This is a genomic window from Secundilactobacillus similis DSM 23365 = JCM 2765, assembly GCF_001311075.1.
GTDB lineage: Bacteria > Bacillota > Bacilli > Lactobacillales > Lactobacillaceae > Secundilactobacillus > Secundilactobacillus similis.
Window position 1 is genome coordinate 1 of sequence record NZ_BBAD01000024.1, and the last position, 40,886, is coordinate 40,886.

The following is a 40,886-nucleotide window of genomic DNA, read 5'->3' on the forward strand; positions in this document are numbered from 1 at the left end:
CCCGAGAGCGCCGGTTTTCGTGCGGCTTTGGCGAGCGAAGCGACGACAAACAGCCTTCACCCAAAATCCACCCAACACTTACGCTGGACACAAACGACAGCAAAACACAAAAAAAGAGACTGAACGTTTCAGCCTCTTTTTGCAGTACATATTAAAGAATATACCGTGACAGATCCTTGTTCTTAACAATGTTGCCGATCTTGTCGTTCACATAGTTTTCGGTAATGGTGATGTCGCCCATTTGCATGTCAGGCCCTTCAAACAATAGGTCTTCCAGCAATTTTTCAAGGACGGTGTGCAACCGACGAGCACCGATGTTTTGGTTTTCGTGGTTGAGTTGGTAGGCCAATTCAGCAATGCGGTTGATGGCTTCGATGGTGAAGGTGACCTTCACGTTATCGGTGCCAATCAAAGCGATATATTGCTTGATCAAGGCGTTGTTAGGTTCCGTTAGGATCTTAACGAAATCTTCTTGGCTGAGTTCATCCAGTTCGACCCGGATTGGGAACCGGCCTTGAAGTTCGGCAATCAAATCACTTGGCTTACTTTCGGCAAAGGCGCCGGCTGCGATAAACAAGATGTGGTCCGTGTTAATTGGACCGTACTTGGTTTGAACCTGGGTGCCTTCAACGATTGGTAAGATATCACGTTGAACCCCTTCACGGGAAACTTCGCCGCTGTTTTGCTTTGATTTAGACGTGATCTTATCAATTTCGTCAATGAAGATAATCCCAGTATCTTGCGCCCGTTGGATGGCATCGTGGTTGATGTCACCATCGTTAACCAATTTCTCGGATTCTTCTTGAATCAAGATCTCACGCGCTTCTGACACAGGCATGTTACGCTTGACCCGCTTCTTAGGCATCATTTGACCGAGCGTATCGCTCAAGTCGATGCCCATTTGGTTCATCATTGGGTTGTTACCCACCGTGGCTTGTTGAGGATCGTCCATTTCGATTTCAACTTCGTGGTTTTCTAATAACCCCTTAGCCAATTGATCAGAAACTGACATCCGTTCATTCTTGATTTCATCCGTGACTTCTTCAGTTGGTTGTTGCGCTGCAGCCGGCATCTTACCCTGTTGCATCTCAGAAAACATGTTCATCAGGTTCGAGAAGTCAGCTTGTTGGTTTTGCTTAGGTTGCTTGCCTGGTACCAACAACTTCACTAACCGGTTGTTGGCCCGTTTAGCGGCTTCAGCCCGCACCGTTTCAAACTGCGCGTCTTTTTCCATCTTGATGGAAACGTCAACTAGGCTCCGAACCATTGATTCAACGTCGCCGCCAACGTACCCAACTTCGGTAAACTTCGTGGCTTCAACTTTAACAAATGGTGCCTTAACGATCTTAGCTAACCGCCGAGCAAGTTCAGTTTTCCCAACCCCGGTCGGTCCGATCATCAGCATGTTCTTAGGCGTAATTTCGTCTTGCATATCCTGTGATAACTGCATCCGTCGGTAACGGTTCCGTAAGGCGATCGAGATCGACTTCTTGGCAGCCCCTTGACCGATAACGTACTGGTCAAGCAAACTCACAATTTCGCGTGGTGTTTTTGTAATTGGGTCCAATCAGATCCCTACTTTCTGTGTGTTTAGATTTTTTAGTGGTTGTCTAAGGTCGTTAAAAGGCCTCAGAAATGATGTTGTGGTTGGTAAAGATATCAATACTGCCGGCAATGTCGATGGCATTTTCAGCAATTTCTTTGGCCGTCATGTCTGGTGCGTGGTGGTGCATCGCCGTGGCTGCCGCTAGGGCAAAGTTACCACCAGAACCGATGGCTAAGATATCGTCATCGGGTGCGATGACTTCACCGGAACCAGAGACCAGCAACATGTCTTTTTCGTTCATTACGATCAATAACGCTTCAAGTTTCTGGAGGTTTTGATCTGAACGCCAGTCCTGAGCTAATTCAACCGCGGCGCGTTCCAGGTTGCCACTAAATTCACTCAAGCGCGTTTCGAATTTTTCTTCTAGGTTAAAGGCATCTGCCACACTACCGGCGAACCCAACGACAACTTGGTCGTTATAGATTCGACGAACTTTGTGGGCAGTGCCCTTCATAATGACCTTTTCACCCATAGTGACTTGGCCATCGCCCGCCATGGCGTTTTGGCCGTTGTGCCGGACCGCGACGATGGTGGTTGCTTCAAATTTAACTGGCATGGTATAACCCCCTACTTTCTGATAGTCATTTAATCGTGTGTGGCGCGTGGAAAAAAGCGCCGGTAATCTCGTTGAAGCTGGGACTTGGTAACGTGGGTGTAAATCTGGGTGGTTGATAAACTACTGTGGCCCAGTAATTCCTGAACGGTTCGTAGGTCAGCCCCGTGATTTAACAAGTGGGTCGCAAACGTGTGTCGCAACATGTGCGGATGAATGTCACCTGTGAGGTGGCTTCGATCGATCACTTGATTGAGCACATATTCCACGCCGGTTGGGGTGATGGGATCACCATAGTGGTTCACAAACACCGTATTATGCGTCTTTTGGTATTTGGCCATTAGCGGCGCTCGACCGTCAATCAAATACCGCTGGAGCGCATCCTTGGCATAGTGGCCAAAGGGAACGTAACGCTCCTTATTGCCCTTACCATGTACCAGCATCAGTTGACCGCTGTAATCCACATCTTCCAGCTGAAGCCCACAGCACTCACTAACCCGCATCCCGGTCGCATAGAGCACCTCTAAAATTGCCGAATCACGTAACGCTAACTGTGGGTCAGCGTTGGCAGCGGCGGCGTCAAACAACGCCGTCATTTCCTTTTCATAAAAGAAACGTGGCAACGGACTGGGCCGCTTCTTTAACGTGACGTACGCAAAGGGATTTTGAGTGACGTTACCTTCTCGCATCTGAAACTCATAGAAGGTGCGTAAACTCGAAATCTTGCGCGCAATCGTGGTTCGTGCTTTATGCGTGTCATAGAGGTGGCTTAAGTAAACCTGAACGTCAAGTTTCGTCACGGCCAGCAGGTCGGTTTGATCGCCAGTTTCAGTTAAAAACTGTTGAAACTGTTTCAAATCTTCTCGATATGCCGTCACCGTTTCGGGTGAATACTGACGTTCACTTTCCAGATAAGTCATGAATAACGCAACTGAATCTGGCATCTACCTCGCCTCCATGAAAGTAATTTAACAGAGTTTAAGACCAACTTCAATCCCTAAAGGTCAAAATTGGTCAAACTTAAACTCTTCTTTAATTATTTTTGAACGGGTTCGTCGTAGTCCCCGTTTGGACAAACGACTTGAACACCACCCTTGATTTTCTTTTCAACCAAGTAGTGCCCATCCTTTGGACAATCACGGCCGACTGGCTTATCCCATGAGACAAAGTCACAGTCTGGGTAGCGTGAGCAACCGTAGAAAATCCGGTTCTTTTTGGATTTGCGTTCAATCACTTGTCCCTGCTTACACTTCGGACATACGACGCCAATTTCTTTAACGATTGGTTTCGTGTTCCGGCAATCTGGGAACCGCGAACAAGCGTAGAACTTGCCGTAACGGCCCATCTTGATCACCATCGGTGCCCCACAGATATCACAGTCAAAGCCTGCAGGTTCATCACGAATCTGAATCTTTTCGATCGTGTCTTGGGCGTGGGTCACTTCTTTAGAGAATGGTTGGTAGAAGTCATCGATGACTTTGACCCAATCTTGCTGACCTTCTTCGATACCATCTAATTCCTTTTCCAAACCCGCCGTAAAACCAACGTTCACGATGTCTGGGAAGTAATCTTGAATGATTTGGTTAACGATATCACCCAGTTCAGTCGGTTCAAATCGCCGACCGACTAACTTAACGTAGTAGCGCCGTTGAATCGTATCAAGAGTTGGCGCATAGGTTGATGGCCGGCCCACACCGTTTTCTTCCAGTGCTTTGATCAAGTTGGCTTCACTGTAACGTGCCGGTGGCTGCGTAAAGTGTTGGGCCGGATCAGTTTTGTTGAGTTTCAACTGGTCGCCTTCTTGGATGTCAGGTAACAGGTTATCCTTTTCCTTACCATCCTTGTAGAGCTTCAAGAACCCGTCAAACTTCAACTTGGAACCGTTAGCTTTGAACGTGACGCCGTTTTGTTCGATGGTGACCGCCATGGTATCCATTACGGCGGATGTCATCTGACTAGCCATAAAGCGGTTCCAAACCAACTGATAGAGCTTAAACTGATCATTGGTCAGATATTCCTTTAAATCAGCTGGTGTCCGGTAAACGGAGGTTGGCCGAATAGCTTCATGGGCATCTTGCGCGCCTTCTGGCAACTTACCCTTGATAGGCTTTGTTGCGGCGTATTCTTCACCGTATTTTTCGTGAATAAATTGGGAAGCTTCGTGCTTGGCAATCGTTGAGATCCGGGTCGAGTCGGTCCGCATATAGGTAATGAGCCCTTGGCTACCTTCCTTACCGATGTTGATCCCTTCGTATAACTGTTGGGCAGCCATCATGGTTTTCCGAGTCCGGAAATTCAACTTCCGGTTAGCCTCTTGTTGCATGGCACTCGTTGTAAATGGTGGTTGTGGTGAGCGCCGACGTTCTTTCTTAGTGACCTTCGTCACGTCAAAATCGCCATCACGATCAAGTTCACCAAGAATCTTTTGAACTTCATCATTGTTAGGCAGGGCGTGTTTCTTACCGTTTAAGCCGTAGAAACTAGCCGCAAACTTCGAGCGTTGGTGTTTAAATTCAGAGTCGATCGTCCAGTATTCTTCTGGCACGAAACTTTTAATTTCGTTTTCACGGTCAATGATCAACTTCAAGGCGATTGATTGCACCCGCCCGGCACTCAAACCTTTTTTAACCTTTTTCCACAACAATGGTGAGATTGAGTAACCTACTAATCGATCCAAAATCCGCCGGGCTTGTTGGGCGTCCACGAGATCCATATCAATGCTGCGGGGTTGCTTGAAGGCATCCTTAACCGCATCCTTAGTGATTTCGTTAAAGACGACCCGGTTCTTATCCGTTGGGTCAAGGTTTAATAAGTGTGACAAATGCCAAGCGATTGATTCACCTTCACGGTCCGGATCGGCTGCGAGGTACACTTTCTTGGCTTTTTTGGCCTCAGAACGCAGGTCTTTGATCACATCACCCTTCCCACGGATGGAAATGTAGTGTGGTTCATAATTATTTTCAAAATCAATGCCCATCTTACTCTTTGGTAAGTCACGGACATGGCCCAGGCTCGCCATGACTTTGTAGGTGCGTCCTAGGTACTTTTCAATGGTTTTTGCTTTAGCTGGTGATTCCACGATCACCAGTTTTTTTGTGGTTTGCGTTTTTTAGTCGCTTTCTTCGTTGATGTTGCCATCCAATTACTCCTTTAAACCGCTTATTCATGTAGACGTGAAACGGAACAATGAAATCTTTCACATCATATTTCATAAAAATTGGATTGTCAACAAAAAAACGAACAAAAAACTACTATATAATATCTCGTTCCGGTGTCGTTTTTAAATTGGCTTACCCGTTTTCACCGCTAATTCTGGTAATTCTTCAAGCACATGAATCGCCGTTAACACGGGCTTTGCGCCGGCCAGAATTAATTCGTTGCAGCCGACAGAGAGTGGGTCATCTACCCGGCCTGGTAACGCTAAAACATTTCGGTTATTTTGCAGAGCCAAATTGGCGGTGATCAGACTGCCGCTTCTCGATTTGGCCTGAACAACCAGTAACGCTTGCACTAACCCAGCGATGATTCGATTCCGTTCAACGAAGTGGTGCGGTTTGCCTACAGCGCCTAGTCCGTACTCGCTAATGACCAGCTCATGTTCAGCCATGTAGGTCTGTAGCCGCCGATTCTCACCGGGGTAAACCTGATCTAGCCCAGTGCCAATGACGCCAATTGAACGGCCACCAGATTTTAACGTGACTCGGTGCCCTAATGAATCAACGCCCCGCGCTAAACCCGAGACCACAATGACCTGTTCACTGATCAGCGGTGGAATCAGTTGTTCTAGTGCCCGTTGTGCGTACCCATTACCATCACGCGCCCTAATCACGCTAATAACCGATCCGCCCGTAATAGTGAAATATCGCCCTGATAAAACAGCACAATTGGCGGGAGGTACCCCTCTCGCAATTGTGCTGGATAAGCCTGATCTAAAATGGTGATAAATGACAGCTGAGCAACGTGTTGCTGCACCCGTTCACTCAACTGTTGACTCACAAAGTGCGCACAAAACCGCACCCGGTGCCGGTCCGTCAGTTCTGCAATGGTGGCGAGCTGATTGGGCAAGAGGTGTTTGGCCCGATTGGGGTGCGCTTGAAGCCAGTTATAAATGCGATTTTCGCCACGGATGCCAATCCCATCCGCTAATCGAAGTCGTAGTAAGAGTCGTCGTAAATTCACGTTGATCACGCCTTTTCGTTAGGATTTTTCCCTAACTACGCGATCAACTTACAAATAGCTCGTGACTGGTGAAAATGTTTTTCGGTGAATGGCGGATGGGCCTTGGTCAGCTAAACCAGCCAAGTGTGCTTTCGTGCCGTAGCCGGCGTTGTGCGCAAAGTCATAGCCGGGATATAACCGGTCATAACTTTGCATCAGATGATCCCGAAAAATCTTAGCAACGATGCTGGCGGCACCGATACTGACACTCTTCGCATCACCGTGAATTAGCTTTAACTGAGGAATGTCAGAATCGATCTGCATGGCATCGATCAGTAATTGATCGGGCTTAATCGTTAATTGATTGACGGCCGAAAGCATCGCAACCCGAGTTGCTTGATAGATGTTGAGCTGGTCGATTTGGCGATTATCGGCAACGCCAATACCGACACTTACCGCCTGACTTAAAATCTGCGGATAAAGCTGTTCGCGTTGGTGGTCTGTCAACTGCTTGGAATCGTTGACCTCGTATACGTCAAAGTCAGCAGGCAAGACAATTGCACAGCTGACTACTGGACCAGCTAACGGTCCACGACCCACTTCATCAATACCAGCAATCCACTGCGCGCCACGTTGCCGTGCTTCGTTTTCATAAAAAAAGCGCTCTTGAAACGCGCGCTTTTCATTAGCAATTTGAGCAAGGTGGTGCTGGGTCTTTTGAATCAACGCCTGAACCCCTTTTCGAGGATCAGCCGCAAATTGGTCGAACAGCGGGTCGTTTTCATCCGTCACTTGTTGAAATTGGGCCTTTAACGTTTGAATCGACACCGCTTTAGTCATCTTCGACCGCTCCCATCCGGTTTAAGGTGTACCGGCCCAGTTTGCCCTTTCGGATATCTTGGATCAACCGGTCACTCGCCCGGTCGTAGTCGTCCTTCATCCCGAATTGTTTGGTCAGCTTCAACAACAAATCAACATCGCTAAGTTCTTGATCAGCCTCGCTTAGCTTATACCGATCGACTAACGTGTCCGGGTAGTAAGTCCGGAAGAAATGCAGCGCGTATAATCCCACATCATCACTAGCAAACCGCTGTTCTTTGATAGCGCCAGTCAAAGCCAACTCTTGACCAGTTTGCTCATCGTCAAATTTAGGCCATAAAATACCGGGGGTGTCTAGTAACGATAACTTTGATGATGACCGTAGCCATTGCTGCCCCTTAGTCACCCCTGGCGTATCACCAACTTGAGCGACTCGTTTGTTGACTAACCGGTTAAGCAGGGTCGATTTACCAACGTTTGGGATACCTACTGTGATAGCCCGAATTGGCCGTTCTTTGAGTCCTTTTTGCGCTTCATCACTTAACTTTTGTGCCAGTAGTGATTGCGCGATTTTGGTGACCGTCTTAGTGGTGATGTTAGCTTTAGAATCCACCGCAATTGCGGGTAAGCCCTTGGCTTTAAACGCCTTGATCCAGTTTTGAGTTTGCTCTGGATCTGCTAAATCACTTTTGGTGAGGATCATCAAATGGGGTTTGTCCTTGATGAGCCGTTCGATTTCGGGATTGCGGGATGCACTTGGAATCCGTGCGTCAACCAGTTCGAACACGATATCGACTAAGTGTAAGTTTTCTTCTAATTGCCGGATGGCCTTGGCCATATGGCCGGGGAACCATTGAATTGTTGCCATTGTTTGTAACTCCTTTGTTGTGCCGAGCGTTGTTATCCTCGGTGTTTTTGGTCGTAACCTTATTCATAACATTAACAGAAATTTATTTGAAACATGTTTGCCTACGGTGTGAGTGGCTGTTTATAGCATTATAAATTTATGACATACTTAACTTTGTCCACACAGATAACGTTGCCTTCGTGTAAGAATCAACCAATCAACGCTTAAAACTGCCATGGCGCCTGATTAACTTGTCTATTCTACCATTTTTTGACTACTTCAGATAGCGGTGACTGTTCGCAACAAATAAATGCCCTTCAACGATTTAGGTTGAGGGACATTTGGAATAGATCACTTTGATAGTAGTCTTTTTTGGTGTGACAAAATAGAAATCCTATTTTTCAGGATCGCGTTCTATCCATTTTTCTTCGTTAAATAGATGACATACGTTATAAAACACTCTGTTTTAATGGACGTAAACTGTTTCTGTGCCGAAATGAAATATTAACATTACTCTTTGTTATTTGTTCGTACAAATTCCTGCAAAAATGATGCCGTGCGATTGCCAGGAAACTTGGCACTTAATAATCCATAGGATACTGTAATTTCTGTTTTAAGAGGTACAGTTACGAGATTTGGATGAATACTACTCCAAGGAGTCAATGAAATCATCGCAACGTTTTCTTCAACGGCCTGGTTAAAAGTATTAATGTCGTAACGGCCAGTGGTATCGATTGTCGTGATGCTTGGAGTCGTGGTCAGCAACTCATCCCGTAATAAATCATTCTTCTCACTAATTCCTCTTGGCACCATCAATATCGTTTGATTCACCAAGTCTGAAAAATTAATCTCCTCAAGTTGAGCTAGAGGGTGATCACTGCGTACAGCGATACCGAAGTGATAGACGCCAAGTTTAATCGCGCTGAAAGATTGTTTCAAAGTGGTATTGTCAAATGTACCCACCATTAAATCGCTACTGTGGCCCAGCATAGCATACTCGCGATTGTCGGAATTCAAGTCTTCCGCTAATTGAACCAAACGAATCTGAAACTTCGGCATCTTTGAAGCGAGATTTTTCCACAACGACATAAACGGATCGGCGGGATGCAACAGAGAAGTTCCCAACCGAATAATTTGTTTATCCTCAAATCGCGCACGCCGCGTTTCCTCGATTGCTGTGTTCAACATGTTCAGTAATTGTATGACATAAGGCTTAAATGTTTCCCCTTGTGGCGTCAATTTAACACCATTGGGAGTACGAATGAAAAGTTTAAGGTTCAGTTCGCTTTCCAATCGATTCATTTGCTTCATAATAGCCGTACCAGAAACAAAACTTTGTTCACCAGCCTTGGTAAAGCTTCCAAATTGAGTAACCCGTAGAAAGGTCTGTAATTGATCGAAATCCAATTTATCACCTCTATGGTTTTAGTATAAACCTTTGGTTGATACCTATACAACTAAATGGCGGTTCCGGGTGACTAAATTTAGGCATATAGTAAAACTCGTAAACAAGAGCTTACATTTTTAAGACAAACAACAATAAGAAACGGAGATTATCAACATGACAGTAAATAACAAAGTCGTAATCATTACCGGTGCTTCTTCAGGCATCGGCGAAGCTAGTGCTAAGCTTTTAGCGAGTCACGGTGCAAAAGTAGTGCTAGGTGCTCGTCGTAAGGAACGCTTAGCAACTATCGCTGCTGATATTCAGCAACGAGGAGGTCAAGTCGCTTATCGCGAAACTGACGTCACCAAAGCAACTGATTTGGTTGAATTAGTCAAATTAGCTATGCAACAATTCGGAGGCGTCGACGTCATTTTTAATAACGCCGGCATTATGCCAACGTCCCCCATTAGCGCACTTAAGACTGATGAGTGGAACGCGATGATCGATGTCAATCTCAAAGGCGTACTTAATGGCATCGCGTCAGTCATGCCAATCTTCGCTCAGCAAAAACACGGACAAATTATCACCACTTCCTCTGTGGCTGGAATCAAGAGCTTTGTGGGGTCAGGGGTATATGGTGCCACCAAGTTTGCCGTTCGTAATCTCATGGAAGTCATTCGGATGGAAAGTGTCAAGGAACATACCAATATCCGGACAACCAGTTTGTATCCAGCGGCAATCAACACCGAGTTACTACACACAATCACCGATGACAGATCCCGACAAGGAATGAATACATTGTATAGCGCAGTCGGTATTAGTCCTGATGCCGTTGCACGCGTCGTAGATTTTGCCATTGCACAACCCGACGACGTCAATGTCAATGAGTTCACCATCTACCCGACCGCTCAAGCATAATTTACTGCTACTTAGAAAGGAAACTACGATGAAAAAAGTAATCTTATTAGGTGCGACTAGTAATATCTCCCGTTATCTAATCCCTCTACTCCTACAATCCCGTGACATTGAACTACGACTATTTGCACGGCAGGCAACTCGACGTTTAGTGGCGTACGCCCAAAACCCGCAGGTAACCTTAATTGATGGTAATTGGAATAATGAACATGACTTGTTATCAGCAATCGCTGGAACAGATATTGTTTATTTGGCAACAGGGCACTTTGCGGAGGCGAATCAACGCATCGTTCGTGTAATGACTCAAGCACATGTCCATCGAATCATTATCGCTGGAGGTCTCGGAATCTATGATGAGGTAGCAGGAAAATTCGGCGCTTGGAACGCTCGCATGATGGGCGATTATACAGAAATTAAACGTGCAGCTAGTGTGTTCGATCAAAGTGAGCTTGATTATACTTTTCTACGGATGGCTTGGTTGTATAACAATGACGAACATCTGGATTACAAGATTATTCCCAAGGGTGAAGCTTTCGTCGATACCCAAGTGACTCGACAAGCAGTGGCACGCTTAATTCGCGAGATTATCTTAAAGCCTACACTTTACAAAAAAACAAGCATCGGTGTTGCCGAGCCTAATACGGCTTGGGGCAAACCTTCATTTTATTAGGAGGCTATTTAATGCAGATCAAAGTATCCCTTGAACAAGGTCATTTGCCTTTACTGTTTACGAGCCAAGCAACAGTTCGCCATGGTAATCAACCTATCATTTCATTTCCTATCACCGTGCTCGACATTCCTAGGGAAACACAAGTTCTTGCGCTCAGTCTCATTGATTATGACGCGGTACCTCGTACGGGTTTTCCATTCATTCATTGGCTGGCAACCAATATACCGACAACAAACGAAATCCCCATGGACTTTAGTCGTCTGTTTAATGGCCCCCAGGGACAAAATTCGTGGATGTCGCGTTTCTATCGCCTGAAAGAGCCGTACTTTGCGTCACACTATGCTGGTCCAAATCCACCAGATCAAATGCATCGCTACACCTTGTCAGTTTATGCTTTAGGCGATTCGTTAAACCTAAAGAATGGCTTCTACTACAATCAGTTCTTGGACCAGTTGGGCACCAAAATAATTAGCACGAGTCAGTTCATAATTCCTGCCATCAATTAATGAACCTACGAAAAACCGCTACATTGCATATCAACGTCTAAACAGGAGGTAATATAAATGTCCAAAATCAAAATAATTGTCAACGAGAGCATCCTCAGTGCAGAAGTCGAGAATAATGCAACCACACGGGCGTTACTCGACTTAATGCCGATGAAGCTGCCAATGCTCAATTTATACACGCGTGAATTAACATATCGGTTCAAACAAGCTTTACCTGCAAATGAAGCTCACACAAGTGGATATCGTGTCGGGGATATCGCTTACTGGCCTCCCCGCCATAGCTTTGTTATCTTTTACAAGCAAACCGGTGAAATTATCAGTCCCTTACAACCAATCGGGCATATTAACACAGGGAATCTCGCGCAATTTCGTTCATCTGGTGATGTTACTATCTCCTTTCAACGAATTGAGGAACGTCCATGAAAAATATCTTAATTTTAGGAGCTAATGGACGAGTCGCGAGAATCGTACGCGATAAAATGCAAACAAAGAATGATGTTCATTTGACGTTGTTTCTCCGCAATGCGAGTCGCATCAAAGTGATAAATAATGAACGTGAACAAGTGATTGAAGGTGATGTCAATGACTCTGAGCGACTTGATTCGGTGATGAAAGGTCAAGACGTCGTTTATGCTAATCTTGTCGGCGATATGGAGCGCATGGCAACAAACATTGTTTCTGCTATGTCAAAGCATCATGTCCATCAGTTGATTTGGGTCACCGGTTCTGGTTTATATCACGAAACTCCGGAGCCATTTGGTTCATGGGTCGAGAAAACCGTTGGACATGAGACCAAAGAAAATACCCGACGAGCAGCTAAAGTCATTGAAGGTTCTAGTTTGAATTACACGATTATTCGCGCTGCTTACATGACTGATGATAAAGAAATAAACTACGAACTTACCCATAAAGGCGAGCTGTTCAAAGGCACTATGGTGTCGCGCGCAAGTATTGCCAATTTGGTGGTAACCATACTGGACATGCCGCAATCGTATTCTCGTATGAGCCTGGGAATCGCAAAACCAGGAACAGAACACTCAATGCCACCTGCTCCGTGACAACACAAACAGCAGATTACCTGCGTGTCGATATGATTCCAAACTCCGAAAAATCAAATTTAATCGTATAGGGCTGTGGTACTAAAGCAGCCTTTTTTTGAAATGCTGGGTAACACAATCCAACGTCATCATGCAATTCAACTTTCGAAGACTGAACATGTGTATGCGCATCAGTGTTGCTAATTGGCATAGTAAGAAATATTCCTTATCCGAAACCCTACTATTCTAAAATCTCAGGTGGGCAGATTAGAGGGCACACAACGATTCAAATTACAAAGCATTGATCATCAACATACAGAATTTATATTTTGAGTAACACCTGTTCGAAGATTCTATCCTGACTTCAAGACATCAAAAAAAACCTGTTTCCAAGGACTTACGGCTAAATTCGATGCTTGTATGTGGATCAATTTTGTAAAACTTGTCTCGTGTTACATTTTTGAGGACATTGTTTTCCCCGTCTCGTTAGTTCAATATTGCATTGTGACTATCGTGTGACGTCGTCAGCGACCATTATTTGGCACCAAGAATGGCAGTATTAGAAACAACATCGTTATCTTTGATCCAAGTTGCGCCAATCCCAATCACGTTATAACTAGCATTTAATAAAATATCGCGGTGACCATTAGTATGTTCTTCATCATCGTAGATATAAGCCAAAACGGCCGCCTTACCAGCGCTGTAAGAGTCATCGACAACGGTGTTCAATTTGATAGTCGTGTCAATATTTTCACTGGAACTAAGGCCGTGACTGATTGTATTAACAGATTCCATACCCAAAACTTCAGCACGAGCGTAGGAAATACCACTATCTTTGGCATATTCCATAAAAATATAATGACCATTAGCATCAGTATGGCCACCGTTAATGATCGTTTCAGGATCACGTTTAGTCGCAATTGAGTCTAAACCAGCATCTTCGCTCAATGCGTCAAGTCCCCGAGAAGCGCGTTCTTGATTGACAGTATCAATAAAGCCTTGACGATATTTGGCAATACTCATTGAAAATTTTCCTTTTGCCAACCGCTCGTAGTCACTTTTACCCCAGTTACCGGTAGCGTTAACTGGAACCTTGGGTGTTGACTTTGAATCAGAGTTAGTAGTCGGCGCCTTATACGAAACCTTCCTCAACCAGCCGCGCCATACCCAACCGGTGTGTCCAGAGTCTGTTTTGAACTTATAGTAAACCGCCTTTTTCCCATTCACCGTGACGTGCGATGCATAATAACCAGTGACATAAGCCCCATAGGCACCAAGTCTGGCACCAGTCTTATGATTGAGCTTGCCGTTGCTGTAAATAACGGCTTTCTTATTAACCACTTTGTAGTCGTTGTCCTTGATATTTTCGTAGTACCGAAATTTCGTTTTTGCGGCAGCGTCGATCGCATTCGTGGTGATGATTGTACCGGCAATACCAGCGGATGCAACGATGATAGCGCTCACTTTAGTTAATTTTGACATGCTAAATCCCCCTGTGAGTTACGCCGATGTTTTTTATTTAAAATCGATAAACCTGTGCCCCTACTTAAAAATTGCTTATTCATTTATAAACATCCCCCTTTAATCATTACCCATCATTATATCAATTATTACGGTCAATCTCGCTACCTGATTGTGAAATTGTTCCGTCAAAGTAACCGTTCCTTTTAGAACAGAACAAAAAAAGCCCGATATACGGACTTTTAATTAAGGACTAGCAGCTACTGATTTGAAAAGAAAGTGTCTGATCAAAGCCTTCAACGCTCTCCAAACAGCACAGTTCATCCGTCAATCAAGCATTTCCTGCTAGCGTATAGAAAAGGTTTCGCTTACTGCCAACCGAATAACTGAGCGCAGCATTAGTATCCGCAACCTGTGCCCCGTTAAAGTGAACCATTAACCGATAGCGGTAATTTCTCTTATTGCTGATTTTCTTATCAGGTAGTTTTAACATATTATGCTTGGCATATACGTATGTTGTCTGACCTTTAGCCACTGATTTGGTAACTTTGGTCGACGAAGTAGGTTTAGTCGTCGCTTGATCATTCTTAAAGTATTCGACATAACCATCACTGGTAAACCGAATGGTGGCGTTTTGATCCTGACGACCCTGATCGGTAACGTTGGTTTTGGGTTGCCACATCACTGGTAATTGATCCATTGCGACCGATTTAACGGCTTTCAGATTATGGTTAACCCGCACCTTCAAATATGTTGCGGTTGTTGCGTGTCTAATTTGGTAACGCAACGTGCTCAATTCAATGGTCGCATATTTCTGACCATTCTTCTTAGAAAAGTAGGTCACATAAACTCGGGTGTTAGCCGGAATGGTTACCCGACCCACTGTTGTCTTTTTTGTGACGAGTTGATAGTGACTCGTTGTAGTGGCCTTAGTTGCGGCGTTAGCGGTCCCCATTAAACCAGCAAGTCCTAGCGCTAACGTCAATCCAGTCACCGTGATTCTTTTTAAGTTCATTGCAATCCCCCCTTTACTAAGTAAGCGTACCCCTTCGAACAAAATTATCAACTATTTTCAATAAAAAAGGGCCTCGATACGTAGATCCGTTTCTGGATCTGCCTATTGAAGTCCCTTTTTGCACGTGTTTGATTAGTCACTCAGATACGCTGTACTTAATCCTGCGCCTGATAAAGCACCCAAGCGTCATCAAAAATGGTCATCGATGGCAAATATGGGGCGTTTTCCTCCAGGTATTTGGATAACTCATCAAAGTGCGTTTCTTGCTTTGGAAACCCTTGGTCGTAAAAAGCGTTGTTCGCAAATTCCGCCACGGGTTCATAATCTTCTGGGTTACGTTGGGTCATTAAAAATTGGTAAAAGCTTTGTCGCATATCAACACTCCTTTACGGTTAAGACTTGGTCTTAGGCACGAGCACTTTAAACTCAAAGTGGCCGTCACCCGACATATCGATTTGTTGGGCGCGATACTGAACGCCGTTGGTCCGGAAGCGGTGCAGATCCATCGTAATGGTTTTTTGCTTCACATCTAGGTCCACCCACTTCGGCAGATTGTACTGAGCCTTAATATAACTCATAACGGCCTTAACGGGAATACTTAATTCACCAACGGCTAATTTTTTCGCTTTAAGTTGAACGTTGCCGTTCGCTAAAACCTTTGGCGTTAATGATAACCCAAAATTGACTGGTAAGCCTAGTAATTTGGTTTGGCCGGTCAAAACCGCATCATCGTTAACTTCAATTGGTAAGTGACTTTTTGCTTACTCTCGGTCTGGTATTGATCCAAATAGTAGGCCGCCATCGCGTTTAACTGTTTCTTATTCAGGGTGACGTTAAAGCTGGCCGCTGACGTTGGCGTGCTGGTGGCTGGTTTAACTTGCTCCGAACCGGCCCGCAGCATTTGGGTGCCAAGGTAGCCAAACCCAATGATCAAAATTGCTGCCAGTGTAATAAACGCCCACTTCCACGGATTAACGCCTCGTTTTTTTGGCGTTTGTTGTCTTGTTGGTGTTGTCAAAATACCCCTCCATTACTCATTAATTGCGCGTTGACCAGTTCACGTGCTGGCCAATCGCTTGTTTCAACTGTTTCGCCATGATCGTATAACCTCGCTTATTCGGATGGAAATGATCATGGGTTGATAAATAATCGTTCTTTTCATCACTGGTTTGATCCTGCAGTAGTTTTTCGACTTCCGCCGGATCAACGTATTGCTGGTTGGTCTTTTTGGTTTCCTGTTTTAGTTTGGCCTTAGCAGTTTCGGATTGATACTGACCGTAACTCAGTTGCTGATTAATGGTTACAAAGTGTGTCCCACTAACTTGACTGGCCACCTTTTGGTTCACCTGGTTCCACTGATCAACAGCATCTGTAATCATCGATGCGGTTGAAAAGTAAACGTAAACCGGGTTGTAAATGCCGAATAGGTAAACTTGAGCTTTAGGGTTTACTTGGTGAATATCTTGAATCAACTGCGTCAGCTTTTGCTGATACGTCACCTTAGCGGGTGCCAGCTTAGCGGCTAATTGACTGCTTGAGTCAACCAAGATATTCTTTTCCAGTTTTTGTAATAGGTCGTTACCCCCAACCGTCACGGCAATCACATCCGCACGTTTTAGTGCTAACCGCAAGCGGGCTTTATGGGTCACTCGTTTGTCGATCTGATCACTGCGTTCACCGCCGATGCCGAAGTTTTGGGTCCGCACCTTAACTCGGTAATCCGTTTCAAGTTGTTGTTTGAGCATCGGCAAGTACCCCTGATGATCATCCGCATAGCCGATCCCCTGAGTCAGTGAATCACCAACCGCAACTACTCGAACTGACTTAGTTGGGGTCACGTGATGCGTAGTTATCGGCGTTGCTGATTGATTTCGCTGCTGGAACCACCAGAGGCCACCGCCGATAATGATCAGCAGGCCAATCAGGATTCCCACCCATTTTAATCCTCGTCGCATGTTGTCACTCCTTTAGCTACTAGTTTAACATTTAGATAAGTAAAAACTCCAGATGGTTAGGGTACATTCCATCCGGAGTTGTCACTGAGTTTGTTCGTTCACACTGATTAAGGCCTAATCGTCAAAGTAGTACATTAACGCAAAGGCCCTGGGCCACCATGCGACGCAATGATTGGCACCGTTTCGCGAACTACGATATCAATATCTGGGAACAGGGGTTTCAAGTGTTCAAGTAACTTGTTGACCATCTCAGTCGCCTTGACGTGAGAGATCCCGATCGCTTGATCTTAGGCGTTTTCGCCATTTGTTCGTAGACTTTGTCGAAATACCGATCGATCGTCTTAACACCCCGACCCTTCGTCCGGATATTAAGTTCGCCGTTACCAACCTGCAACACGATCTTGATGTTCAGCAGTGATGAGATAGCCCCTGTCATTCGGTTGATCCGGCCACCCTTAACTAAGTTGTCAAGGGTCATCACACCCATGTAAAGCCGGGTGTTGTCTTGAACTTTCTTGGTCATCGCAACGATTTCGTCGACGGATGCGCCAGCCGCTGCTAACTTCGCCGCTTCGATACACTGAAAGGCCAGTGCCCGGTCAGTTGTTTGGCTATCAACCACCGTAACATCCGATTTTGAAATCGTTGCCGCTTGTTCAGCGGTATGAACGGTGCCACTAATCGCTTCCAGCATGTTCAAGCACACGATTGGACTGCCATCAGCGCCAAGGTCATCAAAGACCTTGATGAAGTCACCCAATGGTGGTTGACTCGTTTTAGGAAAAGTTTTGGCACTTTCCATTTTATCAATGAACTCTTCGTTGGTGATGGTTCGTCGTTCAACGTAAACGACATCATCGATCATGACCGTTAATGGGACGATCGTAATGTGATACTTTTCGACTTCTTCGTCGGTTAAGCCGGCGGAAGAATCCGTTACAATTTTGACAGTTGCCATGATTGGTTATAACCACGCTTTCTTACCCAATGTTGTCAATTTCATGCTACAATTAGTCAGTAGCATGAAAACGATTCGCTAATAGTATAGCAGATTTAGCGGTGACTTTCATTCACATTCGACCGGATAATCGTTCCAAATCATCATCTTAACGGCTTAATGGCTGTTTTACCGGACAATTGTCACGAATAATCTAACAATTTCACGGCATCTGTTGGTTAATGACGCAATCAACCCCAACTGGTGCCACTGAATGGAGGCTTTTTCTTGAGTCAATCATCACCACAACATACCGCACAACCATCCAGGCGTTACCAAATTGTTAACGAGGTGTTAAACGCCGTTACCCACGGCATCGGTGTTGGCCTAAGTATCGCTGGGCTAGTCTTGCTCATCATTCGCGGCGTTCAACTTGGCGGGGCCATGCGCATCACTGCTTATTCGCTGTATGGTGCGCTACTGGTCATCTTTTACTTGGCATCGACCCTCTTTCACAGTCTGGTGTTCACCAGAGCCAGCCACCTCTTCCAGATTTTCGATCATTGTGCGATTTACTTACTGATTGCGGGGACCTACACGCCATACTGCCTAGTCGTCATTAAGGGCGCCTTGGGTTGGACCATCTTCGGTGTTATCTGGGCGATGGCCATCTTGGGGGTCATTTATAAGTCCCTTTGGCTTGGTAAATACCAAAAGTTGTCGACCATTATTTACGTGGTCATGGGCTGGTTTTGCGTGCTAGGCTTCAAACCCCTGTATAACGGTCTCGGTATTCACGGCTTTATCTTACTGGTGTTGGGAGGCGTTGCGTTCACATTAGGCGCGGTGATCTACTCCTTTAAGGGCATTAAGTTTGGGCACGTGATTTGGCATTTATTTGTGCTGTTAGGGACCATTTTGATGTATTTTTCAGTCTTGCTATACGCATAACTTTAATTCACTAAGACAATAGGCATCTAAGCATCTGACGAGAGTCCTTAGATGCCTATTTTTAATGCGATTTAATCAAAACGAATGCAAACGCATCACTTTCGCTCCCACCGCTCAAACGTTAATTCATATGGATTACGGTCATCGGCCGCTCTCACTTGTGAATCGACCAGTTCAAACTGCGTGTAATCGATCGTTGGCATCACAGTGTCAACTTTAAACGTATGTGCCACGCGAGTTCGAATCAACGTTTTGACGTAGGGCAGTAAACTCGCAAATACCTGCGCCCCGCCACTGATCATTAACGTTTCATCCGGATGCTCACGTTCGTACGCCAAGACCTCATCAACGTGATGAAGTACTACCACGCCATCCGGATACGGCGTCTCACAGTCGTTGGTGAGGACCACGTGTTTTCGGTTAGGTAACGGCTTCTTGTAACTTGCAAACGTTCGGCTACCGGATACAAGGGTGTGGCCCGTCGTCGTTTTCTTAAAGAACGCTAAATCAGCTGGTAGGTGCCAAGGCAAGGTCCCTTGATACCCAATACCGTGTTGCTGATCTTCTGCCCATACAAAAATCATCCGCGGCCTCCTAAACTGCGACCGGCGCCTTAATGGCCGGTGCTGGGTGGTAGTTGGTAACGCTAATATCGGTCATATCATAGTCGAAGATGCTGGTCTTTTCTGGATTCAGTACCAGTTGAGGGGCCTCAACTGGCGTCCGTTTAAGTTGGGTGGTGATTTGGTCAATGTGATTGCTGTAAATATGGGCATCACCCAGAGTGTGAACGAAATCACCAGGTTCTAAGCCAACTTCTTTGGCAATCAAGCACGTTAACAGCGCATAACTCGCAATGTTAAACGGCACCCCTAGGAAAATATCAGCTGAACGTTGATAAAGCTGACAGCTTAGCTTGCCATCCGCTACATAGAATTGGAACATCGTGTGACATGGTGGCAACGCCATACTGGGCACATCTTCCGGATTCCAAGCCGAGACGATCATCCGCCGAGAATCAGGGTGCGTCTTCAGCAGGTCGATCACGTTGCTCAGTTGGTCGATCGTATCGCCCTGACTCGTCTTCCAAGCACGCCATTGAGCGCCGTAAACGTTACCTAACGTGCCGTATTTAGCAGCAAATTGGTCGTCGTTGACGATTCGGTCACAAAATTGATTCATTTCTTGCTTGTAGGCCTGGTTAAAATCGGCATCTACCAGTGACCGGCGCCCAAAATCGGTCATGTCAGGTCCGTGGTAATCGGCTGAAGTCACGTAATTCTTAAACGCCCATTCATCCCAAATGTGATTGTGATGTTTCAGGAGATACTGAATATTGGTATCACCATGTAAGAACCACAACAGTTCGCTCTTGATCAGACCAAATGGTACCTTCTTGGTCGTTAACAGTGGAAAGCCCTCGCTTAAATCAAACCGCATCTGGTAACCAAAGGTACTAATTGTCCCGGTTCCCGTGCGGTCGGTCTTGCGGTGGCCGTTTTCTAACACATAACGCGCCAAGTTTAAGTAAGCATCTTCTAACATGGTAACAACCTCTCTCTTCTCTTAAAATTTCGACTTAGTCTTCGGCATACTGGCTCAAATAGTCCCAACGCGCCATCTTCTCATCAAGCGCCTGATCAGTTGCTTCAACGTCAGCCTGTAATGTCGCTAGTTTACCATAATTGTCACCGTTATCGGCCATCTGTGCCTCGAGGTCACTCTTCTTGGTTTCTAGCGCATCGATTTCGTCTTCGATGGTTTCCCACTCTTTTTGTTCCGTATACGTGAGCTTCGTTTTCTCTTTTTTAGCCGGCGCCGCTGGTTCAGCTTCCTGCTTTGGTTTAGCCTTTGCTGCACTATTAGTCTCTTTAACCGCCGTTTGGTGATCAGCCAAGTAATCGGTAAACATCCCACTGTACCGGTCAATCTGCGCGTTACCGTTGAAGATCAGTAATTTATCAGCGACTTTATTCAAGAAATACCGGTCATGAGAAACCGTGATGACGGTCCCGTTAAACCGGCTAACGTAATCTTCCAGCACCGTTAAGGTTGAAATATCCAAATCGTTGGTTGGTTCATCTAAGAACAACACGTTTGGCTGTTCCATCAACAGCTTCAGCAAGTACAGCCGCCGTTTTTCACCACCAGATAATTTACGAATCAGCGTCCCGTGCATAAACCGTGGGAACAGGAACTGCTCCAATAGTTCAGAAACAGAAATGGCGTTACCATCCTTGTCGCGAACGTTATGTCCAACTTCACTCAGGTAATTAATGATCCGCTTATCATCCGGAATTGGTTCCGTTCGTTGCGTGTAGTAAGCTAGTTTAACCGTTTCACCGATGGTTAACGTCCCAGAGCCTAACGGTAACTTATCCGCCATCACGTTTAACAGTGAGGACTTTCCGGCACCATTTTCACCGGTAATACCGATGCGATCACCAGCCTGAACCAGCAAGTTAAAGTCCCGGAGGATCGCGTGATCGTCCAGTGTCAAGTTAGCGTCCTTAAGTTCAATAACCTGTTTACCTAACCGCGTTTGACCTAAGTCGATGGCAACATCTTGTTCAACCTGTCGAGTGCCCAAATTATCCTTTAAGTCGTTAAACCGGTTAATTCGAGCCTGTTGCTTGGTTGACCGGGCGTGAGCACCCGCTCGCATCCAGTCTAATTCTTGTTTGTAGAGTTGCTGTTGTTTATGCTCTTGAGCAGCCTCTAATTCAACCCGTTGGGCTTTTTGCGCCACGAAATCTTGGTAGTTGCCATCGTAATTGAATAACCGGCCAAAGGATAGTTCCCAGATGTGGTTTGCAACTTGATCCAAGAAGTACCGGTCATGGGTAACGACAAGTAAGGCGCCCTTGTAGTTTGCTAGGTAGTTTTGCAACCAATCAATAGAATCAAAGTCCAAATGGTTGGTAGGTTCGTCTAACAGCAATAAGTCTGGGGCTTGAATCAACACTTGCGCCAAGCCGACCCGCTTACGTTGACCACCAGACAAAGTCCCCATCGTTTGGTTCAAATCGGTAATGTGTAGTTGCGTCAAAATCGTTTTAACGTCACTTTCAGCGTTCCATGCATCCGCTTCGTTCATTTGGGCTTCGGCGGCCATGTACTGTTGCTGCTTCTTTTCGTTTTCGGGATCATCACTGTAGGCGGCCAAAGTGGCTTCGTAGTAACGGATGATCTTAAATACTTTTTGAGAACCCGCAAACACCGCGTCCATCACCGTTTGTTGGTCATCAAATTCGGGTTCTTGCTTCAAGTATGCAATACTGTAGTCATTTGGCGTAATCACGTCACCGGTATACTGGCTTAGTCCCGCCAAGGTATTGAGTAACGACGTTTTGCCGCTCCCGTTCGTCCCAATCAGGCCGATTCGGTCATTTTCGTTGATAATAAAGCTGATTTGGTCAAACAGTGTCTTTTCACCATATGTCCGCGTCAAATTTTCTGCTCGTAAGGTTTGCATCATGTCACGCTTTCTATGTTTAATTTAAATACGCTAAGGCTGCCGCCACGAGGGTTACTGATTCATTAGCGACTTGTCCCGTGACAACCTGTCGTTCAAGGTACTGTAAACTCTTCCCTAAATCAGGACCCGGTTTGATGCCGGCCTGCATCAGATCTTGGCCGGTAACTTGAAGGGCTTTTTTAGTTTTAATTGGCAATTGGTCGTACTGCTGTTGCAAGGCGCTTGTTTCGTAGTGCGCTGGTTCAAAGACCTGAGCAACTTCATTGGCGATACCAATCAACGCTGATCCGGTTTGGTAGAGCAACCAATCATCAACCTGATCGGCCAGAATTGCTTGCACCGCGGTTAAGGCCGTCTGTGAGTCCGTAATCAACTGATTGGCACTCTTCCAGCTCTTCAATAACTTGCCAAGTTGGCTGGTTGATAACTGAAAGGCCGTCGCAATCGCGGTCCACACGGCTGTTTCGTTGCTGAGTCCCGTTTTGAGGTGCTCAGCGAGTGTCACTAACGCCGCTTTTTGGTCAGCAAAGCCTGGACAGTACTGGTATAAACCCGTGTCTAAAAACACGTTTAGTCCCTTAGCCGGCCACTGGCCTTGAAGCAATTTCACAAATTCAACGTGGATTCGTTCCACCGCAATTTTGGTCAAAAGTTGCCCGTGGTGAGCGATTCCCGCAACGGTTTGGTCATCGATTTTAAAGTTAAGCTGACTGGCAAACCGCACTGCGCGCATCATCCGCAAGGCGTCTTCATTAAACCGGTCTTCCGGATTGCCCACTGCGCGAATCTGGTGTTGTTCCAAATCGCGCAACCCATCAAAATAATCGATCACGGTGCCGTCCGTCTTCAACGCTAACGCATTGATCGTAAAATCACGCCGCTTTAGATCCTCCTTTAACGACCGCACGAATTGAACCGCGTCCGGTCGCCGATAATCTTGGTACCCTGATTCCGTTCGAAACGTTGTCGTCTCGTAACCGGTACCGTGGTCCAAAATCATAACCGTGCCGTGTTCAATGCCCGTATCAACGGTCCGCTTAAATAGCCCCTTCACTTCTTCGGGGTACGCACTGGTTGCAATATCGACATCATGAATGGGTAGGCCCAATAAGGTATCACGCACGGATCCGCCAACGTAATAGGCTTCAAACCCAGCCGCCTCAATGGTATCAATAATTGGTCGTGCTGTTAAAAACTCTTCAGGTAAAGTTTCAATTCTCATCGTTAAATTCGCCCTTTCAAATTCCTTACTAGTTTAACATAGCCATCACGTTGAGAGAAGTATCTGACTGATTGCAAACGGTAACATTGCGGCCGTAACAGATAATCTGTTATGATGATGTTAAGCCTAGAATTCGCATTAAAACGGCTACTTTAAAGGTCGTTAATCGAGGGTATTGGACTTGAAGGGAGTGGTTGTATGACACATTCAGCTACTGAGGAACGGATTCGATTATTGGATTTATTAATGATCACCATTGGGTGTGCAGCGTACGCATTTGCGTTGGTCGTTTTCAACATTGCTAACCAGCTTGCTGATGGTGGCATTAGTGGGGTTACGCTGATTTTGAGAGCCCTATTTCACATTGACCCCGCCTATGCGACGATCATCATTAATATTCCGTTAATTTGGATCGGTTACCATTTTCTCGGACGTCGCACGATTATTTATACCTTATATGGCACGATAATGTTAGCCGCGTTCCTATGGATCTGGCAACGCGTGCCGGTTAGTATCGATCTCCACCATGATTTGTTCTTGGCCGCCTTAGCTGCGGGAATTACTGGTGGGGCCGGAAGTGGCCTTTTGTATCGATTTGGTGGTACCACTGGCGGCACGGATATCATTGCGCGAATTCTTGAACGGTTCCGGGGCATCCCAATGGGTCAGACGCTACTCTGGTTAGATGTCGTGGTCTTGTTTGCTTCGCTGGTTTACATCGATATTTCACATATGGCCTACACGCTACTTTGTGCTTACGTATTCTCGCGGCTAGTCAACTTTATCCTAAGCGGTACTTACGCTGCTAAAGGCGTGTTGATTATCAGCAACGACTATCAGGCCATTATCGATGACGTGATGACCAGTCTGGAACGTGGGGTCAGCATCATTAATGGTCAGGGTGGCTATTCGCACCAGGATCGCCCCATTCTTTACGTCGTTGTGAGTCCGAGTGAATTACATGATCTGCAGATGATCGTGAACGGTCATGATAAACAGGCTTTTATGACGATTTTTGATGTGAACGAAGCCAGTGGTGAAGGGTTTACCTACGCTCGCCCGACTAAGAACTTTTTCAAACGCCCGCATTGATTGGGTGTTTTTTTATTTTTGTTATTGAGTTAAAGTAACTTTTTATTTATCACTAACTTTCGCCACCTATATCTACGCATCACCTTCCCGATTTCATTTTAACAAGTTTCAATTTTAACCATTTTTTGAGCTACCGTTCGCCATAACGAAAAACTTTTTCGTCTCATCATCTTTTTAGGTTCGCTTGATTGCCCGTCATACTTGAACTTTAGTCACTAATTCAAACGTAGGTTCGATTATTTGGTCCGTTTGCTTTGCATTCCCCTTAAATCATGGTATGCTAGATACTCAGAGAACAAATGTTCGTTAAAACTCATGGAGGTTACAAACTATTATGGCATATCAACCCATCGGTTCAGATAAAGTAAAACAACCTACTAAAGCCCAAACTGAAGATCAAAAAGCACGTCAAGCAGAATTAGACAAGGCGTTGAGTAAAATTGAAAAGAATTTCGGAAAAGGCGCTGTCATGCGAATGGGCGACAGTCCCCTGACCGAAGTGCAACGCTTCTCCACCGGTTTAATGTCCCTGGATCATGCCATTGGTGGCGGTTATCCTAAGGGGCGGATCATTGAAATTTATGGTCAAGAATCTTCTGGGAAGACCACCCTCGCCTTGGCAGCCGTTGCTCAGATGCAACATGATGGCGGTACCGTTGCCTACATTGATGCTGAAAACGCCATGGATCCCGTTTACACGAAGGCCCTTGGTGTTGACCTAGACAAACTACTTTTGTCACAACCCGATACCGGTGAACAGGCCCTTGAAATTGCCGATGCCTTGGCTTCCAGTGCCGCCGTTGACCTAATCGTTGTGGATTCAGTTGCCGCTTTGGTGCCCAAAGCCGAAATTGAAGGCGAAATGGGTGACGCCCACGTTGGGTTACAAGCCCGCTTAATGTCACAAGCGTTGCGGAAACTATCTGGTGCCGTCAACAAGAACAACTGTACCATGATTTTCATCAACCAATTACGTGAAAAAGTGGGTGTGATGTTTGGGAACCCCGAAGTCACCCCCGGTGGTCGGGCGCTCAAATTCTACTCATCGATTCGAATGGAAGTCTTTGGTAACGAACAGGTTAAGGAAGGCTCCGGCGATAAGATGGTCGTTACCGGGAAACTGACCAAAATTAAGGTCACCAAGAATAAAGTTGCCGCACCTTTCAAGCGAATCGAAGTTGAAAACGTCTTTGGTAAAGGTCTCTCTCGAATTTCGGACCTGCTTAACTTAGCAGTCGAAAACGACGTGATCAAAAAGTCCGGGGCATGGTATTCCTACAACGGTGAACATATCGGCCAAGGAAAAACCAACTCAATGCGTTACCTAGAAGAACATCCCGAGATTCAACCTGAAATTGAAGGTAAAATTAAGGAAATTTGGGCTAATCCTGAAGACTAAGCCTCTTTAAGCCATCATTTATATAACTAACGGCCTAACGTAAAGCAGCCCCGTAAATCTCATTTTTGAGGATTTACGGGGCTGCTTTTTTGTCTAAATATATCGGACTTTAGTCCATTAACTCTTCATTTTCCAACATCAATGCCATTTCAGCATCATCCGGGACCACTTTCACGTAAGCCCGCAATAGTTTCATGGCTGTTTCACGATCGCCCATTTCTCTAAAGAAGTAAACGGCTGGCTTCAAGAAATCGGCCTGATCCATAAAGTATGGTAGCGCCGCTTGATAGTAGCGTTGCGCAAGTTCGAGTTGTTCCGTTTGGACATACGCAACAGCCAGATTCCAATAAATTTGCGGATCGGTGTTATCTTCCTTAACGTAACCCGTTAAGAAATCAATCACATCTTGCCAACGGCCCTGTTTGACGTAGAGGTTAGAAAGCTTGATCACAATATCTAAATCATCGGCATCCAGCTCATTGCCCTTTTTCAGGTAGGACTCAGTCAGGTCCTCATCCTCTAATCTGGCCGCAATATCGGCTGCGTAAGCCCAGAGTTTTTCATTATACTGATCGACGCCCAAGCCTTCTTGAAGGACCTTTAAAGCGTCTTCTAATTGATTTTCAGCGACCAGTGCTTGACCAAGGTACGGATACAAGCTGGTATAATGCGGATCACTTTCCTTTAACTCAGTCAACAGATCAATCGCCGGCTTATAATCCTTAAGTTGCAGGTAGGTAAAGCCGGTTTCAAATTTCACGTCCGGCGTCATGTCACCCGGGTGAATTTGTTTTAAATACCCAATAGCTTGCTCAAAACGGCCCGCATTGGCGTACGCCACCCCTAACCGTTCAACCAAGTTCACCGCACTTAATTGGGTGATCCCTTGCTTGATCAAGTCGAGGTACAGCGCAATCGCCTTCCGAAATTCACGCATCGTAAAGTAAAGTTCTGCTAACGCAAATTCAATGGCGGGTTCCTCAGGTTCAAGTTGCCGGGCTTCCAGTAATTTTTGTTCACTTACTTCAAACAATTCCTGAGTCTGATACAGATCGGCCGCAACCATCAACGCCCGGACGTACGCCGGCGAATCCGATTTAACCTGATTTAACAAGGTTAGGGCCTTATCGTTTTGATCGTCTTCAAGTAACACATCGGCTAAATCAACCCGAATATCATCTTCTTCAGGGTACCGTTCAAGTAATTTTTCATAAATTCGCCGAGCTTGATTTAAAAAACCAAGTGAATACAATTCCTCGGCTAAGCTGTATAACATATCGTCATCATCATGTCGCAATGCACTGGCGTAGGCCTTTTTAAACTCATCGAGTTGCCCACGTTGTAACGCATCCAACGCTGTTTGTGAATAGCTCATTGTTGTCCTCCATGATCAAATTAATCGCAACTGTTAACGTTAGCATAGTTTGGGGATGAAACCAAGTTATTTGTTTGAGGGGTGGCAGTAGACGTTGAGATTGAGGTGGTTCGTTTAACGGTTTACCGTTACGGTGATTAATGAATAACTGGTTTTAGGGCATTGTATTGATTCCTGTTCCAGTCTATGCTCACTGCTGTTTTTGCGGCTACCGTGCCGAAACGTGTTTCGAAAACTGAAAGTACACCTAAGACCACTGGCGATACCAAGCAGTTTTTCTCCACACGCTACTCGTTTCTGTCCTCGAGACTAAACGTGTTCCGAGAGGCAGGGACTTGCACCTAAGGGACTTCCACCACAATCCCCAAAAACCGGGAATTCTGGTGGAAGTCCCTTAGGCTCCAGTCCCTAAACACCTCTCTCCACACTCTACAAAAAAAACCAACCCGAATTAACCGGATTGGCTCACCATTAAATAAAATTATTTAACAGCATCCTTCAAAGCTTTACCAGGCTTGAATGCTGGTACTTTGCTTGCAGGAATTTGAATTTCGTCGCCCGTTTGTGGGTTGCGACCCTTACGAGCTGCCCGTTCGCGAACTTCGAAGTTACCAAAGCCGATTAATTGAACCTTTTCGCCCTTAGCCAAAGTTGCTTGAACTGAATCAAATACTGCATCAACCGCTGCAGTTGCATCCTTCTTAGTTAAGCCGGTTGCAGCAGCGACATCGTTAACGAGTTGTGCTTTATTTGCCATGAATGATTCACCTCCTTGGATGAATTATGATGAGTAACATGATCATCTCATCTAGCTGATCATTAAGTGAATCAAGCTATGAAATAATAACGGGAGTCCGCATCATTTCTGTATCAAAGATAGCACAGAAAGCCTTTCATAGCAAGGCTTTTTAGCGTTTGATACCGAATAAATCGGTGATTTCACCCTTTTTTTAACTAAATTCTCAAAAAAGGCTCCCATCGCCCGTCTATCAATGGTTTCAACTACTTACGGCGACGTTCGATAATGTGGATCGGTGTCCCCGTAAAATCGAAGTGTTCACGGATCTGATTTTCCAAATAACGCTCGTAAGAAAAGTGCATCAAGTCCGGATCATTCACGAAAACCACAAAAGTTGGTGGCTGAACAGCAACCTGAGTCGCATAGTAAACTCGAAGTCGCTTCCCATTAACGTTTGGTGTTGGATTCATCGCAATTGCGTCCATGATCACGTCATTTAAGGTTGCTGATTGAACCCGCTTTTCGTGGTTGGTTGCAACCGTCTTGATCAAGGCTGGGAGTTCACCCAGTCGTTGATGGGTCTTCGCGGAAACAAAAATCATTGGCGCATAAGCGAGGTATTGGAATTCTTCGCGAACGTGAATTTCAAAATCGTGCAGGGTTTGGTTGTTTTTCTTCAACGCATCCCACTTGTTGACTACGATGATGATCCCCCGGCCAGCTTCATGGGCGTAACCGGCAACCCGCTTATCTTGTTCACGAATGCCTTCTTCGGCGTTCAACACAAACAACACAACGTCGGAATTATCGATGGCCTTCATCGCCCGCATCACACTGTATCGCTCGGTGTTTTCATAAACCTTCCCACGCTTCCGAATCCCGGCGGTATCCACCATCGTGAATTCAGCACCGGTTTCGTCCACGAACTTGGTATCGATCGCATCTCGAGTCGTCCCGGCAATGTCAGATACGATCACCCGGTCTTCGCCTAAAAGGGCGTTGACCAATGATGACTTCCCAACGTTTGGTCGACCGATCAAACTGAACCGGATACTATCATCTTCAGCCTCGCCATCTTTATCAGGAAAGGCTTTAATTACGGCATCCAGTAAATCCCCAAGTCCCAAACCATGGGAACCAGAGATTGGATAAGGATCGCCAAATCCAAGTGAATAGAAGTCGTAAATTTCTTGACGAATCTCTGGATTATCAGCTTTATTGACTGCTAACACAACCGGCTTATTCGCCTTGTACAGAATCTGAGCGACTTTTTCATCCGCATCGGTTACGCCTTCGCGAACACTGACCACAAACACAATCACGTCAGCTTCGTCAATCGCCACTTCAGCTTGTTGGGTGATCTGCTTTAAAAACGGTTCATCCCCAACATCGATTCCGCCTGTATCGATCAGACTAAACGTTGTTCCCAGCCATTCACCGTGGGTGTAGATTCGATCCCGGGTAACCCCAGGGGTATCTTCGACAATCGAAATCCGGTCACCGGCAATCCGGTTAAAAATCGTGGATTTACCGACGTTTGGCCGACCAACAATCGCAATCGTTGGCATACTCATAAAACATCCCTCTTTTCAAATAAACTGCTTAACAAAACAAAACAGGTTGGCGCGAATCAACGTTCGTCCCAACCTGTTTTGAAACTCATTATGACCAGAACTCAGTCCTTAGTCGTTATCTTTACCGGCATTCTTTAATTGATCGCCAATTAAGTCGCCTAACGTAAAGCCAGCGTCATCATCGTCAGTTGACATGGTGGTAGGTGCTGCTTCACGGTGCTTTGGTGCTTCATGCTTAGGTTCGTCAGCCGTTGCTGGCTTTTCCTTCAATGCCTTGATTGACAATGCCAACCGGTGTGCATCTGGGTGAACTTCTAAGACTTTAACTTGAACCTTTTCGCCAGTCTTCAAAACATCGTTTGGTGTAGCGATGTGTTCATGGGCGATTTGAGAAATGTGAACTAAACCTTCAACGCCAGGGAAGACTTCAACGAAGGCCCCAAAGCTCGTCAAACGCTTAACAGTACCTTCAAGGACTGCGCCTTCAGGTGCCTTTTCTTCAATCCCGTCCCATGGTTCTGGTAAGGTTTGCTTAATTGACAATGAGATCCGGTCGCGATCAGGATCAACTGATAAGACCTTAACCTTCACGTCTTGGCCAACCTTTAAGACGTCAGCTGGCTTTTCAACACGTTCGTAAGCAATTTCTGAAACGTGAACCAAACCATCAACGCCGCCGAGGTCAACGAAGGCCCCGAAGTTAGTCAAACGAGCCACTTTACCGTCAAGGGTATCGCCGGTTGAATCGTAGCCAAAACTTCTTCGCGCTTAGCAGCCTTTTCTTGTTCAACCAAGGCACGGTGTGACAAGATCAGACGGTTTTCGCTAGGTTCAATTTCGATAATCTTGAACGTTAACGTTTGACCCTTGAACTGGTTCAAATCTTCAACGAAGTGATCGCTGATCATTGAAGCAGGTACGAAGCCACGAACACCAGCATCAACAACTAAGCCACCCTTAACCACTTGGGTAACAGGGGCTTCGATGTTTTCACCAGCTTCGAACTTCTTTTGGATGTCGTCCCAAACCTTACGGGCTTCCAAACGACGAACAGATAACAGGTAGCTTCCGCCTTCCTTATCGTTACCAATTCTTGAAATCACAACTAAATCAAGGGTGTCGCCAACCTTGACAACGTCCTTAATATCAGCAACTGGCTTCGTTGATAATTCCTTTTGTGGAACGACCCCTTCAATCCCAGTTCCTTCGATACCAACGATGGCTTGTTTGTCATCATCAATGGCCAAGACTTCACCCTTAACCACGTCACCGACATTCACCGTTTCGATGCTATTTAAAGCATTCAATAAATCGTTGTTCTCATTTACATTGTTTTCACTCATACGAACTTTTCCTCCTTGCGACAACTCTAATATATATTTTATCCGAAAACTGTTCATAATACCAGTGCAAGGACACTTTTAATTACAATTCTCGACGTTTTTGTTCAATTATCTCACTAATTTTATCAACAACTTGGTCAATTGACAACGATGTTGTATCCAAAAGCACTGCATCGGCCGCTTGAGTCAGTGGTGAAATGGCCCGCGTGGAGTCCTTGTGGTCCCGTGTTTCAATTTCTTGACGTAAAACATCGATTGGGGTACTGATTCCTTTTTGGGCATTATCCTTAAATCGACGCTGTGCGCGTTCCTCAACACTGGCAATCATAAAAATCTTCACTTCAGCGTCTGGTAACACTGAAGTGCCGATATCACGGCCATCCATCACGATACCGCCAGCAGCAGCAATCTCACGTTGCCGGTTCGTTAAATCTTCGCGAACCGTTCCCTGAGCGGCGACGGTCGACACATTGTTCGTGACGTCCGGTTGCCGAATCGCCATGGTGACTTCTTCGCCATCTAAGAACACCAATTGTTCAGGTGTCCCCGGCTTAAATTCAATCGTCGTGTCCGTCAGCATCGTTGCCAACGCCGCTGCATCATCTAAAGCAACGTTTGTTTGCATCGCTTTTAACGTGACAGTTCGATACATCGCACCAGTATCACAGTAAATGTACTGAAACCGACTAGCAACTTTTTTAGCAACGGTACTCTTACCAGCAGATGCTGGTCCATCAATTGCAACTTGTAACTCTTTTTTCACGATTACTCTCCTACCTCAACCACCATTTATTTGACCCGTAACTTTTGTCCCGGTGCCAACGTTGCGCCATCAGATAACCCGTTCAACTGCTTCAGTTTTTCAACCGAAATCCCGTTGTTCACAGCCACCCGATATAAGCCTTGACCTGAACCAACCGTGGCATACTTACTGCCACTCGACTTGGACGATGACGTTGTACTACTCGTTGCGCTAGACTCGGTGCTGTAAGCGCTACTACTTGTACTAGGCGTACTTTGACTCGTCGCAGTCGATGACGAATACGTCGTCTGAGAACTCGTCGATGCTGCCGAGGTTTGTTTCTTTCGGTGTGTTGACGTACTACTCGTCGCCGACTTTTTCACTGAACTAGCCTCGCTAGTTTTAGACGCTGATTTTGCCGCGGTTTTTCGGTGCTTCGAGCTCGAACTCACTGACTGGCTCGTTTGATCCGAAGACACACTCATAGACGTTTCCGGCTTGTTCATCGCACTTTGACGCGCTAATCCGTAAATCAGCGAACCAACTGCAATTAAGATAATAATGGCCACTAACACGATTGTGATCAGCCGGTTATTGTGATTTTGCCGGTGCCGTTTTGTTCGGGACAAGTTGCCTTGATCATCACGATCATCCGCAAATGATTGATCCCAAGGTTTTGGTTCTGATGATTGCTCATCTTTTTTTGGACCCATCGCTTTACCTCCTCAAAAACTTTCATTACGAATTGTACCATAGTGAGGGCCATTTGGGACTTTTTTTTAATAGCCGACCGGTCCGTCACCAAATTAACCAGCTCAATGATTGAACAACTGTGCCAACGTCGCGCGCCAGTCCACTGTCATTTTCGGTTCGGGTTCCGCAGTGGCCGATAAGCCAAGGTCATCGATTTTCAAAGCCGGTTCATCAACGTCACAGCAAGGCGTCACCGTTTCACCAACTGTTTGGTCAAAATACCGCTGAATGTACTGGCGCCGACAACTCGTTGTCCGAACGTACCCCAGCATCCGTTGCAGTGCTTGCTGTCGCTGTTGTCGTCGGTCATCAAACAAGTGTAACACTTGATCAACACGCGCATGGTGTTGCCGGTAAAACTGAACCAGCTGACCATGCTGATCCCCCGGCACTGCTAGTTGCTTTGCTTGAAAGTAATATCGAATCTCATCCGGCTCCGGTAAATTGGCTTGACCTAAATAATCCGCAATCTGTTCATCACCAGGCTGATAAAGGAGTACAGCCAAACTTTGCTGACCATCGCGCCCCGCTCGACCAATTTCTTGCCAGTAACTTTCAAGGTCGCCCGGTAAGTGGTAGTGGATCACAAACCGGACGTTGTTTTTATCGATGCCCATCCCAAACGCGCTTGTTGCACAGATCACATCAATGCGATCTTGCATGAATTGTTGTTGTACTTTAAAGCGCTCTTCAGGTGCTAAATCAGCGTGATAAGCCGCCACCTCACGTCCCGTCTTTTGTGTCAAAGTCACCGCCATCTCATCAGCTTTTTGTTTACTAGAAAAATAGATCACACCCGGCTTTTGAAGCGCCGCGACAAGCGACACCAGTTGTTCGTCTTTTTCAGTCTGGTTATCAACGGTTTTAACCGTTAAAAAGATATTATCTCGATCAACCGGTAAGGCGACCACGGCCGGATCAGTAATCGCTAGCTTCTGTAAAATATCTTGCTTAACGTTTGCCGTTGCCGTCGCGGTTGTCATCAGCGTTAACGGTGTCCCTAATCGTTTTCGAATCGCACCTAACAACAGGTATTCGGGCCGAAAATCAGGACCCCAAGTTGAAATGCAGTGCGCTTCATCAACTACCAGTAAACCGGGATCACAACGTTTAATTGCCGTCAATACCGCCGATTGACTCAGCATCTCTGGTGATACAAATAGGTAGCGATACTGATTAAGGTGTGCTAACACCCACTGGCGTTCACCGTAACTCATCACAGAAGTCAGGGCAGCCGCGTGTTTTTCGCCATGAACGGCCATGGTTGCGACCTGATCTTGCATCAATGAGATCAGTGGTGAAACCACTACCACTAACCGTTCCGCATAGTACCCGTATAATTCGTAAATCAGCGTTTTACCAGCACCGGTTGGTAAGAGCGCTAAGGTATTTTGACCCGCGCAGAGTGCCGTTAGCGCTTCTAATTGCCCCGGCCGAAACGTTTCAAACCCAAAGTGTTGGGTTAATAGCTGCGTTAACCGTTGTTCAACCGTCATTTGCCACCTTACTCCTTAAAATTTCAAATAATCGAAATTGCCAAAATTCCAACTGAAGGTCACTCACCTGATCAAACTGCCAGTCATCAAGTGCCTGCCCTTCAAATCGCGTGATCATCGTTGCCATCAATTTCTCAGGTAACGCGCGTTGATAATCAACTGCGGTCACCGGCAAAAAAATGGCGGCTTCGAGTAGGTGTTCACGAACGGTACTGGGTTTCAGCCGCCGTTTTTGACTGATTTCAGCCAATTGGCCCCCTTGATTAAACGCCGATAACGTTTCTAATGCACTCTGACTCACCGGCGATTGTTCAAGTCCGACAAGTAACGCCACTACCGCTGACGAAGCGTTGGTCGTTGGTTGTTGCAACCATTGAACGAACAGACACGTTAAATCCACCCGAATTCGCATCAACTCAGCTGACGTTCGACCAGTTAATCGCACGAGTTGCACAATCGTCGTACCGGGTTGCTCATGACCACTTAACGATTGACTAAAAATCACGGCTAGCTGGTCATTTTGCGTCCTCAAGAATTGCTCAAGGGTCGTTTTAAATTCAGTGCTCAGATTCGTTGTTCGGTAACGTTGATACCAACGTTTAACAAACTGCTTAACCGCCCACGGCATTTGAAGCGGATAATAGTGGCGCTCTTGATAACTGGCTTCTGACACCACTTGAACCGCCAACAATAACCGCTGCCAAAAAGTAGCCACATCCACCGTCAAGCGAGTCGCAAATGCCTGTGGTTGATAGCGGGTCGCTAGTAGCGTCGCTTGGGTGGTTTGCCCGGCTGGCGTTAAACTTGCTTGATTATCGGCCACCGTGATCAATTGCTGATCAACTAGTGACGCGACCGCTTGATCCATTTGCTGACGGGTCACTTGCCGGTCGTAACCCAGCCAATCTAATCGCTGATACCGCATGCCCCAATAAAGGGTCGATACAGAGCGTTTTCCCACCAACACATTTTCGATGACCCGTAATCGCCGAGCCGCAGTTGGCGATAACCACTCGATTAACTGTTCTTCATCCATCTTGCGACCACCTTTATGTCAAACCTCACTTACTCTCTATTGTGCCAGATACGCAAAAAGCTGTCTAGTTGATCCTAGACAGCTTCACTATTTATCAAACCTTAATTTTAAAGTAAGTCAGATTGTTGCCGTAAGAAATGTTGCATCCGATCGGCAATTAGCACAAACACGATTCCGACCAGAATGCCTTTGATCAGGTTGAACGGGACAACGCCCAGTAAAACCATTTGAGACAGTGGCATCGTGATCTTCATGCCTAATACCGTCATGTACAACGGAATCAGCACTAACCAGTTAAGTAATGCCAATACCACCGTCAGGGAAATGGTTCCTGCAACCACACTCCAAATTAAACGAGTGACTAGGCGCCGATTGCTCATCCGTTTTAAAACAGCGTAGATGGGAAGCAAGAAGCTAACCGATGCGATAAACGACGCCGCCACGCCGATAAAGTTGGCAATGTCCACCCCAGTCAGCAACCAGTACAGCAACCCCTTAATTGCTGCAATCAAGATGCCCCCGACCGGTCCAAACATGATCATCCCAAGCAGAATCGGAATATCCGAAAAATCAACCTTCATGTATGACACAAACGGCAGAATGGGGAAAGCTACAAACATAAGCAAGAACGAAATACCAGCAAATAATGACATAATCACCACTTGGCGAATACTAAACGTTTGACTGTGTTCCATTGATAAGTCCTCCCAAACACTGGCCATCTTCAATGAAAGCGTACACAAAAAGCTGAGTCTCTTCACTTCAAGGTGAAAACGACTCAGCTATATACGCTTATCCGGAATTAGCTAAATCTTCTTTATACCAGACTTTAACTGTCGGTTTCGGAGTTGCACCGAATCAACTACTCATGGAGTAGGTCGCGGACTATACCGCCGGTCGGGAATTACACCCTGCCCTGAAGATGAACCATGTTATTTAATTTACGAACTAATTGTAACCGGTTGAGGGGTGGAATGCAAGCTTAATAGTATTAGTTACTATCGCTTAGTGTGCGGAGCGAGATGGGTTGAGAGCAGTGTGCAAGGTAACCTCGGTGAAGGCGCCCGGGTCTGGCGGGTTTACCGAGGTTACCTTGCATGCAGCTCTCAGTCTCGCGCAGCACCATTCGGCGTGGTGGCCAGAAAGCGCGTGGTGACAAGTTCTTAAAACTTCAGGAACTCTGGAAATAACAGCTTCAGTGGCGCCGAATTTTGTAGCCTGAGAGCACCGGTTTTCATGCGGCTTTGGCGAGCGAAGCGACGACAAACAGCCAACACCCAAAATCCACCCAACACTTACGCTGGACACAAGCAACAGCAAAAAAGCCACCAGTTAAACAACCGGTGGCTCTAATGGATTAATCTAATTTAACTCGTTTCTTCAACTGCTTAACTTCTTCTGGCGTCAAGTGACGGTATTCACCTGGTTGAACGCCCTTCAAGGTTAAGAAGGCGTAGGATTCACGCTTCAGCTTCATCACGGGGTGGCCAACTGCTTGTAACATCTTCTTAACTTGGTGGTTCTTACCTTCGTGGATCGTTAAGGAAACGATGGCCGTCTTTTTGTTGTGGTCGCTAGAGACTAACTTAGACTTAGCAGGCGCAGTTACCCGGCCCTCAACCTTAACCCCCTTACGCAACGTTTTTAATTCGTCGTTGGTTGGGATACCCTGAACCTTCGCGATATAAGTTTTTTCAACTTCATACTTAGGGTGAGTCAGTTGATTGGCCAGTTCGCCATCGTTAGTTAACAACAAGAGTCCCGTGGTATCGTAATCCAACCGACCAACCGGGTAAACACGTTCCTTAACGTCTTCGTCTAGTAAGTCGATCACCGTGCGCCGCTTCTTATCATCGTGAACCGTTGACACTGCTTGCCGTGGCTTGTTCATCAGCAAGTACACGGGCATTTCCAATTGGATCGGCATCTCATCGACCGTAATGTGATCGTGGTGCGTGACCTTCGTGCCTAACGTGGTTACCGTTTCACCGTTAACCTTAACGTGTCCTTCGCTGATCAGGGTTTCTGAACCCCGCCGTGAGGCTACCCCAGCGTGTGCCAGCACTTTTTGTAATCGTTCCATATTGTTAATCGTCCTCCGTTTGTTTAAATGACGCGTTAAATTGCTGTAAGAAAAGATCAGTATCTGCTTCTGCATCATCCTCAGTATCAGCTTCCGGTAATGGTGGTAAATCTGATAACTGATGAAGGCCGAAGTAGTCCATGAAGTAGTCGGTGGTTTTGTATAATTTAGGCCGGCCAGGCCCCTTACGCCGACCGGCTGGTTCAACCAACTGGCGTAAAATCAGTTTGTTGAGCGTGCCTGAACTTTGAACCCCTCGAATCTCATCAACTTCGATTCGGGTAATCGGCTGATTGTAAGCAATGATTGCCAATACTTCAAGTGACGCTTGCGATAGCCCAGTCGAACTAGGGGCTTCAAAATACCGACTGACCGTTGGCGCTAACTCAGCCTTGGTTGCCAAGCGGACCGTATCGCCGCTCTTCAAGACGACTAACGCGCAGTCACTGTCCTGAGTGTATTTATCATTCAATTTTGCCAGCGACTGGACAACGGCCGGGACCATTGAACCAGTCAACGTTGCTAATTCCTTAACGGTAATGCCTTCGTCACCGCTGACAAAGAGTAACGCTTCTAATTCTTGAACCTTCGTCATTTTTCGTCACCTATTTTTGCTTTTTTCACCGAAATGGGCATAACTCGCGTTGGCTGATCCAAGGCAATTTCGTGTTGCTTGGTCATTTCTAGCAGCGCTAAAAAGGTCGTGACCACTTCTTCGCGGTTCGGTTTTTGATCAAATAACTGGCCAAAGGTGACCGTTGCGCGAATTTGACTCAACCGGAACCGAATTTTTTTAATTTGCGTTTTGACTGTGTACTGCTCACTGTTGATCAGCCGCATTGGTAAGTCGGGTTGCCGTTGTTGTGACAAGCCTACTAAGGCTGACCTTAACTGCGTCACCGTAATGCCCGGTGCCAATTTTCCCATCTGAATCTCAGGTGGAATCGCCATTGCCGGCCGGTTGTAAAACTGCTGGCGTGACAGCGCCTGTTGCTTAAACCAGCTAGCCGCCTGCTTAAAGCGTTGATACAGCATCAACTGGGCAACCAGATCCGACTGCATTTCTTCTAGCGATGGTTCATCCTCTTCATCCGTTAACGAGACTTCCGTTGCCGGCAACAAAAGCTTGGCCTTCATCTTCATCAAGGTTGCCGCCATCACAAAGTAATCACCGGCTACATCGAGTTGGTGCGCCTGCATTTGCCGCAACGCCGTCATGTACTGATCCGTGATTTGAACAATTGGAATATCAACGAGTTCAATATCCTGAGACTTGATCAGCTGAAGCAACAGGTCTAACGGGCCGTCAAAATTTTGAATGTGAATGACCGGTTGGGCTGATTCAACTGATTCATTTTCCGTCATGCGCACGCTCCCATTTGGCAATCACCTTAGTCGTGGCTAAGGTGCCCATTAATTTATCATCCGGATACATATCCGCTAATTCGTCTAAAATCGTTGTGGTTTGATTGGTATCACGAACGGCTGGGGTCAACGCAATCAGTTCAACGATCACGAATCCGGGCCGAAATTCCACGCCAACGATGCCGGAAAAGTCCTGATTCAGGTCCTTCCACAGCAGCAGTTGTCGCTGATCACTTTCTTGATACCACTGAAGTTCAGCCTGCAGTCGGTCGATCTTCTTCAACGTAGGAACGAACGACAGCAAGCCCATCGCTACTTTTTCATAATCTGTCCGGTACTTTAATAACACCCTGCTGCCTCCCGTTAAGCAACGCCTAGGCCCGTGGGTGGGCTTTGCGGTAAACCGCTGTTAAGCGTTGCTTTGAAATATGCGTATAAATTTGAGTTGTCGAAATATCCGAGTGTCCCAGCAGCTCCTGAACGATTCGCAAATCTGCCCCGTTTTCTAAGATGTGGGTCGCAAACGAGTGCCGTAACGTATGTGGCGTCACGTGCTTGGAGATTCCCGCAACGCTAACGTACTGCTGAATCTTTTGCCAAATACTTTGCCGACTCAGGCCACTACCATGAGCGTTTAGAAACAAGTAGGGCGACTGTCGCTGTTTTAACAGCTTCGGCCGACTCTCATTGAGGTACCGGTCGATCCAGTCAATCGCAACATCGCCGATTGGCATGATGCGTTCCTTGTTCCCTTTCCCAATGGTCTGAATTAGTCCCATATCCAAGTGTAGGTCGCTCATCTTTAAATGCACCAGTTCGCTCACCCGTAAACCAGTCGCATACATCACTTCAAGAATCGTGCGGTCTCGAATCCCGTATTTGGTGGTCGTATCTGGCGCATCTAATAATGCCGTTACTTCATCAACGGTCAGGACGGCTGGTAAATGCTGCCCCTGTTTGGGCGAACGGATCTCCGTCATCGGATCAGTGGTTAGCTGTTCGTTTTGAACGAGGTAGCGAAAGAAGCGCCTTAGCGTCGACACCATTCGCGTAACGGTACTTCGGGCTTTGCCAGCTTCCTGCAACGTTTTTAAAAACTGCAAGATACTCAGCTGGGTCACTTGATCAAACGCCGTGACCTGTTGCGTCGTTAAATACGCCGTGAATTCTGCTAAATCCTGTCGGTAACTGGCAATCGTGTTTTCGGCCAACCCACGTTCGATTTTTAAATCATGAAGGTAATCCTCAATTTGAAGCTCCATCTTGTTCATGACGTTCTTCACCCGCCTGTGTTAACCAAAGTTCACCATCGTGTTGTTCAGCTAAGCGTTGTTTCATCAAATGCCCAACGGCTCGCTTAAACTGACCCTTACTAATGCCAAAGTAAGCCTTGATATCATCCGGGGTACTCTTATCCGTAAAGGCAATGTGGCCTTCGGGTGCATGTTGCAACGTTGCCAGTAACATCAACGCATCATCACTGATTGCTTCGTATGCTCGTGGCCGTAGCGACAACTTCAGCGTGCCATCGGGATATTGACTAATGACCCGGGCCGTCATTTGTTCACCTAACCGGGGTTCTTGATCCCGTTCTGATGGATGAATAAAGCCTAATTGGAAGTCATCTGAAATGACTAACGTTCCGGCTAACTTTAACCGATAAGCCGTCACGTGAACGTCGCGGTTATCTAACTTCTGCGTTACGGGTTGGGCAATGGCACGGTAAAGGCTTCGTCGGCAAGGTCACCCCACATCCGCCCTTTTTTATCAATCTTGATGGCCAACATGAGCCGATCGCCCTTTTGTGGCCATAACGATGCCATTTCTGGTAAATCATCCAGTGACACCACGATATCCTTGTTAGGCAAACCAACGTTGACGAAAACGCCGAGACCGTGTTGGGCTTTAACAACTTCACCAAAGCCATAGTGATCAACTTGAACCTTTGGTGCTTCCCGGGTAATTTGCAGTTGGTGATGTTCATTTTCGTACGCGTAACCCTTAAATTGACTGCCGTGCTTTAACGGCTTCTTGATTTCCGCTTTGTCCAACCGGAACGTCAAGCCACTCACTTGCACAAAATATTCCTTATCATTTTCATCGGTCACCTGACCGCCCACGATGCGACCAAGTAAAGTGATTAATTCGTTATTCATAAATTTTTTATCCCCGTTCATTTTCCACAAACGACTCCCTTGAGCCGCCCGTCGGCGTTTTGCCGATACATTATTCATTATCGCACAGTTCACCTGTAATTGGGAACCCTTCTGTGGTTAATCGACGAAGTTTGTACTGTCGTTTGTGTCCAGCGTAAGCATATTTAGTTTGTGAAATGATTCTGGTTTTATATAGTGGGTGGATGCCGCGGGAGG

At 46.2% G+C, this 40,886-nt stretch carries 37 protein-coding genes, 5 pseudogenes and 1 riboswitch; of the genes and pseudogenes, 8 read left to right on the forward strand and 34 right to left on the reverse strand.

From position 1 onward, the window contains the following. Nucleotides 1-151: 151 nt before the first annotated feature. From hslU to JCM2765_RS07230, 9 genes and pseudogenes are all read right to left on the reverse strand, one after another. A complete protein-coding gene (gene hslU / locus JCM2765_RS07195; protein ID WP_054735531.1) occupies nucleotides 152-1,567 on the reverse strand; it encodes an ATP-dependent protease ATPase subunit HslU in 1,416 nt (471 codons plus the stop codon). A gap of 52 nt (nucleotides 1,568-1,619) precedes the next feature. Further along, nucleotides 1,620-2,162: an ATP-dependent protease subunit HslV gene (hslV, locus tag JCM2765_RS07200; protein WP_054735534.1), complete on the reverse strand. Its 543-nt coding sequence runs from the start codon at nucleotides 2,160-2,162 to the stop codon at nucleotides 1,620-1,622. Nucleotides 2,163-2,191: 29 nt separating this feature from the next. After that, on the reverse strand, nucleotides 2,192-3,103 hold the full coding sequence (gene xerC / locus JCM2765_RS07205; protein ID WP_054735536.1) for a tyrosine recombinase XerC: 912 nt from the start codon (nucleotides 3,101-3,103) through the stop codon (nucleotides 2,192-2,194). A gap of 92 nt (nucleotides 3,104-3,195) precedes the next feature. Then, a pseudogene (gene topA / locus JCM2765_RS07210) lies at nucleotides 3,196-5,297 on the reverse strand (type I DNA topoisomerase). A 142-nt stretch (nucleotides 5,298-5,439) separates the two neighbouring features. Continuing rightward, on the reverse strand, nucleotides 5,440-5,988 hold the full coding sequence (locus JCM2765_RS19035) for a DNA-processing protein DprA (RefSeq protein ID WP_369404049.1): 549 nt from the start codon (nucleotides 5,986-5,988) through the stop codon (nucleotides 5,440-5,442). Further along, nucleotides 5,985-6,338, reverse strand: a complete 354-nt coding sequence (locus tag JCM2765_RS19040; protein ID WP_369404050.1) for a DNA-processing protein DprA — start codon at nucleotides 6,336-6,338, stop codon at nucleotides 5,985-5,987. Before JCM2765_RS19040 ends, JCM2765_RS19035 begins: the two co-directional genes overlap by 4 nt. 48 nt (nucleotides 6,339-6,386) lie before the next feature. Then, nucleotides 6,387-7,157, reverse strand: a complete 771-nt coding sequence (rnhB, locus tag JCM2765_RS07220) for a ribonuclease HII (RefSeq protein ID WP_054735538.1) — start codon at nucleotides 7,155-7,157, stop codon at nucleotides 6,387-6,389. After that, nucleotides 7,150-8,004: a ribosome biogenesis GTPase YlqF gene (gene ylqF / locus JCM2765_RS07225; RefSeq protein ID WP_054735541.1), complete on the reverse strand. Its 855-nt coding sequence runs from the start codon at nucleotides 8,002-8,004 to the stop codon at nucleotides 7,150-7,152. The genes rnhB and ylqF overlap by 8 nt, the downstream gene beginning before the upstream one ends. A 489-nt stretch (nucleotides 8,005-8,493) precedes the next feature. Then, a complete protein-coding gene (locus JCM2765_RS07230) occupies nucleotides 8,494-9,390 on the reverse strand; it encodes a LysR family transcriptional regulator (RefSeq protein ID WP_054735544.1) in 897 nt (298 codons plus the stop codon). A 154-nt stretch (nucleotides 9,391-9,544) separates the two neighbouring features. Between JCM2765_RS07230 and JCM2765_RS07235 the strand changes: the two genes are divergently transcribed. The 5 genes from JCM2765_RS07235 to JCM2765_RS07255 are packed head-to-tail and all read left to right on the forward strand — an operon-like array spanning nucleotide 9,545 to nucleotide 12,519. Continuing rightward, nucleotides 9,545-10,288, forward strand: coding sequence for an SDR family oxidoreductase (locus JCM2765_RS07235; RefSeq protein WP_054735547.1), 744 nt, complete (start codon nucleotides 9,545-9,547; stop codon nucleotides 10,286-10,288). Nucleotides 10,289-10,316: 28 nt separating this feature from the next. Further along, the gene (locus tag JCM2765_RS07240; protein ID WP_054735553.1) at nucleotides 10,317-10,955 is read left to right on the forward strand and encodes an NAD(P)H-binding protein; all 639 of its coding nucleotides are present in this window, start codon (nucleotides 10,317-10,319) and stop codon (nucleotides 10,953-10,955) included. 11 nt (nucleotides 10,956-10,966) lie between these two features. Beyond that, on the forward strand, nucleotides 10,967-11,461 hold the full coding sequence (locus JCM2765_RS07245) for a YbhB/YbcL family Raf kinase inhibitor-like protein (RefSeq protein WP_054735555.1): 495 nt from the start codon (nucleotides 10,967-10,969) through the stop codon (nucleotides 11,459-11,461). A gap of 57 nt (nucleotides 11,462-11,518) precedes the next feature. After that, nucleotides 11,519-11,884 carry a cyclophilin-like fold protein gene (locus JCM2765_RS07250; RefSeq protein ID WP_054735558.1) on the forward strand — a complete coding sequence of 122 codons (366 nt, stop codon included), beginning with the start codon at nucleotides 11,519-11,521 and terminating at the stop codon, nucleotides 11,882-11,884. After that, nucleotides 11,881-12,519, forward strand: coding sequence for an NAD(P)H-binding protein (locus tag JCM2765_RS07255; protein WP_054735562.1), 639 nt, complete (start codon nucleotides 11,881-11,883; stop codon nucleotides 12,517-12,519). The genes JCM2765_RS07250 and JCM2765_RS07255 overlap by 4 nt, the downstream gene beginning before the upstream one ends. Nucleotides 12,520-13,032: 513 nt before the next feature. Here the strand turns inward: JCM2765_RS07255 and JCM2765_RS07260 are convergent. From JCM2765_RS07260 to JCM2765_RS07290, 6 genes and pseudogenes are all read right to left on the reverse strand, one after another. Beyond that, on the reverse strand, nucleotides 13,033-13,980 hold the full coding sequence (locus JCM2765_RS07260) for a CAP domain-containing protein (RefSeq protein WP_054735564.1): 948 nt from the start codon (nucleotides 13,978-13,980) through the stop codon (nucleotides 13,033-13,035). 310 nt (nucleotides 13,981-14,290) lie between these two features. After that, complete coding sequence (locus JCM2765_RS07265; protein ID WP_054735567.1) at nucleotides 14,291-14,974, reverse strand: hypothetical protein; 684 nt, start codon at nucleotides 14,972-14,974, stop codon at nucleotides 14,291-14,293. 155 nt (nucleotides 14,975-15,129) lie between these two features. Further along, nucleotides 15,130-15,348: a YozE family protein gene (locus tag JCM2765_RS07270; protein ID WP_054735571.1), complete on the reverse strand. Its 219-nt coding sequence runs from the start codon at nucleotides 15,346-15,348 to the stop codon at nucleotides 15,130-15,132. An 18-nt stretch (nucleotides 15,349-15,366) separates the two neighbouring features. Beyond that, nucleotides 15,367-15,992: pseudogene (locus tag JCM2765_RS19045) on the reverse strand (YpmS family protein). Between the two features lie 19 nt (nucleotides 15,993-16,011). After that, complete coding sequence (locus JCM2765_RS07285; RefSeq protein ID WP_057152221.1) at nucleotides 16,012-16,929, reverse strand: GDSL-type esterase/lipase family protein; 918 nt, start codon at nucleotides 16,927-16,929, stop codon at nucleotides 16,012-16,014. A gap of 114 nt (nucleotides 16,930-17,043) precedes the next feature. After that, a pseudogene (locus JCM2765_RS07290) lies at nucleotides 17,044-17,887 on the reverse strand (DegV family protein). 267 nt (nucleotides 17,888-18,154) lie between these two features. Here JCM2765_RS07290 and trhA point away from each other — a divergent pair. Then, complete coding sequence (gene trhA / locus JCM2765_RS07295) at nucleotides 18,155-18,817, forward strand: PAQR family membrane homeostasis protein TrhA (RefSeq protein WP_054735584.1); 663 nt, start codon at nucleotides 18,155-18,157, stop codon at nucleotides 18,815-18,817. Between the two features lie 95 nt (nucleotides 18,818-18,912). Here trhA and JCM2765_RS07300 read toward each other — a convergent pair whose 3' ends face one another. Genes JCM2765_RS07300 through JCM2765_RS07315 form a run of 4 tightly spaced genes read right to left on the reverse strand, consistent with a single transcriptional unit; the run spans nucleotide 18,913 to nucleotide 23,517 of the window. Beyond that, nucleotides 18,913-19,401 (reverse strand): dihydrofolate reductase, encoded by a 489-nt coding sequence (locus JCM2765_RS07300; RefSeq protein WP_054735586.1) that lies wholly within the window; start codon nucleotides 19,399-19,401, stop codon nucleotides 18,913-18,915. Nucleotides 19,402-19,411: 10 nt separating this feature from the next. After that, nucleotides 19,412-20,362 carry a thymidylate synthase gene (locus JCM2765_RS07305; RefSeq protein ID WP_054735590.1) on the reverse strand — a complete coding sequence of 317 codons (951 nt, stop codon included), beginning with the start codon at nucleotides 20,360-20,362 and terminating at the stop codon, nucleotides 19,412-19,414. Between the two features lie 34 nt (nucleotides 20,363-20,396). Next, nucleotides 20,397-22,292 carry an ABC-F family ATP-binding cassette domain-containing protein gene (locus JCM2765_RS07310; protein WP_054735594.1) on the reverse strand — a complete coding sequence of 632 codons (1,896 nt, stop codon included), beginning with the start codon at nucleotides 22,290-22,292 and terminating at the stop codon, nucleotides 20,397-20,399. Nucleotides 22,293-22,311: 19 nt separating this feature from the next. Continuing rightward, nucleotides 22,312-23,517, reverse strand: coding sequence for a CCA tRNA nucleotidyltransferase (locus JCM2765_RS07315; protein WP_054735597.1), 1,206 nt, complete (start codon nucleotides 23,515-23,517; stop codon nucleotides 22,312-22,314). Nucleotides 23,518-23,715: 198 nt separating this feature from the next. On the opposite strand from JCM2765_RS07315, the gene JCM2765_RS07320 reads away from it, so the two are divergent. Together JCM2765_RS07320 and recA are read left to right on the forward strand one after the other, a co-directional pair. After that, the gene (locus JCM2765_RS07320; RefSeq protein ID WP_054735600.1) at nucleotides 23,716-24,609 is read left to right on the forward strand and encodes a YitT family protein; all 894 of its coding nucleotides are present in this window, start codon (nucleotides 23,716-23,718) and stop codon (nucleotides 24,607-24,609) included. A 334-nt stretch (nucleotides 24,610-24,943) separates the two neighbouring features. Continuing rightward, nucleotides 24,944-26,008: a recombinase RecA gene (recA, locus tag JCM2765_RS07325; protein ID WP_082405039.1), complete on the forward strand. Its 1,065-nt coding sequence runs from the start codon at nucleotides 24,944-24,946 to the stop codon at nucleotides 26,006-26,008. A 109-nt stretch (nucleotides 26,009-26,117) separates the two neighbouring features. Here the strand turns inward: recA and JCM2765_RS07330 are convergent, their stop codons facing one another. The 15 genes and pseudogenes from JCM2765_RS07330 to JCM2765_RS07400 all read right to left on the reverse strand — a co-directional run bounded on the left by JCM2765_RS07330 (nucleotide 26,118) and on the right by JCM2765_RS07400 (nucleotide 40,670). Next, nucleotides 26,118-27,383, reverse strand: coding sequence for a tetratricopeptide repeat protein (locus JCM2765_RS07330; protein ID WP_054735602.1), 1,266 nt, complete (start codon nucleotides 27,381-27,383; stop codon nucleotides 26,118-26,120). 481 nt (nucleotides 27,384-27,864) lie between these two features. Next, nucleotides 27,865-28,140, reverse strand: a complete 276-nt coding sequence (gene hbs, locus JCM2765_RS07335; RefSeq protein WP_054702092.1) for a non-specific DNA-binding protein Hbs — start codon at nucleotides 28,138-28,140, stop codon at nucleotides 27,865-27,867. A gap of 245 nt (nucleotides 28,141-28,385) precedes the next feature. Next, nucleotides 28,386-29,696 (reverse strand): ribosome biogenesis GTPase Der, encoded by a 1,311-nt coding sequence (gene der, locus JCM2765_RS07340; protein ID WP_054735605.1) that lies wholly within the window; start codon nucleotides 29,694-29,696, stop codon nucleotides 28,386-28,388. A gap of 228 nt (nucleotides 29,697-29,924) precedes the next feature. Then, a pseudogene (gene rpsA, locus JCM2765_RS07345) lies at nucleotides 29,925-31,039 on the reverse strand (30S ribosomal protein S1); the annotation flags it as partial. Nucleotides 31,040-31,121: 82 nt separating this feature from the next. Beyond that, nucleotides 31,122-31,802: a (d)CMP kinase gene (cmk, locus tag JCM2765_RS07350; protein WP_054735607.1), complete on the reverse strand. Its 681-nt coding sequence runs from the start codon at nucleotides 31,800-31,802 to the stop codon at nucleotides 31,122-31,124. A 26-nt stretch (nucleotides 31,803-31,828) separates the two neighbouring features. Beyond that, nucleotides 31,829-32,494, reverse strand: coding sequence for a LysM peptidoglycan-binding domain-containing protein (locus JCM2765_RS07355; RefSeq protein WP_054735612.1), 666 nt, complete (start codon nucleotides 32,492-32,494; stop codon nucleotides 31,829-31,831). Nucleotides 32,495-32,596: 102 nt separating this feature from the next. Continuing rightward, nucleotides 32,597-34,030, reverse strand: coding sequence for a RecQ family ATP-dependent DNA helicase (locus JCM2765_RS07360; RefSeq protein ID WP_054735614.1), 1,434 nt, complete (start codon nucleotides 34,028-34,030; stop codon nucleotides 32,597-32,599). After that, the gene (locus tag JCM2765_RS07365; protein WP_054735617.1) at nucleotides 34,020-35,066 is read right to left on the reverse strand and encodes a helix-turn-helix domain-containing protein; all 1,047 of its coding nucleotides are present in this window, start codon (nucleotides 35,064-35,066) and stop codon (nucleotides 34,020-34,022) included. The genes JCM2765_RS07360 and JCM2765_RS07365 overlap by 11 nt, the downstream gene beginning before the upstream one ends. A gap of 107 nt (nucleotides 35,067-35,173) precedes the next feature. Further along, entirely contained in the window at nucleotides 35,174-35,761 is a 588-nt protein-coding gene (locus JCM2765_RS07370; protein ID WP_054735620.1) for an ECF transporter S component, read from the reverse strand. A gap of 111 nt (nucleotides 35,762-35,872) precedes the next feature. Continuing rightward, nucleotides 35,873-35,994, reverse strand: a riboswitch (FMN riboswitch). A gap of 429 nt (nucleotides 35,995-36,423) precedes the next feature. Further along, nucleotides 36,424-37,149 carry a pseudouridine synthase gene (locus tag JCM2765_RS07375; protein ID WP_054735623.1) on the reverse strand — a complete coding sequence of 242 codons (726 nt, stop codon included), beginning with the start codon at nucleotides 37,147-37,149 and terminating at the stop codon, nucleotides 36,424-36,426. A 4-nt stretch (nucleotides 37,150-37,153) separates the two neighbouring features. Beyond that, the gene (scpB, locus tag JCM2765_RS07380) at nucleotides 37,154-37,744 is read right to left on the reverse strand and encodes an SMC-Scp complex subunit ScpB (protein WP_054735626.1); all 591 of its coding nucleotides are present in this window, start codon (nucleotides 37,742-37,744) and stop codon (nucleotides 37,154-37,156) included. Next, nucleotides 37,741-38,514 (reverse strand): segregation and condensation protein A, encoded by a 774-nt coding sequence (locus JCM2765_RS07385; protein WP_054735628.1) that lies wholly within the window; start codon nucleotides 38,512-38,514, stop codon nucleotides 37,741-37,743. The genes scpB and JCM2765_RS07385 overlap by 4 nt, the downstream gene beginning before the upstream one ends. Further along, a complete protein-coding gene (locus JCM2765_RS07390) occupies nucleotides 38,501-38,863 on the reverse strand; it encodes a hypothetical protein (RefSeq protein WP_054735631.1) in 363 nt (120 codons plus the stop codon). Before JCM2765_RS07390 ends, JCM2765_RS07385 begins: the two co-directional genes overlap by 14 nt. A 25-nt stretch (nucleotides 38,864-38,888) precedes the next feature. Beyond that, a complete protein-coding gene (gene xerD / locus JCM2765_RS07395) occupies nucleotides 38,889-39,785 on the reverse strand; it encodes a site-specific tyrosine recombinase XerD (protein WP_054735637.1) in 897 nt (298 codons plus the stop codon). Then, nucleotides 39,760-40,670: pseudogene (locus JCM2765_RS07400) on the reverse strand (CvfB family protein). Before JCM2765_RS07400 ends, xerD begins: the two are co-directional and overlap by 26 nt. Nucleotides 40,671-40,886 lie beyond the last annotated feature (216 nt).

Coding starts and splice junctions, on each gene's coding strand:
- hslV (WP_054735534.1), bottom strand. CDS start 2,162: ATGCCAGTTAAATTTGAAGCAACCACCATCGTCGCGGTCCGGCACAAC.
- xerC (WP_054735536.1), bottom strand. CDS start 3,103: ATGCCAGATTCAGTTGCGTTATTCATGACTTATCTGGAAAGTGAACGT.
- rnhB (WP_054735538.1), bottom strand. CDS start 7,157: ATGACTAAAGCGGTGTCGATTCAAACGTTAAAGGCCCAATTTCAACAA.
- ylqF (WP_054735541.1), bottom strand. CDS start 8,004: ATGGCAACAATTCAATGGTTCCCCGGCCATATGGCCAAGGCCATCCGG.
- JCM2765_RS07235 (WP_054735547.1), top strand. CDS start 9,545: ATGACAGTAAATAACAAAGTCGTAATCATTACCGGTGCTTCTTCAGGC.
- JCM2765_RS07240 (WP_054735553.1), top strand. CDS start 10,317: ATGAAAAAAGTAATCTTATTAGGTGCGACTAGTAATATCTCCCGTTAT.
- JCM2765_RS07245 (WP_054735555.1), top strand. CDS start 10,967: ATGCAGATCAAAGTATCCCTTGAACAAGGTCATTTGCCTTTACTGTTT.
- JCM2765_RS07250 (WP_054735558.1), top strand. CDS start 11,519: ATGTCCAAAATCAAAATAATTGTCAACGAGAGCATCCTCAGTGCAGAA.
- JCM2765_RS07255 (WP_054735562.1), top strand. CDS start 11,881: ATGAAAAATATCTTAATTTTAGGAGCTAATGGACGAGTCGCGAGAATC.
- JCM2765_RS07260 (WP_054735564.1), bottom strand. CDS start 13,980: ATGTCAAAATTAACTAAAGTGAGCGCTATCATCGTTGCATCCGCTGGT.
- JCM2765_RS07265 (WP_054735567.1), bottom strand. CDS start 14,974: ATGAACTTAAAAAGAATCACGGTGACTGGATTGACGTTAGCGCTAGGA.
- JCM2765_RS07270 (WP_054735571.1), bottom strand. CDS start 15,348: ATGCGACAAAGCTTTTACCAATTTTTAATGACCCAACGTAACCCAGAA.
- JCM2765_RS07285 (WP_057152221.1), bottom strand. CDS start 16,929: ATGCGACGAGGATTAAAATGGGTGGGAATCCTGATTGGCCTGCTGATC.
- JCM2765_RS07300 (WP_054735586.1), bottom strand. CDS start 19,401: ATGATTTTTGTATGGGCAGAAGATCAGCAACACGGTATTGGGTATCAA.
- JCM2765_RS07305 (WP_054735590.1), bottom strand. CDS start 20,362: ATGTTAGAAGATGCTTACTTAAACTTGGCGCGTTATGTGTTAGAAAAC.
- JCM2765_RS07310 (WP_054735594.1), bottom strand. CDS start 22,292: ATGCAAACCTTACGAGCAGAAAATTTGACGCGGACATATGGTGAAAAG.
- JCM2765_RS07315 (WP_054735597.1), bottom strand. CDS start 23,517: ATGAGAATTGAAACTTTACCTGAAGAGTTTTTAACAGCACGACCAATT.
- JCM2765_RS07320 (WP_054735600.1), top strand. CDS start 23,716: ATGACACATTCAGCTACTGAGGAACGGATTCGATTATTGGATTTATTA.
- recA (WP_082405039.1), top strand. CDS start 24,944: ATGGCATATCAACCCATCGGTTCAGATAAAGTAAAACAACCTACTAAA.
- JCM2765_RS07330 (WP_054735602.1), bottom strand. CDS start 27,383: ATGAGCTATTCACAAACAGCGTTGGATGCGTTACAACGTGGGCAACTC.
- hbs (WP_054702092.1), bottom strand. CDS start 28,140: ATGGCAAATAAAGCACAACTCGTTAACGATGTCGCTGCTGCAACCGGC.
- der (WP_054735605.1), bottom strand. CDS start 29,696: ATGAGTATGCCAACGATTGCGATTGTTGGTCGGCCAAACGTCGGTAAA.
- JCM2765_RS07355 (WP_054735612.1), bottom strand. CDS start 32,494: ATGGGTCCAAAAAAAGATGAGCAATCATCAGAACCAAAACCTTGGGAT.
- JCM2765_RS07360 (WP_054735614.1), bottom strand. CDS start 34,030: ATGACGGTTGAACAACGGTTAACGCAGCTATTAACCCAACACTTTGGG.
- JCM2765_RS07365 (WP_054735617.1), bottom strand. CDS start 35,066: ATGGATGAAGAACAGTTAATCGAGTGGTTATCGCCAACTGCGGCTCGG.
- JCM2765_RS07370 (WP_054735620.1), bottom strand. CDS start 35,761: ATGGAACACAGTCAAACGTTTAGTATTCGCCAAGTGGTGATTATGTCA.
- JCM2765_RS07375 (WP_054735623.1), bottom strand. CDS start 37,149: ATGGAACGATTACAAAAAGTGCTGGCACACGCTGGGGTAGCCTCACGG.
- scpB (WP_054735626.1), bottom strand. CDS start 37,744: ATGACGAAGGTTCAAGAATTAGAAGCGTTACTCTTTGTCAGCGGTGAC.
- JCM2765_RS07385 (WP_054735628.1), bottom strand. CDS start 38,514: ATGACGGAAAATGAATCAGTTGAATCAGCCCAACCGGTCATTCACATT.
- xerD (WP_054735637.1), bottom strand. CDS start 39,785: ATGAACAAGATGGAGCTTCAAATTGAGGATTACCTTCATGATTTAAAA.